Below are 55,578 nucleotides of genomic sequence, written 5' to 3' on the forward strand. Positions count from 1 at the left end.
TCATCTTGTCTGCTATGCGATGAAGGCCGCCAGCAACCAGGCGATCCTGAAGACGCTGGCGCAGGCGGGCGCGGGGATGGATGTGGTTTCGGGCGGGGAATACCTGCGTGCCAAGACCGCAGGAGTGCCCGGCGACAAGATCGTGTTCTCGGGCGTTGGTAAAACGGCAGATGAAATTCGCACCGCGCTGACCGGCGGCATCCGGCAGTTCAACGTCGAATCCGAGCCCGAGATGGAAGTGATCAACGCCATTGCTCTTGAGCTGGGTGTCGTTGCGCCGATCACTGTACGAGTGAACCCGGATGTGGATGCCAAAACCCACGCCAAGATCGCCACCGGCAAGTCAGAAAACAAGTTCGGCATCCCCATCGCCCGCGCGTCCGAGGTTTATGCCCACGCCGCCACCCTGCCGGGGTTGGAGGTGATCGGCATCGACGTCCATATCGGTTCGCAATTGACCGAGCTTGAGCCGTTCGAACTCGCCTATACCAAGGTCGCCGAGCTGACCGAGCAGCTGCGCGCAGAAGGGCATAACATCCGCCGCCTCGATCTGGGCGGTGGCTTGGGCATTCCCTACACCCGCGCCAACGACGCGCCGCCGCTGCCGGTGGAATATGGCGCACTGATCAAGAAGACGCTGGGCGATCTGAATTGTGAGATCGAGATAGAGCCCGGCCGCCTGATTGCGGGCAATGCCGGCCTGATGGTCAGCAAGGTGATCTATGTGAAATCGGGTGAGGGCCGCGATTTCCTGATCCTCGACGGAGCCATGAACGACCTGATCCGCCCCGCGATGTACGAGGCGCACCACGATATCGTCGCTGTTCAAGAGCCCGAACCGGGCGTCGAACAGCAGCCCTACGATATTGTCGGCCCTGTCTGTGAAACCGGCGATACATTTGCCAAACAGCGCAACATGCCACCGCTTGTGGCTGGTGATCTGGTCGCCTTCCGCAGCGCCGGGGCCTATGGCGCGGTGATGTCGAGCGAATACAACACCCGGCCCCTGATCCCCGAGGTTCTGGTGCATGGGGATCAATTTGCCGTAATTCGTGAACGGCCAACCTTTGACGAAATCATAAACCGCGATACCATACCCGAGTGGCTCTGACGCGATGACCGTGCGGGCCTGCTCAGGAGGCCCGCCTTGACCGCAAGACCGAACCTGCCGATCCCAAGATTTTCCCTGTGGCTGACGCATGCAGGGATGCTGGCCGAGCAGGTTTTACGCGCGTTTTGGCCGTTTTTCTCGGGTTTCATGGCGATTCTGGCCGCTCTGATGCTGGGGTTGCAAGACCATGTTCCTGTAGAACTGGTCTGGATCTTGGGCGCGTTGGCCCTTTTGGGGCTGCTTGCGACGCTGATCTTTGGCGTAAGGCGATTCCATCTGCCGTCACGGGCCGAGGCGTTGATGCGGCTGGATGCCTCACTGTCTGGCCGTCCGATTCAGGCGCTGATGGATGATCAGGCCATCGGCGCGATGGATGCGGATTCGGTTGCCCTTTGGCACGCGCACCAGACCCGTATGGCACAGCGGGCGGCGCAGGCCGATCCGGTCAAGCCTGATCTGCGGCTGGCTGACCGCGACCCCTATGCCCTGCGCTATTCTGCACTGCTGGCTCTGGTGATCGCAGGCCTGTTCGGCTCGTTCTGGCGTATCGGGTCGGTGGCCGAAATGACGCCGGGCGCAGCGGTCGCAGGGCAGGGGCCCAGCTGGGAGGGTTGGGTCGAGCCGCCGCGTTACACCGGCCTGCCGACGCTCTATCTGGCGGATCAATCCGATCCGACGCTTTCTGTCCCTCAGGGCAGCCGCATTACCCTGCGGTTTTATGGCGAGGTCGGCGCCCATAGCCTGACGGAAACAACTACGCCCTTGGGCACTCAGGACGCGACTGAGCCGGAACAGGAATTTGTTGTCGAACGTTCGGGGCAGATGAAGATTGCGGGCCCGTCCGGGCGCGACTGGGCGCTGGACGTGGTTCAGGATGCCGCGCCCAGCATTGGTGTCGCGGATGTGGCCGAGGCCGAGGCGGGCGGTCAGATGAAGCTGCCCTTTGCTGCCAGTGACGACTATGGCGTAGTGTCCGGCACCGCTACGATTGATCTGGACCTTGCTTCGGTAGATCGCCGCTATGGCCTGACCATCGCACCCGAGGCGCGCGAGGTGATCGAGGTGGAACTGCCGATGCCGATCGCTGGCGACCGGGCCGATTTCACCGAGGATCTGATCGAGGATTTCTCGCAACATCCTTGGGCGCATCTGCCGGTGACAATCACACTGACGGCACGGGATGCGGCGGATCAGGAAAGCCAGTCCGAACCCTACATGACCAAGCTGCCCGCACGCAGGTTCTTTGATCCGCTGGCGGCAGCGGTGATCGAACAGCGCCGCGATCTGCTGTGGTCGCGGGACAACGCGCCGCGGGTTGCCCAGTTGCTGCGCGCGGTTTCGCACCTGCCCGAGGGGTTCTTCCGCTCGGATACCGCCTATCTGCGCCTGCGCGTCACTCTGCGTCGGCTTGAGGCACTCACTGAGTACGACCTTAAGCCCAAACAGCAGGAAGAGATCGCGCAAGCCCTGTGGGATCTGGCGGTCATTATCGAAGAGGGCACGCTGGCCGATGCACTTGAACGGATGCGCCGGGCGCAGGAGCGCCTGTCCGAGGCGATGAAGAACGGCGCCTCGGACGAGGAGATTGCTGAGCTGATGCAGGAGTTGCGTGAGGCGACGCAGGATTACATGCGTCAGTTGCAACGCCTGGCGCAGGAAAACGGCGAGTTTGACGAAAACCAGCAGGGCCAGAACGGCGAGACTATGCAGATGACGCAGGACGACCTGCAGCGGATGATGGACCGCATTCAGGAGCTGATGGAACAGGGCCGCATGGCCGAGGCGCAGCAGGCGTTGGAAGAGTTCCAGCAGATGATGGAAAACATGCGCGTCACTCAAGGTCAGGGTCAGGGCCAACAATCCGAAGGCCAGCAGGCCATGGAGGGGTTGGCCGAAACCCTGCGCGAACAGCAGGGACTCAGCGATCAGGCTTTCCGTGATCTGCAGGAACAGTTCAACCCCGGTGCACAAGCAGGGGAAAGCCAGGGCAATGAGGGTCGCAGCGGCGGTCAGGGCCGGGGGCAAAGCCATGAAGGCCAGGGCGGACGCGGTTCGGATCAAGATGGCGGCAGCCAACAGGGTCAGGGATCGCTGGCCGATCGCCAGCAAGCGTTGCGCGACGAATTGGGCCGTCAGCAGCAGAACCTACCCGGTGCCGGTACGCAGGAAGGCGAGGATGCGCGCGAGGCGCTGGGCCGTGCGGGCCGAGCCATGGACGAAGCCGAAGAGGCATTGCGCGGCGATGATCTGGCCGAAGCCATTGATCGCCAGTCTGAAGCAATGGAAGCGCTGCGCGAAGGTATGCGGTCTTTGGGTGAGGCATTGGCCCAGAACCAACAAAACCAGCCCGGTCAGGGGTCGCAGGAAGGCGACATGCAAGCCAATAACCGCGACCCGCTGGGCCGCAGCCCGGGGGCGAACGGAACGATCTCGACAGATGAAAGTCTGTTGCAGGGCGAAGATGTCTATCGCCGCGCCCGTGAATTGCTGGACGAAATCCGCCGTCGTACCGGCGAGACGGACCGGCCTCAGATCGAGTTGGAATACCTCAAGCGGCTGCTGGAGCGGTTCTAGCCTAGCTTCGTAACGGTGTCAGTTCTGCGCCGTACCCGCGGTCTGCGCCTCTAGCCACAACCGGGCCTGATCCACCATCGTCACATAAGGTTCCAGGATTGGGTCTGCCTGTGGGACGGCCTCACTGATCTGCTGTGCGTTGCCATAGATCAATATCAAGACAACCCCGATAATCACGATCAAAGAAAACCCACGCATGAACCCACCTGATTTGCGCGGGGCAGTGTCCTCTGTCGCGGTTACGTCGCTGCGCAGGCTGGAATTGATCGCTTCGACATCCGGCAACGCTTCCTTCTGACCCGCATCTTCTGCGGTTTCTGTTGCCTTCAACTCTTTATCAGCGCGTTCCGGGGCGGGTTCGGGTGGGGTATCCAGCGCCAGATCGGGTTGAGTCTCAAGGCTACTGCTTTCCTGCGCGCGCAGATCAGCCTCTCGGGCGGCTTCTTCCTTAAGGATGCTGGCAACCGCCGGATCGACGCTACCGGTCGCGGCAGGTTCTTCGGGTTCGGGCACAACCTCGGGCTCTGGTGCAGCCGTGGGTTCGGGTTTTGGCGCGGACCTAGGCTTGATGTCTACCTTCACTTCGGTGGTGGGTGCAGCCGCCGGCTCGGCAGGTGTGGGGTCGGGTTCTGCTGCGGCGGGTGAGTCTTCAGCAACTGGTACGGTCGTCGCGGGCGCGGCTTCGTTTGAGTACTTGGGTTGAAACCAGGTGTTCTCGCAGTTTGAACACTGAACGTCGCGGCCTTCTTCCGGGATGACCTCGTCTGGCACCTCATATTGAGCGCTGCAATTCGGACACGTAAGACGCATGCTGCCTCCTGGTCGGGACTTCGACCTGATAATTGTTTTTTGAGCGATGATATTCAGTTAAGACCTGACCGCAAAGGGTGTTTTCCGTTTCGCAGCATAAATGTCACCAATTCGACCCGGTGCAGGCATTGAAACCACAACCGCGCTCGGGCAAGAAGGGCGGCAACTAAAACGGGGGCCCTTGTGATCGAGCTGGAAAATGTCAGCTACACCTATGGTGGTGGTGAATTGCTGAGCAATGTGTCCCTGCAGCTGCAACCGGGATCGTTTCACTTTTTGACCGGCCCATCGGGTGCAGGCAAGACCACACTGCTCAAGCTATGCTACGGTGCGCTACTGCCCACGTCCGGGCAGCTGAGTGCGTTCGACCAGGACGTGGCTCGGCTGGATCGGGACCAGATGGCCTTGTTGCGTCGCCGGATCGGGGTTGTGTATCAGGACTGCCGGTTTCTTGATCACATGACCGTAGTGGAAAACGTGGCCCTGCCGTTGATGGTGTCAGGACAGGCTGAAACTGCGAAGCGAGAAGACCTGAGCGAATTGCTGTCATGGGTGGGGTTGGGCAACCGGCTGGACGCGCATCCGCCAGAATTGTCGGGTGGTGAACGTCAGCGTGCCGCTCTTGCCCGTGCGGTTATCCTATCACCCGATGTGGTTTTGGCCGATGAACCGACTGGTAACGTGGATTGGGAAATGTCCCAGCGCCTTCTGCGCCTTTTGGTCGAGTTGAACAGGATGGGCAAGACCGTTTTGATCGCCACTCATGACCTGAGCTTGATCCGTGCCGCCAAAAGCCAGGTGCAGGCGCGGGTATTGCGGATTTCACAGCGTCAGGTCCAGCTTGCGGGGGCAGATCTATGAGCAAGGGGATGATCCGCAACCTGTTACGACGGGATGCGCGCGCTGATCGGGTCGTACCGCCCACTGGCTATACCGCGCATCTGACCCTGTTCGTGTCCGGCGCGATGGGCTTTCTGGCGGTTTTCGCGCTGGCCCTATCTTTGGCTTCGGGACGGCTGGCTGATCGCTGGGCGACGGAACTGGCGGGGACAGCTACTTTGCGCGTTAACGCTCCTGCCGACCAGTTGGCAGCCCAAACCGAAGCCGCTTTGACTGTTCTGAGCCAAACCCCCGGCGTCGCCTCGGCCCGCGCGTTGACGACCGAGGAGCAGGTCGCGCTGCTGTCCCCGTGGTTCGGCCCTGACCTGCCGCTGGACTCGCTACCCATACCACAGCTGATCGAGATCATCGAAGGCGAGCCCGGGCTGGACGCCACCGGCCTGCGCCTGCGCCTTGGGGCCGAAGTGCCGGGTGCCGTACTGGACGACCACACCCGTTGGCGCGAGCCGCTGGTGGATGCAGCCATGTCGTTGCGTCGGTTGGGTTGGGTTTCGATCCTGCTGATCGGTGGAGCAACCGCGGCCATGATCACACTGGCTGCCAACGCGTCGCTGGCGGCCAACGCTCAGATCATTGAGGTGCTGCGTCTGGTAGGTGCCCGCGACAGCTTTATTGCCAGGGCCTTTGTGCGACGCTTTACCTATCGCGCCTTTTTTGGTGCTGTGGTCGGCGTTTTGCTGGGCATGACGGGCGTGCTGCTGCTGCCTGAAGCCTCAACCGAGGGCGGTTTTCTGACAGGTCTTGGGTTTCAGGGCATAGGTTGGCTATTACCTGTGTTAATCCCTCTGCTTGGCGCAACTGTTGCTTTTTTGGCCACCTGGACCGCCGCCAGTCGTAAATTGAAGGAGCTTTCGTGATGGCCACAGCGTTTCAATGGGTCCGTTCGCTGATTTTCATGATCGTGATCTACGCTTGGATGCTGATCCTGGGCATCGTGTTTGCCCCTTATGCATTGTGCGCCAAAAGTGGCGCGCTGCGGGCCTGCAAGACCTATGCTCGTACCACCATGTGGCTGGCCCGTTGGATGGTGGGAATCCGTACCGAAGTCCGTGGAGCCGTGCCCACGGGTGAGGTTGTGGTTGGGGCCAAGCACCAATCCTTCCTCGATATCATCATAATTTTCGATGCAGTGCCTCACGGCAAGTTCATCATGAAAAGAGAACTGCTCTGGACGCCGATCATCGGCATGTATGCGCGGCGACTTGGCTGTATCCCGGTTGATCGCGGTAAAAAGGGCGCTGCGGTGGCCAAGATGGTCAAGGACGTCTCGAAGGAATTCACCGAACCCGGTCAGCTGGTTATCTACCCGCAGGGCACCCGTGTCGCGCCGGGGGTGCACATTCCCTACAAGGTGGGCACAGCGGTTTTGTATGAAGGGCTTGGGTTCCCCTGCATTCCGGTGGCGACCAATGCCGGCGTCTTCTGGCCGCGCACAGGCGTTCTGCGCAAACCCGGTCTGGCGATTGTCGATTTTCTCGATCCGATCGAACCAGGAGTCGGGCGCAGGGATTTCCTGCGGCGGCTGGAAGACGTGATCGAAACGCGGTCTGATGCATTGATGAAAGAAGTGGGGTTTGACCCGGATGGAGTTCATTGAAGATATCGAAACGCTTGAAGGGCTGTATGGCACGCCCGCAGCGCCCTCGCTGCGCAAGGTCGCATATAGCCTGACACCGCTGTACCGCAAATGGATCATGGCCTCGCGGCTTTGCATTCTGAGTACGGTCGGCCCCGAAGGGACCGATGGCAGCCCGCGCGGTGACGATGGCCCGGTCGTACTAGAGCTTGATCCTAACACGCTGGCCTTGCCGGACTGGCGTGGCAACAACCGGTTGGATTCCCTGCGCAATATCGTGCGTGATCCGCGTGTAGCGCTGATGTTTCTGGTGCCGGGTTCCAACAACGTCGTCCGCGTAAACGGACAGGCGCGACTGACGGCAGATACCGCCCTGCGTGCACGTTTCGAAAAGAACGGAAAACGACCCGCAACCGTTGCCGTCATCGAAATTTCTGAGATTTACACGCAATGCGCCCGCGCGATGATGCGGGCGCGGACGTGGAGCGTGGGCGATGAAAGCGCCGACCTGCCCACTATTGGCGAGATTTTGGCGGAAGTTAGCGAGGGAGATGAAGGTGGCGCGCGCTACGACTCTGAATGGGGTGCACGCGCCGCAAAAACGATGTGGTGAACACGACCACTAGATCGCTGCAGCGCCAATTTTTGCAACTTTGGAGTTCCAGCGCTCAACACTGCCGGGCTTTGGATAGCTGGCACCTGCGAAATAGGTGAAACGGGTTGGCTTGAAACCGACAAAGCCCAGAATCTGGTCGCGGACCTGTCGAATAAGTGCCTGCCGATATATCAGCCGCATGAACCAACCCGGCGTGTCAGAGGTAAGGATGACACGTGCCGTACGTCCGGTCAGCATTGGGGCGGGGAATCCAATCTTGGTCGTGTTCCGTGTGTCGAACGTTCGACCCGGAATTAAAACTCGGTCAATCAAACCTTTAAGCTTTGCCGGAAGTCCGCCCCACCACATCGGTGTTGTCAGTACAAGGTGCTCGCTCCATTCGATATCTTGAAGCACCTGTTCCAGTACGGGTTCCAACGGTTTGAAGTCGTGGTAATTGCCCTGACCGAAGTCGTGATCGAATTGCAAATCGCTCAGGTGAACCATCCGGACATCGTGTCCACGCTCCTGAGCGGCGTCTCTGTAAGTTTGAGCAAAAGTTCGGGACAAGCTGCTTTCTGCAGGGTGTCCGTCAAGGATGAGGATTTTCTTACGCTGCATCGAGATTCTCCAAAAATGACTGCGGTCATTTTATAGAGCTAAAAAGTGACCGAGGTCAATAAAAATTTGACCACGGTCAAAATCTGTGCAATCTGGGCTAATGCAAATGACAGTTCAAAAACGCACGCTAAAGACGCGAGCTCGCCTGATCACAGCCTCTGAAGAAGTTGTAAAAGAATGTGGTTACGAAGCTTTAAGGGTAGAGCAAGTGGTTCAGGCCGCTGGTGTAGCGAAAGGAACTTTCTTCGCGCATTTTCGCGACAAAGATGCGTTGATGGAAATCCTGATGGCTGAAAAGCTGAATGCTTGTTTGGATCAGGCCGAAGCAGGAAGTTCCCCGAAAACAGTGGCAGAGATCATCAATGCGCTGGAACCGGTTCACAGTTTCATGACATCCGAACGATACGTGTTTGACTTGCTGATCAGGTATTCAGGTGCGACGGCCATCTCAGAAATAGGACCGGTCGCCTATTATTTTGAGCGGTATTTTCGCGTTGTGATGTTGTGGCTCGATGATGCGAATGTCCGCAAGGATGTCTCAACGGATCTTTTGGCCGAAGGCGTGCAGGCCTTTGCGATCCAAGCTATGTCACTGAAGTTCTGCGCGCTGCATTCCGCACAGACATTCACAGATAGGCTGGAAGTATATCTGGATGCTTGGTTGACCCCGGCCGCATGATCGCAACCGGGGTCGGGTTCTTTAACTGTGAATCGGACCGTCGCCACAGGCCAGCGCGGCCTCGCGTACCGCTTCGGAATAGGTCGGGTGGGCGTGGCAGGTCAGAGCCAGATCCTCGGCCGAAGCGCCAAACTCCATCGCGACACAGACCTCATGGATCAGGTCACCCGCTGCCGGGCCGATGATGTGGCAGCCCAGAATGCGGTCGGTTTCCTTGTCGGCCAGAATCTTGACGAAACCGTCGGCAGCAAAGTTCGCCTTGGCGCGGCCATTGCCCATGAACATGAACTTGCCGACCTTGTAGGCGCGGCCTGCAGCCTTGAGCGTCTCTTCGGTTTCGCCCACGTTTGCCACTTCGGGCCATGTGTAGATCACGCCAGGGATGACGCCATAGTTGACGTGGCCATGCTTGCCCGCGACTTGCTCGGCGGCGGCCATGCCTTCGTCTTCGGCCTTGTGCGCCAGCATCGGGCCTTCGGTGACGTCACCGATGGCATAGATGCCCGGCACGTTGGTCTGCCAGTCGGCGCCAACTTTGATCTGACCGCGCGGGGTCAGATCAACGCCCAAGGCCTCAAGCCCCAGCCCGTCTGAGAATGGCTTGCGACCGGTGGAAACCAGAACGGTGTCGGCGTCGATCACGTGTTCACTGTCATCTTTGCGCAGCTTGTAGGTGACCTTGGCCTTGGTCTTGGTGGCTTCGGTCTTTTGCACCGCCGCGCCCATGACGAACTTCAGGCCCTGCTTTTTCAGGATACGCTGGAAGGTCTTCTGCACCTCGGGGTCCATGCCCGGAGTGATCACGTCGAGGAATTCGATGACGGTGACCTCGGCCCCCAAACGTTGATAGACCGAGCCCAGCTCCAGACCGATCACACCTGCACCGATGACAACCATCTTTTTCGGAATCTTACCCAGCGACAGGGCACCGGTTGAGGTCACGACGACCTTTTCATCGACCTCAACACCCGGCAACGAGGCAGGCTCGGACCCCGATGCGATGATGATGTTCTTGGCAGAGTGGATTTCATCGCCCACCTTAACCTGACCGGCAGCCGGGATCGAGCCCCAACCCTTGAGCCAGTCGATCTTGTTCTTCTTGAACAGGAACTCGATGCCCTTGGTGTTGCCCTCAATGGTTTCTTCTTTGTAGGCCTGCATCTGCTTCCAGTCGACCGAGGGGCTTTTGCCCTTCAGGCCCATCTTGGCAAAGTTATGCTCGGCCTCATGCAGTTGATGGCTGGCGTGCAACAGTGCCTTGGACGGGATGCAGCCTACGTTCAGGCAGGTGCCGCCTAGGGTTTCACGCCCTTCGACAACAGCGGTTTTCAGGCCCAGCTGGGCGCAGCGGATGGCGCAGACATAGCCGCCGGGGCCGGCGCCGATTACGATGACGTCATAGTTTGCCATTATACTCTCCTAAGTCGACCGGATTGACCGGTTGCTGCATGATCCGGTGTGACCGGATCATGCGGTGCTTTCTTCAAACCGGTTCCAGCAGCTTGATCGTGATATGCGCAATGCCGCCGCGTTCGTGGTGCATCGCCAGCTCTTCGGATCCAAAAAAGGCCCGCGCCTTGTCCAGGTTCGTGACCTCGAACATAGCGATGGCGTGATCTGCCTGATCCGGGTCACGCCAGACATGCAGGTCGCGGATGCCCGCAGCCTTGCGCATCGGCTTGTCCTCGCGGAATACTTTCAGCCAGGCGTCGAAATCGGCCACATCGGCCTGCCACAATACATGCGTTGCCATGATTACAGATCCATCAGCAGGCGGCGCGGATCTTCCAGCGCCTCTTTCACACGAACAAGGAAGGTCACCGCACCCTTGCCGTCAACGATCCGGTGGTCATAGGACAGCGCCAGATACATCATCGGACGGATCACGACCTGACCGTTGATCGCCATCGGGCGGTCCTGGATCTTATGCATTCCCAGAATACCCGACTGCGGGGGGTTCAGGATCGGCGACGACATCAGCGAGCCGTAAACACCACCGTTCGAGATGGTGAAGGTGCCGCCCTGCATTTCGGCCATCGAAAGTTTGCCGTCACGGGCGCGCTTGCCTTTTTCGGCGATGGCTTTCTCGATCGCTGCGAAGGACATGCTGTCGGCATCGCGGATGACCGGAACCACCAGACCAGTGGGCGTACCGGCAGCAACGCCCATGTGGACGAAGTTCTTGTAGACGATGTCGGTGCCGTCGATCTCGGCGTTCACCTCGGGCACTTCTTTCAGCGCATGGCAGCAGGCCTTGGTAAAGAAGGACATAAAGCCCAGACGCACGCCGTGCTTCTTCTCGAACTGCTCTTTGTACTGGTTGCGCAGGGCCATCACCTCGGTCATGTCCACCTCGTTATAGGTGGTCAGCATGGCGGCGGTGTTCTGGCTGTCTTTCAGGCGCTTGGCGATGGTCTGGCGCAGGCGGGTCATCTTGACCCGTTCCTCGCGTGCCGAATCCTCGGCGGCCACAGGCGCGCGCGGTGCAGGCGTAGGGGCCGCAGCAGCAGCCGGAGCCGCAGCGGTTGCCACCGCACGGGCCACGTCCTCTTTCATGATGCGGCCATCGCGACCGGTGCCGGTGACCTGGCCAGCGGACAGACCAGCCTCGGCCATCGCTTTTTCGGCCGACGGCGCATTGGCCACGTCTTTGCCTGCGGTGGCGGCTGCCGGAGCGGCGGCTGCGGCCGGAGCAGCGGCAGGGGCGGCAACGGCGCCTGCACCCGAGATCACCGCCAATTTGGCCGAGGCATTCACCGTGGCCCCTTCCGGAGCTACGATTTCTGCCAGAACGCCAGCGGCCGGGGCAGGAACCTCGACGGACACTTTGTCGGTTTCAAGCTCGCACAGCATTTCATCCTGTGCGACGGCATCGCCTACCTGTTTGAACCAGGTGGATACGGTGGCTTCGGTAACCGACTCGCCCAGGGTGGGCACCATCACATCAACGCTGCCTGCGCCTGCGGCCGGGGCGGCCTCGGATGCGGGGGCAGCAGCTGGCGCGGGGGCCGGGGCTGCACCTTCGCCGGCGGCAATGGTCGCCAGCAGGGCATCAACGCCAACGGTTTCACCTTCTGCGGCCACGATTTCACCCATCACGCCTGCTGCCGGCGCGGGGACTTCGACGGTTACCTTGTCAGTTTCAAGCTCACAGAGCATCTCATCCACGGCCACGGCATCACCGGGTTTCTTGAACCAGGTCGCAACGGTGGCTTCGGTGACGGATTCGCCAAGCGTGGGAACACGAACTTCAATGGTCATCGTTTACTTTCCTTCGATGCTCAGCGCTTCGTTCACGAGCGCTTCTTGTTGGGCTTTGTGTTGGCTGGCCAGACCCGTCGCAGGCGAAGCCGAGGTGGCGCGACCGACATAGCGGGGCCGTGTGTGTTTGGCCTTGATGCGCGTCAGAACCCATTCGATATTGGGTTCGATAAAGGTCCAGGCACCCTGGTTCTTGGGCTCTTCTTGACACCAGATGATCTCGGCACCCTTGAAGCGCTCTAGCTCAGCGATCAGTGAATGCGCCGGGAACGGGTAGTATTGCTCGATCCGCATCAGGTAGACATCGTCGATGCCACGCGCGTCACGCTCTTCCAACAGGTCGTAGTAGACCTTGCCGGAACACATCACGACACGTTTGATCTTGTCGTCCTTGACCAGCTTGGTCTCGGAATTGCCCTGCTGCGCATCATCCCACAACACCCGGTGGAAGCTGGAGCCGGTGGTGAACTCTTCGACCTTGCTGACCGCCAGCTTGTGGCGCAGCAGCGATTTCGGCGTCACCAGGATCAGCGGCTTGCGGAAGGTGCGGTGCAACTGGCGGCGCAGGATGTGGAAGTAGTTCGCAGGCGTCGTGCAGTTCGCCACGATCCAGTTGTCCTGACCGCACATCTGCAGGAATCGTTCCAGACGCGCCGAGCTGTGTTCGGGGCCTTGGCCTTCGAACCCGTGCGGCAGCAGGCAGACCAGACCGGACATCCGCAGCCATTTGCTTTCGCCCGAGCTGATGAACTGGTCGAACATGATCTGCGCGCCGTTGGCGAAGTCACCGAACTGTGCCTCCCAGAGGGTCAGCGCGTTGGGTTCGGCCAGCGAATAGCCGTATTCGAAACCCAGCACCGCGTATTCCGACAGCATCGAGTCGATCACTTCGTATTTCGACTGACCGGCGCGGATGTTGTTCAGCGGATAGTACCGTTCTTCGCTTTCCTGGTGGACAAAGCCCGAGTGACGCTGGCTGAACGTGCCGCGTGTCGCGTCCTGACCGGACAGGCGAACCGGGAAACCTTCAGTCAGCAGCGATCCAAAGGCCAGTGCTTCACCGGTGGCCCAGTCAAAGCCCTTGCCGCTGTCGAACATCTGTTTCTTGTGGTCCAGAAGACGGCCCACGGTCTTGTGCAGGGTAATATCCTCAGGCGCGTGGGTCAGCGCGTTGCCGATCTCGGCCATGGTTTCCGGCGCGATCGCGGTTTCGCCGCGCACGTATTCTTCTTTGTTCTTGTCCAGATGAGACCAACGCCCGTCCAGCCAGTCAGCTTTATTAGGCTTATAGTCTTTGCCGGCCTCAAACTCATCGTTCAGATGCGCCTGGAAGGCGGCCTTCATGTCCTCGATCTCACCCTCGGGGATCAGACCATCCTTGACCAGTCGTTCGGTGTACAACGACAGGGTGGTCTTATGCGTCTTGATCTTCTTGTACATGATCGGGTTGGTGAACATGGGCTCGTCGCCCTCGTTGTGACCAAACCGGCGATAGCAGAAGATGTCGATGACCACGTCCTTGTGGAACTTCTGGCGGAACTCGGTCGCGACCTTGGCGGCGTGCACCACGGCCTCGGGGTCGTCGCCGTTGACGTGGAAGATCGGGGCCTCAACCATCAGCGCGATATCGGTGGGATATGGGCTTGAGCGAGAGAAGTGCGGCGCGGTGGTAAAGCCGATCTGGTTGTTGACGACGATATGCATGGTACCACCGGTCTTGTGACCGCGCAGGCCCGACAGGCCAAAGCCTTCGGCCACAACACCCTGACCGGCAAAGGCCGCGTCACCGTGCAACAAAATGCCCATCACGGCCGTGCGGTCAGTGTCTTTCAACTGATCCTGCTTGGCGCGGACCTTGCCCAGCACCACAGGGTTCACCGCCTCAAGGTGCGAGGGGTTCGCGGTCAGCGACAGGTGTACGCTGTTGCCATCGAATTCCCGGTCGCTGGACGCGCCAAGGTGGTATTTCACGTCGCCCGAGCCATCCACATCCTCGGGCTTGAAGCTGCCGCCCTGAAATTCGTTGAAGATCGCGCGATAGGGTTTGCTCATCACGTTGGCGAGGATGTTCAAACGACCGCGGTGCGGCATCCCGATGACGATGTCCTTGATCCCCAAGGCACCGCCGCGCTTGATGATCTGCTCCATCGCGGGGATCAGAGCTTCACCGCCGTCCAGACCAAACCGCTTGGTGCCCATGTATTTGACGTGCAGGAATTTCTCGAAACCCTCGGCCTCGACCATCTTGTTCAGGATCGCCTTGCGGCCTTCCTTGGTGAACGCGATTTCCTTGCCATAGCCTTCGATCCGTTCCTTCAGCCACGCGGCCTGTTCGGGATCAGAGATGTGCATGTATTGCAGCGCGAAAGTACCGCAATAGGTCCGTTTCACGATCTCGACGATCTGACGCATCGAGGCCATCTGCAGGCCGAGAACATTGTCGATAAAGATCGGCCGGTCCATGTCGGCTTCGGTAAAGCCATAGGTCTTTGGGTCCAGCTCGGGGTGTGTGCTGGCGGCGCGCATACCCAGCGGGTCCAGATTGGCGGCCAGATGGCCCCGGATACGATAGGCCCGGATCAGCATCAGCGCCCGCAAACTGTCCAGCACCGCGCGTTTGATCTGGTCGTCGCTGACCTGAACACCCTTGTCCGCCGCCTTGTCCTTGATCTTCTTGCCTGCGGCCTTTGCGTCGATCTCAGCCCATTCTCCAGTCAGCGCACCGGTCAGATCATCCGCTGGCATTGGAGGCCAGTCGGTGCGCGCCCAGGACGGCCCTTCGGCCTCTTTTTGAACGTCCGGCGTGGCGTCACCCATGGCCTTGAAGAACTCGGCCCAGGCGGCATCGACCGCCCCGGGGTTCTTGGTGTACTGGGCATAAAGCTGCTCCAGATACTCGGCATTGTGCCCCTGCATAAAGCTTGAGGCGTGGAACGCGGAATTGGGCGTATGTTCGGTCATTGGGCTACCTCATATGGGTTGGGACCGTATTGGTTGGTGCCTGGTTGAGACGGGCGGGTCAGCCACCACAGAACCAGGAGGGGCGACACAAACAGGATCAGCAGTGTCGGAAGGACGACCAGCAAAGTGGCGCGGGTGAACAGGATATCCAGATTGCCGCCATGCTGGAAACTGGAGGCAAGGCCGATGCCAAAGACCAGAACGGCCCCGGCCCCGAGGATCAGCAGGATCGGCAGCAAGGCATATAGCCCGCTGCGCCCGGTATCATGCATCCGCCGCCACGCGACAGCCAGATGCGGAAAGAACACGATCAGGCTGACGATGCTTTGCACCGGCTGCGAGGACGTTGCGGTGACAGATTTCACCTCATCGCTCTGGCTGACCGAGACCTGCGTGAAGAACTGCCAGTCGATGATCCCGGCGATAATGCTCCAGATCACGATGAACAGGAAAAAGAACCAATATTCGGGTCGCGAGGCACGGCCCGAAAAGGTGAAGAACTTGGAGAAACAGGTTCGGATGGCGTCCGAGAAGGTCATGCGGTTAACTCCGAAGCGTTTGGCCCGTATTCGTTGGTTCCGGGTTCAGAAGGAGTTCTGCCCCACAATACGATTACTACAAATGCCAAGAGCGAAAGCACGAGTTGTGGTACACCTAGTAAGAAAGCAAAAATCAACGCGATGTTCACTGATATCTGCCCTAACAGACCCACGAAAAAGGACAGCATAGGGCCAAAGAAAAACGCTAGAAAAAGCGCGAGCCAAGCATACCAGCCCGGGAACCCAATATCGTGCACTCGGCGCGTGAGCATTGCAGCAAAAGGTATGAAGACCAAGAGCGACACAACAAGGCTTCCAATTCGGGGGCCGTAATTGGTGACATTGGAAATCTCGTGCGTCTGTTCACCGGTCAGCAAATCTGTAGTGGTGGTAAATCTTTGATAAGTCGTCGGACTAAGAACGGATAGATCGAATATCAGTGCAGCTAACAGCAACAACAGTATCGGAGTGACATACATCCAGTATTCCGAGCGGGAGGCCCGCCCGGAAAATGACAGAAGTGTTTTGACACCAAACTGCATAGCTCTGTGCCGATTCCTATCAGCCGATCGCTTCCAGCACAGCCTCACCCAGCTGGGCGGGGCTTTCGGCCACGACGATACCGGCCGAGCGCATTGCTTCGATCTTGTCTTCGGCACCGCCTTTGCCACCGGCGACGATGGCGCCTGCGTGGCCCATGCGGCGGCCCGGAGGGGCTGTGCGGCCTGCGATGAAACCGGCAGTGGGTTTCTTGCGGCCTTTCTTGGCCTCATCCGCCAGGAACTGTGCGGCTTCTTCCTCGGCCGAGCCGCCAATCTCACCGATCATGATGATCGACTCGGTTTCGTCATCGGCCAGGAACCATTCCAGCACGTCGATATGCTCGGTGCCTTTGATCGGGTCACCGCCGATGCCCACACAGGTGGACTGGCCCAGACCCACATCGGTGGTCTGCTTGACGGCTTCATAGGTCAGAGTGCCCGAACGCGACACAACGCCGACCGAGCCACGCTTGTGGATGTGGCCGGGCATGATGCCGATTTTGCAGGCGTCGGGTGTGATTACACCGGGGCAGTTCGGGCCAACAAGGCGCGATTTGCTGCCTTCCAGTGCGCGCTTCACCTTCATCATGTCCAGAACCGGGATGCCTTCGGTGATGCAGACGATCACTTCCATCTCGGCATCAATCGCTTCGAGGATCGAGTCAGCCGCAAAGGGCGGCGGAACATAGATCACCGAGGCGTTGGCTTCGGTCACGTGCTTGGCTTCGTGGACCGAGTTGAACACAGGCAGGCCCAGATGCTCCATCCCGCCTTTGCCGGGGGTCACGCCGCCGACCATCTTGGTGCCATAAGCGATGGCCTGTTCAGAGTGGAATGTGCCCTGCGAGCCGGTAAAGCCCTGACAGATCACTTTGGTATTTTCGTCGATGAGGACTGCCATTTGGCGTTCTCCTTTGTTAGGCGGGCCTCAGCCTGCCAGAATTCTTCGGAAAGGCGGGCCAAAAGCCCGCCCCACGGAATTGGGATTAGCCTTTGACGGCCTTCACGATCTTTTCGGCGCCGTCTTTCAGGTTGTCCGCCGCGATCACGTCCAGGCCAGAGGTGTTGATGATCTCTTTGCCTTTCTCGACGTTCGTGCCTTCCAGACGCACGACCAGCGGAACCTTCAGGCCAACCTCTTTCACCGCGGCGACAACGCCCTCGGCGATGACGTCACAGCGCATGATACCGCCGAAGATGTTGACCAGAATGCCTTTGACGTTTTCGTCCGAGGTGATGATCTTGAACGCCTCAGTTACTTTCTCTTTGGTCGCACCGCCGCCCACGTCGAGGAAGTTGGCAGGCTCGGCACCATACAGCTTGATGATGTCCATGGTCGCCATCGCCAGACCGGCGCCGTTGACCATACAACCGATCTCACCATCCAGCGCGATGTAGTTCAGGTCGTACTTGGAGGCTTCCAGTTCCTTGGGGTCTTCCTCGGTCTCGTCGCGCAGTTCGGCGATGTCGGGGTGGCGGTAGATCGCGTTTCCGTCAAAGCCCAGCTTGGCGTCCAACACCTTGAGGTCGCCGCCTTCGGCCACGATCAGCGGGTTGATTTCCAGCATCTCCATGTCCTTCTCAACGAAGGCTTGGTACAGATGACCCATCAGCTTGACGCACTGTTTAACCTGCGCGCCTTCCAGACCCAGCGAGAAGGCGATGCGGCGACCGTGATAGGGCTGATACCCGGTGACCGGATCAACCGAGAAGGACAGGATTTTCTCGGGCGTGGATTCGGCCACTTCTTCGATGTCCATGCCGCCTTCAGTCGAACACACGAACGAGATGCGGCTGGTCTGGCGGTCCACTAGCAGGGCCAGGTACAATTCGCGCTCGATGCCGGAACCGGCCTCGATGTAGATGCGGTTGACCTGCTTGCCTGCGGGGCCGGTCTGATGCGTGACCAGCGTGCGGCCCAGCATTTTTTTGGCTTCTTCGGCGGCTTCTTCCACCGACTTGGTCAGACGCACGCCGCCTTTTTCACCGGCGTCGGCTTCTTTGAAGCTGCCTTTGCCGCGTCCACCTGCGTGGATCTGTGCTTTGACAACCCAAAGGGGGCCGTCCAGCTCACCGGCTGCGGTTTTGGCTTCCTCGGCGCGCAGAACCGCGCGACCTTCGGAGACCGGGGCGCCATAGCTGCGAAGAAGAGCTTTGGCCTGATATTCGTGAATGTTCATCGAAATTGTCCCGTCTGACTACGATTAAACTGTTATAGAGGTGTCTATGGGGCATTTATAAAGGGTTTTTTGACGTCGGTGCGGATTTTCGTGTAGTTTTTTTATATTTGTGATCACAGGTTTTTGGGGTGTGATCACAAACTGGCTTTGGTGCCGTTGTTGATTCGATGTCAAAGATAGACAGAGCCAAAAACGTATTCAAAAAAAGCCGTTTGCGGCGTTTGCGCCAACATAATCGACCTAAGGTCAACTTTGCCCGGACGGCGGGTCCATAAAAAAACCGGCCCGTTGCAGGGGCCGGTTTCAGCATTCAGGATTGCGGCTTTAGGCCAGCGAGCTGTCGATGCCTTTGCACGCTTCGATCAGGCCCTTCACGGCGTTGACCGAGTTGTCGAAACCGGCCTGCTCTTCTTCGTTCAGTTTGATGTCGACGACACGCTCGATGCCGCCAGCGCCGATCACCGTGGGTACGCCGACATACATGCCTTCAACACCCAGTTCGCCGTCGCAATAGGCGGCGCAGGGCAGAACGCGTTTCTGGTCTTTCAGGTAGGCTTCCGCCATTTCGATCGCTGATGTGGCCGGAGCATAGAATGCCGAACCGGTCTTCAGCAGGCCAACGATCTCGGCGCCGCCGTCACGGGTGCGCTGCACGATGGCATCCAGTTTTTCCTGAGTGGTCCAGCCCATTTCTACCAGATCGGGCAGCGGGATACCGGCAACGGTCGAATAACGCACCGACGGAACCATGGTGTCGCCGTGGCCACCCAGAACAAATGCGGTCACGTCGCGCATCGAGACGTTGAACTCTTCCGACAGGAAATGCGCAAAACGGCCCGAGTCCAGAACGCCTGCCATGCCGCAGACCTTGTTGTGCGGCAGGCCCGAGAACTCGCGCAGAGCCCAGACCATTGCGTCCAGCGGGTTGGTGATGCAGATGACGAATGCGTTGGGTGCATTGGCAGCGATGCCTTCACCGACCGATTTCATGACCTTCAGGTTGATGCCCAGCAGGTCGTCACGGCTCATGCCCGGCTTGCGCGGCACACCGGCAGTCACGATGCAAACGTCTGCGCCTGCGATGTCCTCATAGGACTGCGTGCCTTTCAGCTTGGCGTCGAACCCTTCGGAAGGACCGGATTCAGCGATGTCCAGCGCTTTGCCTTCCGGGGTGCCTTCGGCGATGTCGAACAAGACGACGTCACCAAGTTCTTTCATTGCTGCGAGGTGGGCGAGCGTGCCGCCGATCTGACCTGCGCCGATCAGCGCGATCTTGGGTCTGGCCATTTGGAAAATCTCCGGTCGGTTTTGAAATCGCGGTTGTGCTAGTCGGTAAATGGCTTTCGCGCAAGGGTTATGCGGCGCGGCATGCAACCGCATACAGTTTGCACTATGTCTGGTGATTGCGCTAAACGGCCTGTTAGACAAGCCTATTCACGGGATGCCGCATGTTCGAATTGGACCTGATGTTTTTTGCTGTGGCGATCCCTGCGGTGATCTTTGCCGGTATCTCGAAGGGCGGGTTCGGCTCGGGCGTGGCCTTTGCGTCGTCATCGATTCTGGCATTGATCCTCACGCCCGGACAGGCGTTGGCGCTGATGTTGCCGATCCTGATGGTAATCGACGTGGCCACCCTTGGCCCCTATTGGAAACGCTGGAGCTGGCCCGATTCACGTCTGCTAATCCTGGGGGCTGTTCCAGGTGTCGCGATGGGCGCGTGGCTGTATCGCGTGACCGATGACGACCTGTTGCGGCTGCTGATCGGAGGGATCTCGGTCGGTTTCGTGATCTGGCATATGGCGCAGAGTAAGGGCCTGATCCACGGTTTTGCCAATCGCCTGCCAGCCCCTGCCGGGTTGTTTGCGGGTCTGGTCGCGGGCTTCACCAGTTTTGTCAGCCACGCAGGTGGCCCGCCCGCCGCCGTCTATCTGCTGTCTCAGCGCCTGTCGAAGACCGAGTTTCAGGCGTCCACCGTGCTGGTGTTCTGGGTCATCAACGGCGCGAAGTTCATCCCCTACGCCTATCTGGGCCTGTTCACCTGGCACACGGCGCTGGCGGATCTGCTGTTGGCCCCGTTTGCCATCCTAGGCGCGTGGCTGGGCGTCCGGGCGCATTTCATGCTGTCAGAGCGCCTGTTCTTTGGCATCGCCTATGTGCTGCTGACCCTCACCGGCAGCAAACTGATCTGGGACGCGCTGACCTAGACATTGGGTGGCAGTGCATCAGCCATCTCTTCATAGGCTTGGCCCGTTGCGATCAGGCAGGTCATCCCGTCGGGAAGGGTCACCGCAATGGTCCAACTACCGGTCTGGTCCGAGGCATAGACCTCCATCACCGCGCCCTGCCGCGCAATGCCGACGCCGCGGCGCGTCTCGCCATAGGTTTCGACCAGACGTTTGACCACATCCTCGCGCGGGGCACAGGTGCGGGCCTGCACCTGTTGCGCGGCCAGAACCATGATTCCAAGGCCCATCGTCATTTTGAAGAACGTCTTTTTCATCTCTCACCCCTTTCGATTCCATCTACAAACAGGGTGCGACCGGGGGACAGAAATCTGGTTAAAACTCCGCGCGTTGCGTCATGTATGCTGCGTTGCGGCAAATTTCCTCTTGAACTTTCCGGCAAAAAATGGCCCATTCCGCGCAACATTCTTTCAAAGGGAGAGGCCAATGGACCCCCGTCAGCGCCCCTATCGTTCCGTTCTCTATATCCCCGGTTCGCGTGACCGGGCGCTGGATAAGGCGCGCACCTTGCCGGTAGATGCGATCATCTTTGACCTTGAAGACGCGGTTTCGGCGGATGAAAAGCCCAACGCACGTGAAACCCTCAAGGCGGCTCTGGCGGCCGGGGGCTATGGCTCGCGGGTCAAGATCGTTCGCATCAACGGGCTGGACACCGAGTGGGGCCGGGCCGACGCCGAGGCCGTGCGCGAGATGGATGCCGATGCGGTGCTGCTGCCCAAGGTGAATTCCGCAGCTGATGTGGACGCACTGGCAGCGATCACCGGTGACATGCCGATCTGGGCGATGATGGAAACCCCGCGCGGGATGCTGAACGCGCCCGAGATTGCTGCGCACCCGCTGATGGCCGGGTTTGTCATGGGCACCAACGATCTGGCCAAGGAGTTGCAGACCCGTTTCCGCCCGGATCGCCTGCCGATGATGACCTCTCTGGGCCTGTGCCTGCTGGCCGCCAAGGCCGAAGGACTGATCATCGTCGACGGCGTCTATAACGCGTTCAAGGATGGCGAAGGTCTGGCCGCCGAATGCGAGCAAGGCCGTGACATGGGCTTTGACGGCAAGACGCTGATCCACCCGGCTCAGGTGGATATCACCAATGCGGCCTATGCCCCGTCGGATATCGAAATCGATCTGGCCCGCCGTCAGATTGCGGCCTTTGAAGAGGTCGAGTCGCAGGGGCAGGGCGTCGCTGTCGTTGATGGGAAGATTGTTGAAAATCTGCATGTTGTAACTGCCCGCGAAATTCTGGCAAAAGCGGAGGCGATTTCAGCTTTGCAAGCGGGGTAAGCCAGCATGGGCTTTGTTCTTCTGATCCTTGGGGTGGCGCTTTGGTGGGCCGCCCATCTGTTCAAACGTGTCATGCCGGCACAACGTGCGGCCATGGGCAATGGCGGCAAGGGCGCGGTGGCGCTGGCGTTGGTTGCAGCGATTCTGCTGATGATCTTTGGCTATCGCATGACCGACTTCATCTATGTCTGGGCGCCGCCAACCTTCCTGATTCATGTCAATAACCTGCTGGTTCTTTTCGCATTCTTCCTGATGAGCCCTGCAGGCCAAAAGGGGCGTTTGTTGAACAAGCTGCGCCATCCGATGCTGGGGGGCTTCAAGCTGTGGGCTTTTGCGCATTTGCTGGTGAACGGCGATCTGGCCTCGATCATTTTGTTTGGTGGTTTGCTTGCTTGGGCTGTGGTCGAAGTGATTGTTATTAACAAGTCCGAGCCCGAATGGACTCCTGGAGAGCCCGGAACCTATGGAAAAGACGCGATGTTTTTTGTGGCGTCGATCATTCTGTTGGGGATTGTCGGATATATCCACGGGCTTGTCGGTCCGTCCCCGTTTGGATCGTAAGGAGCGGATGGGATGACAAAACTCTATCGCCTGTTGACCGAAGAAGACACAACCGCCTTCTGCCACAAGGTGTCGGATGCGCTGGCAAAAGGGTGGGAGCTGTATGGCGGCCCGTCCTATGCCTATGACGAAAACAGCCGCGTGATGCGCTGTGCGCAGGCCGTGACCAAAGAGGTCGAGGCCGACTATTCCCCTGAAATGAAACTGGGACAGCAGTAATGGCAAAAACCAATCCGGGCCGCTTTTTCGAGGATTACTCCGTCGGACAGGTACTGCATCACGCAGTGCCACGCACCGTAACCGACGGGGAACGTGCTTTGTATCATGCGCTCTATCCGGCGCGGCATGCGCTTTATTCCTCGGACGAGTTCGCCCGGGCTAGTGGTCTGCCGCAAAGCCCGATTGACGATCTGGCAGCGTTCCACGTGGTGTTTGGCAAAACTGTTCCCGATATTTCGCTGAACGCGGTTGCCAATCTGGGCTATGCCGAGGGGCGCTGGCTGAAACCGGTCTATTCCGGCGACACGCTGCGGTCTGAATCCGAAGTGATCGGCGTCAAGCAGAACTCGAACGGCAAAACTGGGGTGGTTTGGGTGCGCACGCGCGGTCTGAACCAACGCGATGAGGTGGTGATCGAATATGTGCGCTGGGTGATGGTGCGCAAAGCGAATGTTGATGCCCCCGCGCCCGTGGCAGTGGTGCCAGACCTGAAAAAGGTTTTGGAGCCGGGCGATCTGGTGGTACCCGAGGGCCTCGATTTCTCGAACTATGACTTTGTTCAATCCGGTGAGGCCCATCGCTGGGGCGATTACGAGATCGGCGAGACCATCGACCATGTCGATGGCGTAACAGTGGAAGAGGCCGAGCATATGCTGGCCACTCGCCTATGGCAGAACACGGCCAAGGTGCATTTCGACCTGACCTTCCGCCCCGATGGCCGGCTGATCTATGGCGGTCACGTGATCTCGATGGCGCGGACCCTGTCGTTCAACGGTCTGGCCAATGCGCAGATGATCGTCGGTCTGAACGGTGGGGCACATGCCAACCCGTGCTTCTCGGGCGATACGATCAAGGCGTGGTCCGAGGTTCTGGACAAGGCCGAAACCAGCGTGCCCGGTGTGGGTGCCATCCGCCTGCGTTTGGTTGCTACCAAGGGCGGCGCGCCCTTTGAACTGAAAGGCGAGGATGGTCGCTACAAGCCCGACGTCCTGCTGGATCTGGATTACTGGGCGTTGATGCCGGTCTGACGGCACCCCACATTGATTTGATCGCAGCCTGCAACAATCATGCTAGGCTGCGATCATGGTTCTGATCCGCCCCCTTGCTGCCTGCCTGTTCCTGACGCCACCTGCATTGGCGTGTGATCTTGCGCTGGCCTTGGCAGTTGATGTGTCCGGGTCGGTCGATACCAGTGAATACCGGATTCAAATGGACGGTCTGGCCGCAGGACTGCGTGACCCCCTTGTGTCCGAGGCGCTAGTGCGCGGACAGGCGCAGTTGATGCTGGTGCAGTGGACCGGAGCCTCGCGCCAGAAGGTGACAATCCCGTGGACCCGGATCGACAGTTTCGACACGCTCGAACGGTTTGCCGATCAAGTCGCCGCCGACCCCCGCGTCTGGCGCAACTTCTCGACCGCAATCGGAGAGGCGCTTGAGATGACCCTGTCCAGTTTTGACGACGTGTCCGAGTGTACGCGCCACCTGATTGACATCTCGGGCGACGGGGTGTCCAACGAAGGTATTGAGCCAACCAAAGTGCACAGCGTTCTGCGCACCCGCGGTGTCACGGTCAACGCCATCGCAATCGAAGAAAGCGAGCCGGATTTGACCGCTTATTTCTTTGAAAACGTCATCGTTGGCGAAGGGGCTTTTGTCGTCTCGGCTTCCGGTTTTGCGGACTATCCCGAGCGGATTCGAAAAAAGCTTTTGCGCGAAGTGACGAAGCAATCCGCTGCTTTGGAGTGAGCATCGAAGATTCGTGATCACAATGATTGCGACCTTGTGGCGCTAACATTGATTTGACTGTATAAGTTTTGTGATCACGGTAATATTTTGTGTGATCACAATTTTCTGAAATCTGCGATTTTGTACTCATTTTACCTGTTTTTGCGCTCGCAGCACGTGACAGATTGGCAAAAACAGGTAAAACGACGGGTAGCCAACGAAAGAGGAGCCGACATGGCCGATGTCAATCGGGGCAACCGCCCGCTCTCGCCACATATTATGATTTATCGCCCCCAGATGACGTCCACGTCCTCGATCATGGTTCGTTTGACCGGCATCGGGGTGTTCGCCGTCGCAATTCTGGTCGTTTGGTGGCTACTGGCCGCTTCGACTTCGGAAAGTGCGTTTGCGGGAATCGACGGATTTCTGCGCAGCTGGTTCGGTGACCTCATCCTGACGGCTGCGACCTGGGGGCTGTGGTACCACACGCTAGGCCGTCTGCGGCACGTCATCTGGGATTTCGGCTATTGTCTTGACATAGAGACCGCCGAGAAACTGGGGCTGGGTATGTTCGTTGGTGCGACCGTCCTGACCCTGACCACCGTACTTGTGGTTTAAGGAGACGGCACATGCGATATCTGACTGACCGCAAGCGCGCGCAGGGTCTGGGCGCAGGCAAGTCCGGCACACTCACCCATTGGCGGACCATGGTTCGGGCGATGATCCTGACCGTATTGGTCCCGATCTTCATCTTCACTTTCGGCGCTGGCATTGGCGGAACCCACGAAGAGGTGGTGGCTTATTTCAGTCGTCCGTTCCCGGCACTTGTCATGGCGCTCACGCTGATCGTGGGGCTGCTGCAACTGATGTACGAGGCGCAGGAAGCGATCGAGGACTATGTGCACGGCGTCATGGAGAAAGTCTCTCTCGCTGCAATGTGGGCCCTGGGCTACACGCTGATGGCTGCCGGGCTGTTTGCCCTGGTCAAGCTGGCCCTGTGATGATGCGCGGTAAGGAACAAGAACAATGACAGCAGCATATGAATATGAAACCCACGAATACGACGTCGTCGTCGTAGGCGCAGGTGGTGCGGGTCTGCGGGCGACACTGGGCATGGCAGAGCAAGGTCTGCGCACGGCTTGTGTCACCAAGGTTTTCCCGACCCGTTCGCACACGGTTGCGGCGCAGGGCGGCATCGCCGCCTCACTGTCCAACATGGGTCCGGACCACTGGCAGTGGCACATGTACGACACCGTCAAGGGGTCGGACTGGTTGGGTGATACCGACGCGATGGAATACCTCGCGCGTGAGGCACCTAAGGCCGTGTATGAGTTGGAGCACTATGGTGTTCCGTTCAGCCGGACCGAAGAAGGCAAAATCTACCAGCGTCCTTTTGGTGGGCACACCACCGAATTTGGCGAAGGCCCTGCTGTTCAGCGGACTTGTGCTGCCGCGGACCGGACCGGTCACGCGATCCTGCACACTCTGTACGGCCAATCGCTGAAGAATAACGCCGAATTCTACATTGAGTACTTCGCCATCGACCTGATCATGTCCGAAGATGGGCAGTGTCAGGGCGTTGTCTGCTGGAAGCTGGACGACGGCACGATGCACGTCTTCAACGCCAAGATGGTGGTGCTGGCGACCGGTGGTTACGGTCGCGCCTATTTCAGCGCAACTTCGGCGCACACCTGTACCGGTGACGGCGGCGGCATGGTGGCCCGCGCGGGTCTGGCGCTGCAGGACATGGAATTCGTTCAGTTCCACCCGACCGGTATCTACGGTTCGGGTTGCCTGATCACCGAAGGTGCTCGGGGTGAGGGCGGATACCTGACCAACTCGGAAGGCGAGCGGTTCATGGAGCGGTACGCGCCCCAGTACAAAGACCTGGCTCCGCGCGACTATGTCTCTCGTTCGATGACCATGGAAATCCGCGAAGGTCGCGGCCATGGCGAGAATGGTGATCATATCCACCTGAACCTCAGCCACCTGCCTGCCGAAGCGCTGGCCGAACGTCTGCCGGGTATCTCAGAGTCTGCGCGCGTTTTTGCGGGTGTCGACGTCACCAAGGAACCGATTCCGGTTCTGCCGACCGTGCACTATAACATGGGCGGTATCCCGACCAACTATTGGGGTGAGGTGCTGAACCCAAATGCTGATAACCCGACCGGTGTTGTGCCGGGTCTGATGGCTGTGGGTGAAGCGGGTTGTGCCTCGGTCCACGGTGCGAACCGTCTGGGTTCGAACTCGCTGATCGACCTTGTGGTGTTTGGCCGTGCGGCTGCGATCCGGGCGGGTGAGGTTGTTGACGCGAAAGCTCCGAACCCGGTTCTGAACCAAGCGTCAGTCGATAAAGCGTTTGACCGGTTTGATGCGGTGCGCAACGCCAGCGGCGCAATTCCGACCGCCGATCTGCGGCTTGAGATGCAGCGCACCATGCAGGAAGACGCGGCCGTATTCCGGACCGCCAAGACCATGGCGGAAGGTGTCGAGAAGATGACGGTTATCGCCGCCAAGATGGACGACCTGAAGGTTACTGACCGCTCACTGGTCTGGAACAGTGACCTGATGGAGTCTCTGGAACTGACCAACCTGATGCCAAGTGCTTTGGCCACCATCGTCGGTGCCGAGGCGCGTAAGGAGTCTCGCGGCGCGCACGCGCATGAGGACTTCACCGAGCGTGATGACGAAAACTGGCGCGTCCACACGGTCAGCCGTGTTGAGGGCAACAAGGTCGACCTCAGCTATCGCCCGGTCATCGTTGACCCGCTGACCACCGAAGACGAAGGCGGCATCAGCCTCAAGAAAATCGCGCCCAAGGCGCGGACGTTCTAAGGAGAGGAACAAATGGTACAACTGACCCTCCCCAAGAATTCGCGCATCACGACGGGCAAAACCTGGCCCAAGCCGGAAAGCGCGACCAATGTTCGGAAATTCCAGATTTATCGCTGGAACCCGGAAGACGGGAAAAACCCACAGCTCGACACCTATTTCGTCGACATGGACAGCTGCGGCCCGATGGTTCTGGACGCGCTGATCAAGATCAAGAACGAGATTGATCCGACCCTGACCTTCCGTCGGTCGTGCCGCGAGGGCATCTGTGGTTCCTGCGCGATGAATATTGACGGGATCAACACGCTGGCCTGTATCTATGGCATGGATGAGATCAAGGGCGACGTGAAGATCTATCCGCTGCCGCATATGCCGGTGGTCAAGGACCTGATCCCTGACCTGACGCATTTCTACGCCCAGCATGCATCCATCATGCCATGGCTGGAAACCAAGACCAATCGCCCCGCGAAAGAGTGGAAGCAGTCGATCGAAGACCGCAAGAAACTGGACGGTCTGTATGAATGTGTGATGTGCGCCAGCTGCTCGACCTCATGTCCGAGCTACTGGTGGAATGGCGACCGTTATCTTGGGCCCGCCGCTTTGCTGCACGCCTATCGCTGGATCATCGACAGCCGCGATGAAGCCACGGGTGAGCGTCTGGATGAGCTGGAAGATCCGTTCAAGCTGTATCGTTGCCACACAATCATGAACTGCGCCAAGACCTGCCCGAAAGGTCTGAACCCAGCCAAGGCGATTGCCGAGATCAAAAAGATGATGATCGAACGCGGCGTTTAAGCGACGCATAAGAAACAGCACTTGCCGCATTGCGGCAAGTGCATGGCGAGATTGCAAAACTATGCAATGCAAGCCGCCCTGGTCAGGTCTATCCTGCCTGCAGGGAGGAGTGATGAAACCGAAACGGGATCGCTCCGATGCAACAACAAAAAGCAGAAATCACCAAAGCAGCCGAAGCTCTGGCTTTGTTGGAACAGGCCTGGGCCTATTACACACCAGAAACGGTGCATGTTTCCGAAGAGCAGCACGAACCTGAGTTGTTCGAATACGCAAACGCCGCCTGACGCTTGAATTTACGCAGAGATTGGGCAATGCATAGACATGCCCATTCTGTTGCTTTTACTTGCCGCTGGTGTGTTAGCCTATTTCGTCTGGCGGTCGCGGACGTCTTCATTGACGCGAGATTGCCGATGGCGACAACATCGTAAGGAAGGTGTCTGGATTTGCGCATATTGCGGGGCGCGACAAGAGGGGGCGAACTCTCCGACAACCTGTCTGCAAGACAAGCAGTAAAACAACAGGGCGTTGTCACGCCCTGTTTTTGTTTAAGCGTCGTCCGGAAAAGCCGCCTGCAGAGCGATTTCGACCATATCGCCAAAGCTGCTTTCGCGTTCTGACGAGGGCAGAGCTTCGCCTGTCAGCAGGTGATCGGACACGGTCAGAACGGCCAGAGCCCGACAGTTGTGCCGCGCGGCGAGGATGTATAGCTCGGCGGCCTCCATCTCGACCCCCAGAATGCCGTGTCGCACCATCTGCTCGTTCAAATCGGGGCGTTCGTCGTAGAAGACGTCCGATGAATAAATCCCGCCGACATGAGTCGGTGTGCCTTTGGCTTCGGCGGCCTTGGCCGCTGCTTGCAGCAGGCCCCAATCGGCACAGGGAGCAAAGTTCAGCTCTTTTAGGATGCCGCGTGATGGCGTGCTGAGGGTGGTCGACGTCATAGCCAGAATCACGTCGCGGATCTTAACGCTGTCCTGCATTCCGCCGCAGGACCCGATGCGGATCAGGGTTTTAGCGCCATAATCGCGGATCAACTCGTTGGCATAAATCGATAGCGACGGCATGCCCATGCCGCTGCCCTGGATGGTGACCGGGTTCCCTTTCCAGGATCCGGTATAACCCAGCATACCGCGCACGTTATTGACCAGTTTTGCATCCTGCAAAAAAGTCTCTGCCGTCCATTTCGCCCGATACGGATCGCCCGGCATTAAAACGGTTTCTGCGATTTCACCTTTTTCAGCGCCGATATGAATTGTCATTCCCGACCCAATTCCCTCAGATTTCCAAATCCGAGATATCGGCACCGGCTTTCAAAGCGTCGTGAACCCATTGTGGTTTACGCCCGCGGCCCGACCAGGTTTGTTCCGGGTTTTCCGGGTTTTTGTACTTTGCGCTTGATTTTGGACCCTTAGCCGATTTGGTCCCATCAGTTGAAAGTTCAGAAAGTGAAAACCCAAATTCTGCGGCGGCTTTTTCTGCGGCTTTCAAAGCTTCTTTGCGTTCGCGTTTTTCGGCACTTTTAAGTGCAATTTCCACCTGATCACGTAGTTCCAACAGTTCTTTACGCGACATATTCTCAAGGCTGATCGCCATTTCTTTCTCCATTCCGAAAAACACCAACAGTGGGCGTAATAGCCCATTGTAAGTCCAATGTCGGTAAATAACTATCCCTTACCAAAAGGCAATAGAAACGGAGATAACAAAGAAATTACGGGCGTTATTCAGCCGCAATGTTCTTTGGGTCCACCAGTGTAACGATATCGCCCATGATTGCATTCAGCTCAAAATTCTTGGGCGTATAGATTTTGGAAACACCCATTGCTTTAAGTTTGGCCGCATCGTCATCGGGAATGATCCCTCCGACGATCACGGGAACATCGTCCAAACCGGCTTCGCGCAGGCGGGTCATGACATCCTGCACCAGCGGGATATGGCTGCCAGACAGGATCGACAGGCCGATCACGTGGGCCTTGTCTTCGATCGCGGCTGCAATGATTTCCTCGGGCGTCAGGCGGATGCCCTCATAGCTGATATCCATGCCGCAATCGCGGGCGCGGAAGGCAATCTGTTCGGCACCGTTGGAGTGACCGTCCAGACCCGGTTTGCCGACCAGGAACTTCAGGCGGCGGCCCAGATTGTCGCTGACGGCATCCACGGCCGCACGCAGGTCGTCGAGGCCTTCGGTCTTGTTCGACACCGATCCCGAAACACCGGTCGGGCCGCGATAGGTACCGTAGATCTTGCGCATTTCCTCGGCCCATTCGCCGGTGGTGACGCCCGCCTTGGCGGCAGCAATCGACGGCTCCATGACGTTGGCACCGGTCTTGGCTGCTTCGCGCAGGGCGGCCAGAGCCGCCGTGACGGCTGCGTCGTCACGCTCGGACCGCCATTCGTTCAACCGGGCGATCTGTTCCTGTTCCACCGCCGGGTCAACGACCATGATACCGCCGTCCTCGGTTTGCAGCGGCGAGGGCTCCCCCTCGGTCCATTTGTTCACGCCGACAACAACGGTTTCATTACGTTCGATCCGGTTCAGACGTTCCGCATTCGAATCGACCAGACGCGACTTCATGTACTCGATCGAGGCAACCGCGCCGCCCATCGAATCCAGGTTTGCAAGCTCGGCCCGAGCACCCTCTTTCAATTCCTCGACTTTGGCGTCCACGGCGGGGTTGCCGTCGAACAGATCGCCATATTCCAGAAGGTCGGTTTCATAGGCCAGAATCTGTTGCATCCGCATCGACCATTGCTGATCCCACGGGCGGGGCAGGCCAAGCGCTTCGTTCCACGCAGGCAATTGCACCGCACGGGCACGGGCCTTTTTCGACAGAGTCACAGCCAACATCTCGATCAGTATGCGGTAGACGTTGTTTTCAGGCTGTTGTTCAGTCAGGCCCAGCGAGTTCACCTGTACCCCATAGCGGAAACGGCGGAACTTGGGGTCTTCGACGCCGTAGCGATCTTTCAGAATTTCATCCCAAAGATCGACAAAGGCGCGCATTTTGCACATTTCGGTAACAAAACGAATACCGGCATTCACGAAGAACGAAATTCGCCCACAGAGCGCTGGGAAGTCTTCGGCCGGGACGCGGGGTCGCAATTCGTCCAACACGGCAATGGCGGTAGCCAGCGCATAGGCCAGCTCCTGCTCGGGTGTCGCACCAGCCTCTTGCAAGTGATAGGAACACACGTTCATCGGGTTCCATTTCGGCACGTTGGTGTAGCAATACTCGGCCACATCCGCGATCATCTTCAGCGACGGTTTTGGCGGACAAACGTAAGTACCGCGGCTGAGGTATTCTTTGATCAGGTCGTTCTGCACGGTGCCCTGCAGCTTGGACACGTCCGCGCCCTGTTCTTCGGCAACGGCGATATACAGCGCCAACAGCCACGGTGCAGTCGCGTTGATCGTCATCGAGGTGTTCATCTGCTCCAGTGGAATCTGGTCGAAAAGAACCCGCATGTCGCCCAGATGGCTGATCGGCACGCCCACCTTGCCGACCTCACCCCGCGCCAGCGTATGGTCGCTGTCATACCCGGTCTGAGTCGGCAGATCGAAGGCCACCGACAGACCCGTCTGACCCTTGGCCAGGTTGCCGCGATACAGCGCGTTTGACGCCTTGGCTGTGGAATGACCGGCATAGGTTCGGATGAGCCAGGGGCGATCTTTCTGCGTCTGCGTCATAGCGGGACCTCGTGCTTTGCGTGGGCAAGAAAATTACGTTCAAGCGTTCTAAAGCGCAATTTTCGGGATATGTCAATTCGCTGCGTCGCGGCATATATGGTTCTTCAGATTGTAGGTACCACGGTTTGGTGGCAGGGTGCGCGCATGACTCAGACCGTGGAACTTCCGCTTTGGCTGTTTTTGCTGATCCTGGTGTTTGCCGCGGTCACGCTGGCGTCGCATTTTCTGTTCCCATCGGTGCGCTGGTTTTTCCGCCGCCGCCTTGAGCGCGCGGTTAAACGTCTGAACACACGGCTGCAGCGGCCCATCCAACCGTTCAAGCTGGCGCGGCGGCACGACATGATTCAGCGGCTGATCTATGACCCTCAGGTTGGGCAGGCCGTTCAGAATTTTGCGCGCGAGGAACGGGTGCCCGAAGCCGTGGCCTTTGAAACCGCCCGTCGCTATGCGCGCGAGATTGTCCCGTCCTTTTCAGCCGTGGCGTATTTCAGCGTCGCCATTCGTCTGACCCGAATGCTGAGTAATGCGTTCTATAACGTGCGGCTCAGCTATATGGATGAAAAGGCCGTCGCGGATATCGACCCCGATGCCACTGTCGTATTCGTCATGAATCACCGCAGCAACATGGACTATGTGCTGGTCACCTATCTGGCGGCGCAGCAATCGGCCCTGTCCTATGCGGTGGGTGAATGGGCGCGGGTCTGGCCACTCAGCCGCCTGATCAGGGCGATGGGTGCTTATTTTATTCGCCGTAAATCGGGCAGTGAGTTGTATCGACAGGTTCTGGCCTGCTACGTGCGCCACGCGACCGAGGCGGGGGTAACGCAGGCGATATTCCCCGAAGGGGGCCTCAGCCTGACCGGTGCGCTGGGGCGGCCCAAGCTTGGCCTGCTGAAATACATCATAGACGCAAGCGATCCCAAGGGGCGCGATGTGGTCTTTGTGCCCGTTGCCCTGAATTATGACCGGGTGCTTGAGGATACCATCCTAACCAAGGCCGCGCTGGGCAATGAACGCCGGTTTCGCGCCCGCATTGGGGTGATCACATGGTGGATCCTCAAACAGATCGGACGACGGCTGGTTGGGCGCTATCAGCGATTTGGCGTGGCCTCGGTGCGGTATGGGCGACCTGTTTCTCTGCGGACGTTCAGGGCGGATCACGAAGCCAACTTGATGACGGATCTGGCCCGCGATTTGATGACAGGCATCAGGGCGGCAATTCCACTGGTTCCGGGGCCTGCTGCGTGCTGGCTGGTGCGTGAGAAGGGTGAAATCTCTGAAGAAGACGTCGTGCAGTTGATCGATCAACTTTTGCGACGCAACGGAACAACTGCGCCGTTGGAGCGCACAGCAATCGAGGCGAGTATCCAACAATTGGTCGATCGGTGTATCCTGAAACGCGAGAACGGGAAAATATCCGCGTCAGGTCAAAGGGTTGACCTGTTGGACTATTATGCGGCCTCGGCGCCATTGGACGCAAAAACGGGTATTTCTGCGCCCGCAAAAGAAATTTCTGCGCCCGCTGGGTCATAAAATTACAAAATACGCTCAAAATATGTTGCAATATTTCTCTGCGGCCAATATCTCATCGTTTAGAGCCCGCGATTCTGCATCGCGGCAAGGGTTTTGAATATAAAGGAGGCCAACATGGCTCTGGACACCGACAGCGGTATCGCATCTTACGACGCGCCGGAAAAAGACCTCTATGAGATGGGTGAAATCCCTCCAATGGGGTTTGTGCCCAAGAAAATGTACGCATGGGCGATCCGTAAGGAACGCCACGGCGAGCCGGACACCGCGATGGTGCAGGAAGTAGTGGACGTCCCCGAACTGGACAGCCACGAGGTTCTGGTTCTGGTGATGGCAGCGGGCGTGAACTACAACGGCGTCTGGGCGTCGCTGGGCAAGCCGATCTCGCCATTTGACGGCCACAAGGCGCCCTATCACATCGCCGGTTCGGATGCGTCGGGCATCGTCTGGGCGGTGGGGTCGAAAGTGACCCGCTGGAAAGTCGGTGATGAGGTTGTCATCCACTGCAACCAGGACGATGGCGACGACGAGCACTGCAATGGTGGCGACCCGATGTATTCGGACAGCCAGCGGATTTGGGGCTATGAGACGCCGGACGGATCGTTCGCGCAGTTCACTAACGTTCAGGCGCAGCAGCTGATGCCGCGTCCCAAGCACCTGACCTGGGAGGAAAGCGCCTGCTACACGCTGACGCTGGCAACTGCTTACCGGATGCTGTTCGGACATGAGCCGCACGACCTGAAGCCGGGTCAGAACGTTCTGGTCTGGGGTGCATCGGGCGGTCTGGGTTCTTATGCGATCCAGCTGATCAACACTGCAGGCGCAAACGCGATCGGTGTGATCTCGGACGAAAGCAAGCGTGACTTCGTCATGGGGCTGGGCGCCAAGGGCGTTCTGAACCGCAAGGATTTCAACTGCTGGGGTCAGTTGCCCACAGTGAACACTCCGGAATATGCCGAGTGGTTCAAAGAGGCCCGCAAATTCGGCAAGGCCATCTGGGACATCACCGGCAAGGGCGTGAACGTAGACATGGTGTTCGAACACCCGGGCGAAAGCACCTTCCCGGTTTCGACCTTCGTCGTGAAAAAGGGCGGCATGGTCGTGATCTGCGCCGGCACCACCGGTTATAACCTGACCTTCGACGTGCGCTACATGTGGATGCACCAGAAGCGCCTGCAGGGTTCGCACTTTGCGCACCTTAAACAGGCCGCCGCCGCCAACCAGCTGATGGTCGAGCGTCGTCTGGACCCCTGCATGTCGGAAGTGTTCTCGTGGAACGAACTGCCCGAGGCGCACATGAAGATGATGCGCAACGAACATAAGCCGGGCAACATGTCGGTCCTGGTTCAGGCGCCGCAAACCGGTATGCGCACTCTGGAAGAGGTTCTGGACGCCCGCGGTTGAATCGCAGGTAAATAAATCTTTGGCGCCCGCGCATCGGTTTATCGGTTCGCGGGCGCTGTTTTTTGGTGAATAGATTTTTTATTTTCAGTATCTTAACGGCGTTAACCCCGCTTTTTTGGGGGAGTAGAAATCAGTGAATAGGCTAAAAAACACCCTACATGTTATGGTTGTGTTAACCCTTCGTTAACCGTTTCGGAGAGACTCTAATGGCGCAGAATGAGTGGATACTGGACGTGTTGTCGGACCTCAACGCCTTCGCCGTTGAGAACGGTTTGATCGCGCTTGCCGAACAGTTGGATGACACCAAGCTGATCGCCGCAGCCGAGATCGCGTCCATGAAGGCTGAGGTACGGACGCTCGCGGATGGGAACAAAACTCGATATGAGCCAGGTCCTGGAGGACTTGGAAAACACCAGCACGCTTGACGAACTCAGCGATGTCGCCGTCCGGCTGCGCGACAGACTGAAAGTCGAACATCTAATCTACCATTGGGTCGATGGCGCCGGGGATCAATACGGCTATACGACCTATTCCGATGCCTGGGCCGAGCGGTACCAGGAGAAAAACTATCACAGGATCGATCCAGTCATACTGGGCTGTTTTCAGCGGTTTCATCCGGTTGATTGGAAAACGTTGGATTGGTCAGGCAAGGTGGCGAAAGCCTTCTTGCAGGATGCGCAAAACCATGGAGTCGGCAATCAGGGATACTCGATCCCGATCCGCGGGCCGAAGGGGCAATTTGCCTTGTTTACTTTGAACCATTCCTGCGATGATGAAACCTGGCAAAGGTTCATCGAACGCTACGGTCGCGAATTGATCCTGATCGCACACTATTTCAATCGTAAGGCGCTGGAATTTGAACGTGACCGCCAACCTGACTCATCCCGTGGCCTGTCGCCGCGCGAGGTGGATGCGATGACCCTGCTTGCGCTGGGCTACAGCCGGGCGCAGGTTGCTCATTCGCTGTCCATTTCCGAGCATACGCTGCGGGTCTATATCGAAAGCGCTCGTGCCAAACTTGGCGCGCAGAACACGACCCACGCTATCGCCATGGCGCTCAGCCGGGGATTAATAGTGGTTTAACGGGCGCGCGCCCTCAGAACCGGAAATTAACCATGACTTCGTACCCCCTTTGTTCCTGCACAGGACGACAAGGGGAAAAAAGTCATGTTGCGCTATTTGTTTGCCGACGAGCTGCACAAGTATCCGGATCTGGCCAAGGGCATGTTTATTGACCGTGCCGATCAGTTCAAAACCCGGCTGGGCTGGGACGTACACGTCAACGAAAGAGGGGAAGAGCGGGATCAGTACGATGACCTGAACCCATTATATGTCATATGGGAAGAAGAGGATGGCAGCCACGGTGGTTCAATGCGTGTGCTGCCGACCACTGGCCCCGTTATGGTAAATGAAGTGTTCGGGCACTTGACTGGTGGAAAACCGATTTGCAACCCCATGATTTGGGAGGTGACCCGGTTTTGCCTTTCTCGCACAGCCAGTCCGCATACAGCGGGGGCGATCATGCTCAGCGGTGGAGAAATAATGGAGGGATTCGGGCTGACCCACATCGCCGGTGTCTTCGATGCGCGCATGATTCGAATCTACCGCCTGATCGGGTCTTCGCCGGTTGTTCTCGGCTCTGAAGGGAAGGGGCGCGATCAGATTTCGGTGGGGCTGTGGCCCTATTCGGCTGAGGATTGCAACCGTGTGGCCGAACGTGCGGGCATCCCGCGCGAGTTGTCCCGGCTGTGGTTTAAAACGGCTTTCGGGACCGCCAGACAGCATAGGTTCGCCCTGTCAGCCTGACCGGAGGAAATCTCCAATCCCTCTCTGGTGATAGCTGGCGCGGCCCTGTAGGGTCGCGCCATGTCTATGCCCCCCGTGACCTTTTCCGAAGATCAGGCCGCCGCCTATGACAGCATCGCCGAGATGCTGAGATCAGCTGGCGTCGACCTGGAAGATGACGCTCTTCTGAAATTGCCGGGCGCGGGAAAATCAGGCGTCATGGCGGTGATCGGTAAGGCGGGGTCGGGTAAGACGTTGCTGTTGGCAGAGCTATACAAAGCATTGGCCGAAACCGGTGTGCAAATCGTGTCGGGGGATTTCGAAAGCCGCAAGGCGAAGGAAAAGCGCAGCCTTGCGATCCTTGCCCCAACGAACAAAGCTGCCAGCGTATTGCGTTTGCGCGGTGTTCCGGCGACGACGATTCATCGTATCCTCTACACCCCGGTCTATGACCCAGAATATGAACGCATTGCCGAATGGCTGGCGGGCAATGACGATCGTCCCGAGATCGAAGGCCTCACCGACGAGGCGCTGGATCGCGCGGCTGCTTTTTATGAGAACAACAAATCCATTCCCGGTGCGCTGGCCGCCGCCGGGTTGCGCGGCTCGGATTTCATCACCGGCTGGAAGCGTCGGGATGAGCCACTGGATATAGGGTTCGTCGATGAAGCCTCAATGCTGGACGACCGGCAGTTCGAGGACCTGCAGGAGATATTCCCAACCCTTCTGCTGTTCGGCGATCCGGCCCAGCTGGCCCCGGTCAATCAATCCGGCAGTATGGTGTTTGAAGCTCTGCCGGAACCGCGCAAACAAATTTTGCACCGGGTACACCGGCAAGATGCGGACAATCCAATTTTGGACCTCGCGCACGCGCTGGCTGACCCGCAGATGGGGTTCGAGGATTTCGAACGGCTGATTGAGCAAACCGCCCGGCAGGATGACCGGGTGATCTGGGGCCAGCGAGTCGAGGTTGATCTGATGGCGCGCAGCCCGGTTCTGGTTTGGCGCAACGCAACACGCATCCGTTTGATTCAGGCCTTCCGGCATGTCCACGGCGCGCCGGATACTGAATTGCTGGAAGGCGAGCCGCTGATCTGCGACGGGATCGAACTGCCGCTGAAACACCGCAAGAAGCGGCTGGACCTTGAGGCGCGCGGACTGATCAAGGGCGCTCAGGTGATCTATCTAGGTCCCGGGCGCAAGCCGGGGTTTTCCCGCCTGCATGTGACGGGGGCAGAAGACCCGCAAGTCAGCGCCGCCTCTATCGTCAAGATTGAGATGCCCGACGAAGAGGAACCATTCATCCCCTATGCAGCGCGGATGGGGGCAACTTTCTTGCATGGCGCGGCGGTGACCATCCACAAGGCGCAGGGCTCGCAATGGGACACGGTACAGGTCTTTGCACCGGACGTCTACGCCGCTGCCCGCATGGGTCGGACCGAGGCTGGGCAACCGTTGTGGAAGCGTTTGGCCTATGTGGCCATCACCCGCGCGCAAGAGCGTCTGATCTGGGTCGTTCGCAACCGGTTGGCAAAACCTACCTATCCGTTGCGTGTAGATGACCTGCGCGCTGTTCCGGCAGCATCGCTGACATTGGAGGCGGAAGAGACATGAGCACCATCATTGTAACGGGCGCAAGTTCGGGCATCGGGCGGGCCACGGCGGAACTGTTCCTGGCTGAGGGCTGGACGGTTGGTTTGCTGGCCCGCAGTGCGGATAAACTGCACGAGATGGCTTCGGGCCACGACACTGCCATCCCTCTGGTCGCGGATGTGACCGACCCGGATGCTGTTCAGGCTGCGTTCCAAATTTTTCAGGACAAGGCCGACCGTCTGGACGTGCTGTTCAACAATGCTGGTATCTTTGCGCCCGGAGGCACGATTGACGAGATCGCGCTGGAGGACTGGTACCAAAGCGTCAACGTCAACCTGAACGGAATGTTCCTGAGCGCGCGCGAGGCGTTTCGGATCATGCGACACCAGTCACCGCAAGGCGGGCGTATCATCAACAACGGCTCGATTGCCGCGTATGTGCCACGTCCGAACTCGGTGCATTATTCGGCGACAAAACATGCGATCACCGGCCTGACCCGCAGCCTGTCTCTGGACGGGCGGGACTTTGGGATCGCATGTGGTCAAATCGATATTGGCAATGCACGCACGCAGATGGTGCAGGGTCTGGTGGATGCGGCCGTTGAAGCCGGGCAGCAACCCGACCCGACCATGGCTGTCGAGGACGCTGCACGTTCGGTGCTGCATATGGCTAACCTGCCGCCCGAGGCCAATGTGCAGTTCATGACCGTAATGGCCACGACGATGCCCTATATAGGCCGCGGGTAGGCGTCAGTTTTCACGAAGCAACCGGAATGCTGTCGATGCGCCCCAACCGGCCGCAATGGCGATGACCAGCGACATTAGCCCGTACCAGACCGGCTGCTGGCGCGACATGTTATAGAGGAATCGCTCCAACCCCACCTTGCGCACGTCGATTGTAGTCTCGAACTGCGAGATGACCTGCTTGCCGCGGGTCAGGAAGATACGGGCCTTGTAATCGCCTTCGGTCAGGTCGGCGGGCATTGCGATCGAGGTTCGGAACAGCGTCTGTTCATCCACCGCCACGGTGTTTTCGCGGATCGAATATAAACCCTCATCCTCGCGGATGCGCACTACGGCATCTGCAAAGGATTGCGCCCCACGGATATGCATCGCCGCCCCGACCGAGCGGATAGCCCGTTCAATCGAGATGCGATAACGCAGGTCCTCGGTGTCCGAGAGGATATCGTCCAGCGGCCCACTGGTGGCAACCGCGTAAAAGCTGGGCGCGAGGTCGACCAGAACGCTGTCGGTATTGACCCAAATCCCCAGTTTGCGAGCCTTGCGCCGGACCATCACCGGGCTGGATGGCCCGGCCACGGCCACGATCACCTCAAGCGGTGGGCCGGGCGGAATGGGTGTTTCCCGTTTGACGGCCCCAAAGATCAGTATTTCTGAGCCATCAAAGGTCGCGGTGATGGCAACGCGATCCTGGCTGAGACCCAGCACAACCTGCTCGTCCACCGCAAGGGCGGGGGTGCAGCACAGGATCAGCAGGGCAATCAGGCGTTTCAGCATGATCAGTGGCCCCCTTCGCTGCCGAGGGAGTAGAGCTCGGACGGTTCGATCAGCAGGTCCAGCGCCAGCTTGCCGCAGACCACCAGAACCAGAGCGGCCAGAAGCACCCGCAATTGCTCGGCCGGCATGCGCGCGCCGATTACCGTGCCGATCTGTGCGCCTACGACACCCCCGACCAGCAGCAGAACCGCCAGAACGATATCGACCGTATAGTTCGTGGTGGCGTGCAGCATGGTGGTAAAGGCCGTCACGAAGATGATCTGGAACAGCGAGGTGCCAACCACGACCTTGGTAGGCATCCCCAGCAAATAGATCATCGCCGGCACCATGATAAAGCCACCGCCGACCCCCATGATCGCTGACAGCACGCCGACGCACAGCCCGACCATCATTGGCGGAATGACCGAGATATAGAGGCCAGAGGTGCGAAAGCGCATCTTGAACGGCATGGCGTGAACCCAGCCGCGCTGACGTCTTTTTGCAGGGGCTCCGCCGCCTTTTTTGGCCTTGCGTAGCGCCCGCAGGCTTTCGATGAACATCAGGCTGCCGACGACGCCAAGGAAGACGACGTAACACAGCGTCACCAGCAGATCGACCTGGCCCAGGCTTTTGAGATAGTTGAACACCACCACGCCAAGGGCCGCGCCCATTAACCCTCCGGTTAACAGGACCGTGCCCATCCTGAGGTCCACCGTCTTTCGTCGGAAATGCGCCAACACGCCGGAAAAGGACGAAGCGACGATTTGGTTGGCTTCGGTCGCGACGGCGACGGCGGGGGGGATGCCGATGAAGAACAGCAGTGGCGTCATCAGGAAGCCGCCGCCAACGCCGAACATGCCGGATAGGATACCGACCATCCCGCCCAGCCCCAAAAGCAGAAAGGCATTGACGGAGACTTCGGCGATAGGAAGGTAAATCTGCATATGGAATTACCGGATGAGAACGGCCGCGCCACTTTGGGTGACCCGGATTGTCTCAAACCATTTGGGTGAGGCGTTGATGTGGCGCGCTGGAGACAATCCCATCGGCCGCATGGCGAATATCGGACGCTTGGGCAAATACCCGAAAACCCGATTTGGCTGAAGAAAACGAGGGCACCCAGAAGGTGGACGCTCTTGTGTTTCCGGCACCCTTGTTTGGGAAGATCCGATGTCGGCTATCACAGGAAACACACTCATACCCCTTTAGAGCGGTTGCCGCATGCAAAATCAACTCTGCATGCGGCACTGCGGCGAACTGGACCGACAGGAGTCCAAAACTGGACCTGTCAGCGCTCTTTCACATAGGGCTCGCCCCCGGCGCGCGGCGGCACCGCTTTGCCAACGAACCCGGCCAGAATGACTACGGTCAGGATATAGGGCAGGGCGTCCATCACCTGTACCGGAATGACCACGCCACCCAGGTCGATATTCTGGAACCGCAGTGCAATCGCCTGCAACAGACCGAACAGGAGACAGGCCCACATCGCATGCCATGGCCGCCATTTCGCAAAGATCAGCGCGGCCAGCGCGATGAATCCGCGCCCGGCGGTCATTTCTTTCACGAAACCGGCCTGCAGGGCTGTGGCCAGGTACGCCCCGGCAATCCCGCACAGCACACCGCAGATGGCGACTGCGGCAAAGCGCAGGCCGACGACCGAAACACCGGCTGTATCCACGGCGGCCGGGTTTTCACCCACAGCGCGCAGACGCAGGCCGAACCGAGTGCGAAACAGAATCCACCACGTCAACGGCACCATCAGAAAGGCGACATAGACCAGTATCGAATGACCCGATAGCAGTTCGGAATAGACGAGATGCACGACATTTGCATCCGACATCAGGTCGGAAACGGAACGCCCGGTCAGTTCTGCATCTGCGGGACCAATCGCATAAGGGAATTCGGCGGATTCAAAGCGACCACCGCCAAACAAGGACGGAGTACGCCCCCCCTGTTTGAACCAGCTTTGCGCGATCAGTACCGTCAGGCCCGAGGCCAGAAAGTTGATGGCAACGCCTGAAATCAGCTGGTTGCCACGGAAGGTAATCGATGCCACACCGTGCACCGCAGACAGGATCAGTGATGCCCCGATCCCGGCCAGCAGTCCTAGCCAGACCGATCCGGTCACAGCGGCCACCGCAGCCGAGAAAAACGCCGACATCAGCATCTTGCCTTCAAGACCAATGTCGAAAATGCCGGCGCGTTCAGAATACAGCCCCGCGAGACAGGCCAGCAACAGCGGGGTGGCCAGACGGATCGTCGAGTCGAGGATCTGGATGAGGGTAACAAAGAACTCCATCACTCCGCCCCCTTCCGCAGACTCAGGAACAGTTTTTCAAGCGGCATGCGCACCATGTTGTCCAAGGCTCCTGTGAACAGGATGACCAGCGCCTGAATGACAACGATCAACTCACGCGGGATCGAAGTCCAAAGCGCCAGTTCGGCACCGCCCTGATAAAGGAACCCGAACAGTAACGCGGCAAGGAAAACGCCAAACGGGTGTGACCGACCCATCAGCGCCACAGCGATGCCTATGAATCCCGCGCCTTCGGTCGAGTTCAGAACCAGCCGTTCCGCCTCACCCATCACGTTGTTGATCGCCATCAGACCAGCCAGCGCGCCCGAAATCAGCATCGCCACGATGGTGATACGCACCGGCGAAATCCCGGCATAGACGGCGCCGGTTTCCGAGTGGCCGTACGCGCGGATTTCATAGCCCAGTCGGGTGCGCCAGATCAGCGCCCAGACCACGACGCAGGCCAAGATAGCGACAAAGAACGAGATATTCGCGGGCGCACCCCGGAATACAGCGTTCTCAGCGGTCGAGAACATCGACTGGAAGGTCGGCAGGTGCACCGCTTCGGGGAAACGCGCTGTCGCCGGGTCTTGTGACCCCTGCGGGCGCATTACATTGACCAGCATGTAGTTCAGGAAGGCGGCGGCGATGAAGTTGAACATGATCGTGGTGATCACGATATGGCTGCCGCGTTTGGCCTGCAGATAGGCCGGAATCGCCGCCCAAGCCGCACCGAACAGGGCCGCAGCGCAACCGGCGCCCAGCAACGCGATACTCCAGTGCGGCCAGGGGATGTAGAGGCAGACCATGGCAACACCCAGTCCGCCCAGCATCGCCTGACCTTCACCACCGATGTTGAACAGCCGGGCGTGGAAGGCCACAGCCACCGCCAGCCCAGTGAACATGAAATTGGTCGCGTAATAGAGCGTATAGCCCCAGCCATAGGTCGATCCCAGCGCGCCGGTGACCATCAGGTTCACCGCCTCAACCGGGTTTTCACCGATGGCGAGGATCACCAGTGCCGATAGGATTGTGGCCAGTATCAGGCTGATCAGAGGGATCAGAACGACATCGGCCCATTTGGGCATTTTATCCATGTTACGCGGCCTCTCCCGCAACACCGGCCATCAGCAGGCCCAGTTCTTTTTCATCAGTCTCATGGGGCAGACGCTCGCCCATGATATGTCCGTCAAACATCACCGCGATCCGATCAGACAACGAGAAGATTTCTTCCAACTCGACCGAGACCAGCAGGATCGCCTTTCCCTGATCGCGCAGAGCGACGATCTGTTTGTGAATGAACTCGATCGCGCCGATATCCACACCACGGGTTGGCTGACCGACCAGCAACAGGTCGGGGTTCCTCTCGATCTCTCTCGCGACGACGATCTTCTGCTGGTTCCCGCCCGAGAAGCTTTTGGCGGTGAGCCAACCATTGGGCGGGCGCACGTCGAATTTCTCGATCTTGGCTTCGGTGTCGGCACGCAGGGCGGCGTTGTCCATGAAGATACCGCGCTGATAAGCCGGGTCGCGGTGATAGCCGAAGGCCACGTTTTCCCACGCGTGGAAATCCATGATCAGACCTTCGCGCTGGCGGTCTTCCGGGACGTGGGCAATGTGCTGCGCACGACGGGCCTGTCCGTCTGAGCCCGCGCCGCTCAGCGCCAGAGGCGCGCCGTTCAGCTTGATCGCGCCCTGACCCGGGCGCATTCCGCCCAGAACTTCCAGCAGTTCCGATTGACCATTACCCGCAACACCGGCAATCCCGACGATTTCCCCGGCTCGTACGGTCAGGTCGATACCTTTGACCCGCTCAACGCCTGCGGAATCGAAAACGCGCAGGTTTTCGACCTCAAGAATGGGTTTGCCGGGCTTCGCAGGCACCTTGTCGACCTGCAGCAGTACCTTGCGACCGACCATCAGCTCAGCCAGTTCCTCGGGGCTGGTCTCGGCGGTTTTCACCGTCGCCGTCATCTGACCGCGCCGCATCACAGAAACAGTGTCGGTGTTTTCCATGATCTCGCGCAGTTTATGCGTAATCACGATGATCGTTTTCCCTTCGGCCCGCAGACGGTCGAGGATGCGGAAAAGCTGATCCGCCTCGGCCGGTGTCAGAACGCCGGTGGGTTCATCGAGGATCAGAATCTCGGCCTTGCGGTACAGCGCCTTCAGGATCTCGACCCGCTGCTGCATCCCTACGCCGATCTCGTCGATGCGTTTGTCGGGGTCAACGAACAGTTCGTATTCTTCTTCCAGTTCTTTCAACTCTTTGCGGGCCTTGGCCAGAGACGGGGCCAGCAGCCCGCCATCCTCGGCGCCCAGAACGATGTTTTCCAGAACGGTGAAATTCTCAACCAGTTTGAAATGCTGGAACACCATCCCGATGCCGGCCGCAATCGCCGCCTGACTGTCAGGAATGTCGGTCTTGGTGCCGTTGATCCAAATCTCACCCTTATCGGCTTTGTAAAAACCGTAGAGAATGCTCATCAGCGTGGATTTGCCCGCACCGTTTTCACCGATGATCCCGTGGATCGTGCCGGGGGCGACGCTGATGGAAATGTCTTTGTTGGCCTGAACCGGCCCAAAGGCTTTGGAAATCCCTTTGAGCTCAATGGCGGGGACGGTCATGTCTTGTCCTCAGATTGCCGAAGGGCCGCGCGGATCGCGGCAGAGTGGATGCGAGGCGGAGGTTAAACCCCCGCCCCGCGCGATATCAGAACTGCAGTGCCGGGCAGCTGTCGTTCTCGTAATAGCTGACAACGCTGACATTGCCGTCGATGATGTCCTGACGGGCTTTTTCAACGGCTGCTTTCATCTCATCCGAGACCAGTTCAGCGTTGTTTTCGTCCATTGCGACGCCAACACCTTCTTCGGCCAGACCCATGGCGAAGACACCGGTTTCCAGATTGTCGCCTGAGTTCATCGCGTCGTAAACGGCGACGTCAACACGCTTCAGCATCGAGGTCAGAACCTTGCCCGGGTGCAGGTGGTTCTGGTTGCTGTCCACGCCGATCGACAGGATGCCTTCGTCTGCTGCGGTTTGCAGAACACCAACGCCGGTGCCGCCAGCGGCAGCATAGACCACGTCGGCGCCCTGACTGATTTGCGCCTTGGTCAGCTCGGAGCCTTTCACCGGGTCATTCCAAGCCGCTGGGGTTGTGCCGGTCATGTTTGCAACTACGTTGATATCCGGGTTCACAGCTTTCGCACCTTGCGCGTAGCCGCAGCCGAAATGGCGGATCAGCGGAACGTCCATACCGCCGATGAAACCGATGGTGCCGGATTCCGAGGCCATGGCGGCCATCATGCCAACCAGATACGAACCTTCATGCTCGGCAAAGCCAACCTGACGCAGGTTTGGAGCGTCCAGCCAGTTCACGTCAACGACGACAAATTTCGTGTCGGGGTAATCACCGACAACCGTGCTGAGCGGATCGGCCATTGCGAAACCCATGGTGATGATCGGGCTCAGGCCAGCTTCGGCAAAGCGGCGCAGGGCCTGCTCGCGCTGGGCTTCGGACTGCAGTTCGATCTCACGGTAGGTGCCGCCGGTTTCTTCGGCCCAACGTGACGCGCCGTTATGCGCGGCCTCGTTGAACGACTTGTCGAACTTGCCGCCCAGGTCAAAGATCAGGGCCGGTTCGGCCAGAGCCGCACCAGCAGTCAGCGCGACGGCGGCGGCAGCGCCCATCAAGGATTTCATCAGGGTCATTTCATACTCCCGTTGGTTATTGTCGGTTGGGGCCAAGATAGTCCCGTTTACCCACTGTGAGCGAGCATAACTGTTGTGATGGCGGGAATTAAGGGCGTTTGCAACAGGCCGGGTCAACTGATTTTTGACCAGCTGGTCGAAAAAACCGATTGTTGCCCCTCAGGTCAGGTCACATTCCATGACAATTGCGTCGATTTTTTCAGCGTTTTCGCGCAGATAGTAGTCCTTGCGCAGGCCGCATTTCGTGTATCCGCAGCGGTTATAGAGCGCGATGGCGGGGTGGTTGTCTGCCGCAACGTCCAGAAAGGCGCGAGTCGCGCCTAATTTTCGGGCTTTCGCGTGCCATTCGTGCATGAACTTCAGTGCCAGACCCTGCCGTTGGTGGCTGGGATGTGTGGCAATCGTCAACAACTCGGCCTCATCAGCGATGACCTGGAACAGGGCAAAAGACTCAGCAGTTCCAACGATATGAGTGAACCCGTTGTCCAGCAGACCGGCGAACTCCCGGTCCGTCCAGGGGCGCGACTGGGTAAAGGCCGCCGCGTGGGTATGGGCCAACTCCTGCGGAATCATCCGTCCAGCAAAACCGGAGGCGTGTCTTTTGACGGCGCCGCATCCGCTGGCCGTACGTAAAGCGGGGCGGGGGGCGAGGTGACGCTCTGCCAATTTTGCGCCGCCAGCCGGGCTATGGCCTGCACCTGCGCGTCTGCGTCATCATTCAGGGTCAGGGGTCCGAGTGATTCTGCCTTCTCCTGCGCCATCAACTCCGGGCCTTGCCCGGGCAGCGCGATATAGACCTGTTCGCGTGGGGCGCGGATTGCGGGCAGGCCATCTCCGACCTCAGCCAATGCGTCGAAGCCCGAAACGCCCACGGCCGGAATTCCAAGCCCCAGCGCCAGTCCTCGTGCAGCAGAGACCGAGATGCGGATGCCGGTGAAATTCCCCGGACCGATCCCGACACCGATGGCCGTCAGGTCTCGCCATGTGCTGCCTGCTTCGGCCAGAACCTCTTCCAACAGCGGCATCAACCGCTCGGCCTGACCGCGTGTCATGGGTTCGGTGCGAGAGACGAGGATGCTGTCACCCCGCAACAAAGCGGCCGCGCAATGCGCGGCCGATGTATCAAACGCCAGAATCAGCGGATCAGACGGCAACGGGGCGCACCTCGGTTACCTCTGGGATGTAGTGGCGCAGCAGGTTTTCGATCCCCATTTTCAGCGTCAGGGTCGAGGACGGGCAGCCCGCGCAGGCGCCCTGCATGTGCAGGTAAACAACACCGCGTTCAAATCCGTGAAAGGTGATGTCACCCCCATCCTGAGCCACCGCCGGACGCACGCGGCTGTCCAGCAGGTCTTTGATCTGATTGACGATTTCCGCGTCTTCACCGGTATGTTCCGCGTGACCCGAAGCGGGCTGTGCATCCAAGCCCAGCACCGGCTGACCAGATTGGAAATGCTCCATCACCGCACCCAGAATGGCGGGCTTGATGTGATCCCACTGAACGTCGTCCGATTTGGTCACGGTCACAAAGTCATTGCCCAGAAACACGCCAGTCACACCGCTGACTGCAAAGATGCGTTTGGCCAGGGGCGATCTTTCCCCGGCTTCCGCCGAAGGGAAGTCTGCGGTTCCGGCCTCCAGAACGATCTGGCCGGGCAAGAATTTCAGCGTTGCGGGGTTCGGCGTGGATTCGGTCTGGATGAACATGTCGCGGCTCCGTTTCAGTTCTGACTGATATGCGGGTCCGGGCCGGGGAAGTCAAGATTTGGAACCGTTCTAAATTTCACCCGCCAGATGCATGGCCTCATCCAGCCGGTCATCGCCCCAGAACAGTTCATCCCCCACCAGAAAGCTCGGTGCCCCGAAAATACCCTTGGTCTGGGCCGTTTTCGTCTGTTCAACCAGCGCCGCCTTGATCTCCCGGTCCTGACAGCGGGCCAGCGTTTCGGCAGGCAGGCTGGCCTGCGACAGGCAATCAACCAGCACATCATCGTCCGAGATGTTCAGCCCATCGACAAACTCCGCAGCATAAACGGCGCGGACAAACGCAGCCCTTTGCGGCTGGGCGTCGATCGACAACACAAGCCGCGCGGCCTTTAGGCCGTTTTGCGGAAATGGGTCGGGCCGGGAGAACGGCAGGCCGCGCCGGGCCGACAGCCGCTCCATGTCGCGCCACATATAGCGCCCCTTGGCGGGGTAGATGTTGAACGGCGAATTGTCCCATCCCTGTGCGGCGAAAATGGGACCCAGCAGAAAGGGGTGCCATTCAACCGCGACGCCGTGCTGGGCTGCCAAATCCTCGATCCGCACTGCGCTGAGATAGGAATAGGTCGAGGCGAATTCGAACCAGAACTGGATGCTGCGCGACATGGGTGGGCCTCAGGTGATCTCTTCCAGCTTTTCTTTGCTCAGGTCGCCGGGAACAATGGTGATCGGGATCGGCAGGCTGCCCGAATTCTTGGTCAGCTGCGTCACCAGCGGGCCGGGGCCTTTCTTCTCGACACCCGCGCCCAGCACAAGCACCCCGATTTCCGGGTCGGATTGAACGTGTTCGATGATTTGAGGAACCGGGTCGCCTTCGCGGATCGCCAGTTCTGGGTCCACGCCCTGTTTGTCGCGCATCCATTTGGCGAACACTTCATAATGAGCGTGAATACGTTCGCGCGACTCTTCGCGCATCGTTTCGGCCACCCCGATCCAGTGATTAAACTCATCCGGTGGGATGACCGACAGGATGGTCACGCCGCCCCCGGTATGGGCGGCACGCATGGCGGCAAAGCGCATCGCGTTCAGGCATTCGCGACTGTCATCCAGAACGACCAGGAATTTGCGCATAAAGTGTCCTCAGTTGTTTCAGGCGATCATGCCCGACCTATTGCGTGCTGGCAACCAGAGCCTAGCGCGTGCTTGCCGCCCAGTCCCAATACATCTCGCGCGCACGGCGGGCGATGGGGCCGACCTGATATTGGGTGTCTAGGATCGCGGTGACCGGGGTGATCTTACTCATGTTGCCGGTCATGAAGACCTCATCCGCCTTGTGGAAATCCTCAAAGCTGAGGATGGCTTCGTGAACGGTCACGCCGTCCGCGCGCAGGTTCTTGATATGGCGGGCGCGGGTGATTCCGGCCAGAAAGGTGCCGTTGGGAGTGGGGGTGAAGACTTCACCATCCCGGACCATGAAGATATTGGCGGTTGCGGTCTCGGCTACATGGCCCAGAGCGTCGGCAACCAGCGCATTGGAAAAACCGTTGGAGCGCGCCTCTTGCAGCATCCGCGCGTTATTGGGGTAAAGGCACCCGGCCTTGGCGTTTACGACCGAGGATTCCAGAACCGGGCGGCGGAACCGCGTATATCCCAGCGTAGCCGAGGCTGTTTCGGGGGCCATCGGAATCTCCTCCAGACAGATCGCAAAGCCGGTGCTGTTTTCCTGCGGGATGATGGCTGTCGCGTCGCCATCGATGCCCCAATACATTGGGCGGATATAAACAGCAGATTCCGGGCCGAAGGCTTCCAGCCCTTCGCGGATGATCTCGACCATCTGTTCAGTCGTCACCGAGGGCGTCAACATCAGCGCTTCGGCGGATCGGTTCACGCGGGCGCAGTGCGCCTCAAGATCCGGGGCAACGCCGTCAAAGTAACGCGCGCCGTCAAAGACCGACGATCCCAGCCATGCGCCGTGGTCAGCCGCCCGCATGATCGGGGCATTCCCGTCATGCCACTGACCTTCGAAGTAGGTGCGGATATTCTTGCCGACTGCCATGACGCCCTCCCAAGCTTTTGCGCAAACCTAGGAAGACGTTAAGGCAAGGTCCAGAGCAATCAGCCCTGTTTTGCCCCTACCATACCTACGATTTCGTAGGTGTGCTGCAGGATCGGGGCAGCAATTGCTCGTGCTTTCTCGGCACCTTTGGCCAGAATCTGGTCAATCTCGGCCTCTTCCCCCATTAGGCGGGCCATTTCGGACGAGATCGGCGCCAGTTTCGCAACCGCAAGTTCGGCCAGCATCGGTTTGAACTCACCAAACTGCTTGCCGCCCATTTCGGCCAGAACCTGCTCGGGCGTCAGATCGCTGAGCGCGGCATAGATGTTCACCAGATTGCGCGCCTCGGGGCGCTCTGAAAGGCCATCGATTTCCGAAGGCAGGGCATCCGGGTCTGTCTTGGCCTTGCGGATTTTCTTGGCGATCGTATCGGCGTCGTCGGTCATGTTGATGCGGCTCATATCCGACGGGTCGGATTTGGACATCTTTTTAGACCCGTCGCGCAGGCTCATGACGCGGGTCGCGGCCCCTTCGATCACCGGTTCGGTGATCGGGAAGAAATCGACGCCATAGTCATGGTTGAACTTGATCGCGATGTCGCGGGTCAGTTCCAGATGCTGTTTCTGATCGTCGCCTACCGGCACATGGGTCGCGTGATAAGTCAGAATGTCGGCGGCCATCAGCGAAGGGTAAGCAAACAGGCCCAGCGAGGCGTTCTGTTGGTTCTTGCCCGCCTTGTCCTTCCACTGGGTCATCCGTTGCATCCAGCCCATGCGGGCGACGCAGTTGAAGATCCACGCCAGTTGCGCGTGCTCGGGCACCTGGCTTTGGTTGAACAGGATCGACTTTTCCGGATCGAGCCCGGCAGCGATGAAGCCCGCGCAGAGTTCACGGGTTGAGTGCGCCAGTTCCTTGGGGTCCTGCCAGACGGTGATCGCGTGCAGATCAACCATGCAATAGATGGTCTCCATCTCGGGCTGCTGCATATCCACGAACCGCTTGAGCGCACCTAGATAGTTGCCAAGGTGCAGGTTTCCCGAAGGCTGGATGCCGGAAAACACGCGCGGCGTGAACTTGGTTTCGGTCATCGAAGGGAACTCCCGTCTGGAAAAATAAGCCCCCGTCGCTTACCCATGAGGCCAAGGGACGTCAACAGCCGCGAAAGGCCAGCCCAATGAGCAGTGAGAATTATACACCCGCAGTGAACCCCCTGCCGCCGGTTGTGGTGGCTTTGGTGCTGTTCATCATGGGGGTCGAACTGGCCTTCACGCTTGGTGCACGCGGTCTGGTTGGCGGGCCGTCGGCAGTGGGTTGGCGGTTGGATGCGCTGCAAAGCTATTCTTTCTCGCCCGACATCTTCGACTGGATGGTCGAAAACGGGCGTTGGCCGTTTGAACATGTGATCCGTTTCGTGACCTACCCGTTCGTATCGGGCAGCTTCACGCAGGCGGTCTTTGTCTGCGTTTTCCTGCTGGCCATGGGTAAGATGGTGGCCGAGGTCTTTGGCGGGTTCCAGATGCTGGTGGTCTTTGTGCTGTCCGGTTTGGGTGGCGCGCTGGCCTATGCCCTGCTGTTGGATCCCAGCTATCCGCTGGTCGGAGGGTTTCCCCCGGTCTATGGCCTGATCGGCGCCTTTACATGGCTGCTGTGGCGCAAACTGTCTTTGGTTGGCGAAAACCAGCACCGCGCCTTTGGCCTGATCGCAGCCCTGATGGGCATCCAACTGGTCTTTGGTCTGCTGTTCGGTGGCACCTCGGACTGGGTGGCCGATCTGGGCGGGTTTGCCACCGGGTTCGGCCTGTCCTTCTTTCTGGCCCCTGGTGGCTGGGCGCGGATTGTGCGGCGTATCCGCCGCGACTGATCACGACCGGCGCAGAGCCTTTTTGAACTCGGAGACTTCAAAAGCACCGAACAGATGGCCGAGAAAGAAATAGGAAGCGGCGGCAACTTTGATCAGAATGATCAGCGCCAAGTACCGCCAGCCGGGTAGGTCGAAGGTCCAGCCAAACAGGTGAATAGCGGCAAACAGCACAGCGCCCATCCCCAACGAGGCTGCAACGACGCGCCACGCCCGCCGCTTAAACCGGGCGTCGAACCGGGCCTCTTCGCCCATGCGACGTGCACCTAAGGCCAACAACCCAACCATCGCCCATCCGGCGGCCGAGGCCGCTATGGCGGGGGCAATCCAGCCCACCAGCGGATACAGGCCAAAGGCAAGCACGGCATTCACGATCATTGCGACAATGGCATAGTGAAAAGGGGACCGCGTATCCTCGCGCGCAAAATAGAGCGGTTGCAGCAGTTTTTGCAGCATAAAGGCGGGTAGGCCGATACCATAGATGGCCACTGCCAGCGCCGTGGCCGCAGTGTCTTCGGCGCTGAACTGGCCACGCTCGAACAGGACCGAGACAATCGGGTTGGGCAAAACCACAAAGGCCACGGTCGAGGGGATGGTCAGCAGCAGGGTGAATTCACCGGCCCGGGAAAAGGCGTTGCGAGCGCCGTCTTTGTCTCCGGCTCGCAGCCGCCGCGACAGGTCGGGCAGCAGCACGATGCCGACGGCGATGCCCACCACGCCTAGAGGCAATTGATACAACCGATCCGCCGCAAACAGCCAGCTGACGGCCTTTTCGGTTTTCGAAGCCACAAGCTGCCCCACCACCAGATTGACCTGCGTGACGCCCATGGCCAAAGCCGCCGGTACGGCGATGCGGACCATATGTCGCATCTTGGGGCTGAGTTTCGGCAGTCCGGGACGGATGCGAATACCGGCACGCTCAGTGGCGATCCAGACCAGCGCTAGTTGCGCGACGCCGGCCAGCGGGATGACGGTGATCAGCCAGCGGATAACCTCGCCGCCCATGATTGCCGCGGCGATCAGGGCGGTGCAGGCAAAAATATTCAGTAATACAGGGGCTGCGGCTGCGGCTGCAAAGCGTCCAGTGGCGTTCAGAACGCCCGAAAACAACGCTGCCAATGACATGAACAGGATGTAGGGGAAGACCACGTACCCGTAATCAACGGCCAGATCGAACCGTTCGTCGCCATGGAACCCCTCGGCTGTGATCCAGACCAGAGCGGGCATGAACACCATCGCCAGCCCGACCAGCGCAAGAACCGCCACGGCCAGCAGGTTGAACGCGTCCTGAGCAAAGCCCTCGGCGTTTTCCCCACCTTCTAAGCGCTTGGAAAACATCGGCACAAAGGCCGCGTTGAACGCGCCTTCGGCAAAGAAGCGACGGAACATGTTGGGCAGGCGGAAGGCGGCGACAAAGGCATCCATCACCGGCCCTGGCCCGATATAGGCGGTCAACAGGATTTCCCGTAGGAAACCCAGAATACGACTGGCCAGAGTCCAGAACCCGACCGTAAACAGGCCTGAAAACAGCCGGATCTGCTTCATGAGGCCGCGCGCTCGGCGCCTTCGGTGATGGCTTTGCGCAGCTTGCCTTCAAGCGTGCGTTGCTTGCTGTCCGAATGGTATTTCAGCCCGAACATGTCCTTGACGTAGAACGTGTCCACCACCTGCTCGCCATATGTCGCGATCACCGCGTTCGCGATATAGACATTTGCCGCAGCCAGCGTGCGGGTCAGGTCATAGAGCAGCCCGGGGCGGTCGCGGGTATCGACCTCGATGATCGTGTAAATCTCGGATCCGTCATTGTCGAAGGTGATATGGGTCGGCACGTTGAAGGCGCGCTCGCGCTTCTTGATCTTGTCGCGCGATTTCAGCGCTTCGCGGGCGACAACTTCGCCTTTCAGCGTCTTGTGGATCATCTGGGTCAGGCGCGGCAGGCGACTGGCCTCGAACGGGTGGCCTTCGGCGTCCTGAATCCAGAACGCATCAGTCACGTAGCCATCCTTGGTGGTGTAACTGCGCGCATCCACCACGTTGGCTCCGACCAGCGCCAGAGCCCCTGCGATCCGCGCAAAAATCCCCGGGTGGTCGCCCATCGCAAAACAGGCGCGGGTGGCGTCGCGGTCCTCGTCGGGATGCAGGCGGATTTCCATCTCACCAGGGTCGCCGCTGTGTTCCAGTGCGCGCAGCATCTCAGCAAATTCCACATGGGTCGACAGGTTCAAACCCTGCCAATAGGGCGGGTAATGACGTCCGGTCTCGGCCTTGAGGTCCGCCTTGGACCAATCCGCCAGTTCGGCCCGCAGGGCCTTTTTGGCCTCGGTGCCGCGGTTGGCGCGATTGAGGTCCTCCATCCCGGTTTCCAGCGCGCGCTTGGTTTCGGCGTGCAGGGCCCGCAGCAGAGTGGCCTTCCAGTTATTCCACGTGTCCGGCCCAACGCCACGAATGTCGCAGACCGTCAGCACCGTCAGCAGGTCCAACCGTTTGACCGTTTTCACCGCCTTGGCGAAATCGCGCACGGTGCGCGGGTCCGAGATGTCTCGTTTCTGCGCCATATCCGACATCAGCAAGTGATACCGTACCAGCCATTCCACAGTTTCCGAATCCGCCTTATTCAAACCCAAACGCGGAGCAACCTTACGTGCAATTTGCGCACCGAGTATCGAGTGATCCTCAGGTCGTCCTTTAGCGATGTCATGCAGCAGCAACGCGACATAGAGAACTTTGCGGTTAACCCCGCCCTCGAGAATCGACGAGGCCAGCGGCAGTGATTCCACCAACTCTCCGCGTTCGATCTGGGCAAGGTTGGCGATACACTGGATGGTGTGCTCATCGACCGTATAGCTGTGATACATGTTGAACTGCATCATCGCCACGATGTGTTCGAATTCAGGCAGAAAGGCAGACAGAACACCCAGTTCATTCATTCGGCGCAGGGCACGCTCGGGGTTGCCGTGCTTCAGCATCAGATCAAGGAAGATGCGCTGCGCTTCTTTGTCTTCGCGCATCTCTTCGTCGATCAGATGAAGGTTAGCGCTGACCAATCGCATCGCATCCGGGTGGATCAACATACCCGTCCGCAGGCCCTCTTCAAACAGGCGCAGCATGTTCAGCTTGTCAGTCAGAAATGTATCGGAGTTGGCGACGTCCAGACGACCATGCACGACGGCATAGCCTGCTTTGACACGCGGGCGGCGACGAAAGATGCGCTCCAGCAAGGGGGCGCTCTTGATATGAGTCGCTTCCAGCTTGGTCAGGAAGATGCGTGTCAGTTCACCCACGCGCGTGGCTTCGCGGAAATAGCGCTGCATGAACACTTCGACGGCACGGCGCCCCGCTCGGTCCTCATAGCCCATGCGAGAGGCGACCTCGACCTGCATATCAAAGGTCAGTTGTTCGGTCGCGCGGCCGGTGACCAGATGTAGATGAGAGCGGACGGCCCAAATAAAGTCCTCGGCCTTGACGAAGGTCTCGAATTCCTCAGGTGTGAAGAGACCCAAAGGTACCAGTTCGGCCACATCCTGAACACCATAGGTATATTTTGCGATCCAGTAGAGTGATTGCAGATCGCGCAGCCCGCCCTTGCCCTCCTTGACGTTGGGCTCGACCATATAGCGCTGGCCTTGCTTTTTGTGTCGTTCGTCGCGTTCCTGCAGCTTGGCTTCGATGAATTGCCGCTCGCTGCCCTTGAACAGGTCGGCTTTCAGGCGGGTTTCCAGTTCAGCTCCAAGGTCTTTGTCCCCCGCCAGATAACGCTGTTCCAGCATGGCGGTGCGGATAGTGAAATCCTCGGCCCCGAGACGCAGGCAGTCTTTGATGGTGCGCGACGAATGCCCGACCTTCAGCCGCAGATCCCACAGGATGTAGAGCATGGATTCGATCACGCTCTCGGCCCAGGCGGTGATCTTGTAGGGTGTCAGGAACAGCAGATCGACATCCGATGACGGGGCCATCTCTCCCCGCCCGTAGCCTCCAACTGCCATCACCGCCATTTTCTCACCCTGCGTCGGCGTCGCCAACGGGTGCAGATACACGCTCGAGACTTTCATGGCAGCACAGACCAACCCGTCGGTAAGATAGGTATAAGAATGGGTCAGTGGCCGCGCATCAAAGGGGCGTTTGGAAAAAGCATCGGCAATGGCCTGCCGCCCAGCCTTCTGAGCATCACGCAGAATGCGCACGGTCTCATTCCGCCGCGCGCTATTTTCCGAAGTATTGTCGAAGGCTTCCGATAGCTGTGCCATGACGGCGGCGCTGTCGAATATTTCATCGGCCGGGCAAATCAGCTCACCCTTCGGGGTGAGCGTCAGCACCGCTTGATCAGAAACCGGCGCCTGAGAAGCTTTGTGGGGCAGGGTCAATCACTACTACCTGTTTATTCTGGATCGTGGCCACAGCCAGACCACGTTCATTCGTACCGTTCGGACGCAGGCGGAAGATGCCACCGACGC

The 55,578-nt window shown here is 59.1% G+C and carries 58 protein-coding genes (2 of these 58 only partly in view); 27 read left to right on the forward strand and 31 right to left on the reverse strand.

The window, feature by feature from the left end; translation table 11 throughout:
- Both lysA and ACR0ER_RS08505 read left to right on the forward strand, forming a co-directional pair.
- Positions 1-1,111, forward strand: the 3' portion of a protein-coding gene (lysA, locus tag ACR0ER_RS08500) for a diaminopimelate decarboxylase (RefSeq protein ID WP_480768540.1). The gene continues 155 nt to the left of window position 1, outside the view; the window shows 1,111 of its 1,266 coding nt (coding positions 156-1,266); its start codon lies off the left edge, out of view; it ends in the stop codon at positions 1,109-1,111.
- 36 nt (positions 1,112-1,147) lie between these two features.
- Positions 1,148-3,685 (forward strand): TIGR02302 family protein, encoded by a 2,538-nt coding sequence (locus ACR0ER_RS08505; protein WP_480768541.1) that lies wholly within the window; start codon positions 1,148-1,150, stop codon positions 3,683-3,685.
- Between the two features lie 18 nt (positions 3,686-3,703).
- Here ACR0ER_RS08505 and ACR0ER_RS08510 read toward each other — a convergent pair whose 3' ends face one another.
- Positions 3,704-4,495 (reverse strand): zinc-ribbon domain-containing protein, encoded by a 792-nt coding sequence (locus tag ACR0ER_RS08510; RefSeq protein ID WP_480768542.1) that lies wholly within the window; start codon positions 4,493-4,495, stop codon positions 3,704-3,706.
- Positions 4,496-4,678: 183 nt separating this feature from the next.
- Here ACR0ER_RS08510 and ACR0ER_RS08515 point away from each other — a divergent pair, with 183 nt between their 5' ends.
- Genes ACR0ER_RS08515 through ACR0ER_RS08530 form a run of 4 tightly spaced genes read left to right on the forward strand, consistent with a single transcriptional unit; the run spans position 4,679 to position 7,584 of the window.
- The gene (locus ACR0ER_RS08515) at positions 4,679-5,356 is read left to right on the forward strand and encodes a cell division ATP-binding protein FtsE (protein ID WP_480768543.1); all 678 of its coding nucleotides are present in this window, start codon (positions 4,679-4,681) and stop codon (positions 5,354-5,356) included.
- On the forward strand, positions 5,353-6,252 hold the full coding sequence (locus tag ACR0ER_RS08520) for a cell division protein FtsX (protein ID WP_480768544.1): 900 nt from the start codon (positions 5,353-5,355) through the stop codon (positions 6,250-6,252). The genes ACR0ER_RS08515 and ACR0ER_RS08520 overlap by 4 nt, the downstream gene beginning before the upstream one ends.
- Complete coding sequence (locus ACR0ER_RS08525) at positions 6,252-6,992, forward strand: lysophospholipid acyltransferase family protein (protein ID WP_480768545.1); 741 nt, start codon at positions 6,252-6,254, stop codon at positions 6,990-6,992. Before ACR0ER_RS08520 ends, ACR0ER_RS08525 begins: the two co-directional genes overlap by 1 nt.
- Positions 6,979-7,584 (forward strand): pyridoxamine 5'-phosphate oxidase family protein, encoded by a 606-nt coding sequence (locus ACR0ER_RS08530; RefSeq protein ID WP_480768546.1) that lies wholly within the window; start codon positions 6,979-6,981, stop codon positions 7,582-7,584. The genes ACR0ER_RS08525 and ACR0ER_RS08530 overlap by 14 nt, the downstream gene beginning before the upstream one ends.
- Before the next feature lie 9 nt (positions 7,585-7,593).
- Here the strand turns inward: ACR0ER_RS08530 and ACR0ER_RS08535 are convergent, their stop codons facing one another.
- Positions 7,594-8,187 carry an NAD(P)H-dependent oxidoreductase gene (locus ACR0ER_RS08535; protein WP_480768547.1) on the reverse strand — a complete coding sequence of 198 codons (594 nt, stop codon included), beginning with the start codon at positions 8,185-8,187 and terminating at the stop codon, positions 7,594-7,596.
- A gap of 106 nt (positions 8,188-8,293) precedes the next feature.
- On the opposite strand from ACR0ER_RS08535, the gene ACR0ER_RS08540 reads away from it, so the two are divergent.
- Positions 8,294-8,866 carry a TetR/AcrR family transcriptional regulator gene (locus ACR0ER_RS08540; protein ID WP_480768548.1) on the forward strand — a complete coding sequence of 191 codons (573 nt, stop codon included), beginning with the start codon at positions 8,294-8,296 and terminating at the stop codon, positions 8,864-8,866.
- A gap of 21 nt (positions 8,867-8,887) precedes the next feature.
- Here ACR0ER_RS08540 and lpdA read toward each other — a convergent pair whose 3' ends face one another.
- From lpdA to mdh, 9 genes are all read right to left on the reverse strand, one after another.
- The gene (gene lpdA / locus ACR0ER_RS08545) at positions 8,888-10,276 is read right to left on the reverse strand and encodes a dihydrolipoyl dehydrogenase (protein WP_480768549.1); all 1,389 of its coding nucleotides are present in this window, start codon (positions 10,274-10,276) and stop codon (positions 8,888-8,890) included.
- Between the two features lie 73 nt (positions 10,277-10,349).
- Positions 10,350-10,619 (reverse strand): hypothetical protein, encoded by a 270-nt coding sequence (locus ACR0ER_RS08550; protein WP_170333339.1) that lies wholly within the window; start codon positions 10,617-10,619, stop codon positions 10,350-10,352.
- A 2-nt stretch (positions 10,620-10,621) separates the two neighbouring features.
- Entirely contained in the window at positions 10,622-12,127 is a 1,506-nt protein-coding gene (odhB, locus tag ACR0ER_RS08555; protein ID WP_480768550.1) for a 2-oxoglutarate dehydrogenase complex dihydrolipoyllysine-residue succinyltransferase, read from the reverse strand.
- 3 nt (positions 12,128-12,130) lie between these two features.
- Entirely contained in the window at positions 12,131-15,088 is a 2,958-nt protein-coding gene (locus ACR0ER_RS08560) for a 2-oxoglutarate dehydrogenase E1 component (protein ID WP_480768551.1), read from the reverse strand.
- Complete coding sequence (locus ACR0ER_RS08565; protein WP_170333344.1) at positions 15,085-15,627, reverse strand: DUF805 domain-containing protein; 543 nt, start codon at positions 15,625-15,627, stop codon at positions 15,085-15,087. The genes ACR0ER_RS08560 and ACR0ER_RS08565 overlap by 4 nt, the downstream gene beginning before the upstream one ends.
- Entirely contained in the window at positions 15,624-16,169 is a 546-nt protein-coding gene (locus tag ACR0ER_RS08570; RefSeq protein ID WP_480768552.1) for a DUF805 domain-containing protein, read from the reverse strand. The genes ACR0ER_RS08565 and ACR0ER_RS08570 overlap by 4 nt, the downstream gene beginning before the upstream one ends.
- 19 nt (positions 16,170-16,188) lie before the next feature.
- A complete protein-coding gene (sucD, locus tag ACR0ER_RS08575) occupies positions 16,189-17,070 on the reverse strand; it encodes a succinate--CoA ligase subunit alpha (protein ID WP_480675335.1) in 882 nt (293 codons plus the stop codon).
- Between the two features lie 85 nt (positions 17,071-17,155).
- Entirely contained in the window at positions 17,156-18,349 is a 1,194-nt protein-coding gene (gene sucC, locus ACR0ER_RS08580) for an ADP-forming succinate--CoA ligase subunit beta (protein WP_480768553.1), read from the reverse strand.
- 324 nt (positions 18,350-18,673) lie between these two features.
- Positions 18,674-19,636 carry a malate dehydrogenase gene (gene mdh, locus ACR0ER_RS08585; protein WP_170333352.1) on the reverse strand — a complete coding sequence of 321 codons (963 nt, stop codon included), beginning with the start codon at positions 19,634-19,636 and terminating at the stop codon, positions 18,674-18,676.
- Between the two features lie 161 nt (positions 19,637-19,797).
- Here mdh and ACR0ER_RS08590 point away from each other — a divergent pair, with 161 nt between their 5' ends.
- Complete coding sequence (locus ACR0ER_RS08590; RefSeq protein ID WP_480768554.1) at positions 19,798-20,553, forward strand: sulfite exporter TauE/SafE family protein; 756 nt, start codon at positions 19,798-19,800, stop codon at positions 20,551-20,553.
- Here the strand turns inward: ACR0ER_RS08590 and ACR0ER_RS08595 are convergent.
- Positions 20,550-20,849, reverse strand: coding sequence for a hypothetical protein (locus tag ACR0ER_RS08595; protein ID WP_480768555.1), 300 nt, complete (start codon positions 20,847-20,849; stop codon positions 20,550-20,552). The genes ACR0ER_RS08590 and ACR0ER_RS08595 overlap by 4 nt on opposite strands.
- Before the next feature lie 169 nt (positions 20,850-21,018).
- Here ACR0ER_RS08595 and ACR0ER_RS08600 point away from each other — a divergent pair, with 169 nt between their 5' ends.
- From ACR0ER_RS08600 to ACR0ER_RS08645, 10 genes are all read left to right on the forward strand, one after another.
- Positions 21,019-21,876, forward strand: a complete 858-nt coding sequence (locus ACR0ER_RS08600) for an HpcH/HpaI aldolase/citrate lyase family protein (protein ID WP_480768556.1) — start codon at positions 21,019-21,021, stop codon at positions 21,874-21,876.
- Between the two features lie 6 nt (positions 21,877-21,882).
- Positions 21,883-22,437 (forward strand): NnrU family protein, encoded by a 555-nt coding sequence (locus ACR0ER_RS08605; protein ID WP_170333361.1) that lies wholly within the window; start codon positions 21,883-21,885, stop codon positions 22,435-22,437.
- A gap of 12 nt (positions 22,438-22,449) precedes the next feature.
- Positions 22,450-22,656 carry a DUF1737 domain-containing protein gene (locus ACR0ER_RS08610; RefSeq protein WP_480768557.1) on the forward strand — a complete coding sequence of 69 codons (207 nt, stop codon included), beginning with the start codon at positions 22,450-22,452 and terminating at the stop codon, positions 22,654-22,656.
- Positions 22,656-23,684 carry a MaoC family dehydratase gene (locus ACR0ER_RS08615; RefSeq protein WP_480768558.1) on the forward strand — a complete coding sequence of 343 codons (1,029 nt, stop codon included), beginning with the start codon at positions 22,656-22,658 and terminating at the stop codon, positions 23,682-23,684. The genes ACR0ER_RS08610 and ACR0ER_RS08615 overlap by 1 nt, the downstream gene beginning before the upstream one ends.
- Positions 23,685-23,739: 55 nt before the next feature.
- Positions 23,740-24,402 carry a DUF1194 domain-containing protein gene (locus tag ACR0ER_RS08620; RefSeq protein ID WP_480768559.1) on the forward strand — a complete coding sequence of 221 codons (663 nt, stop codon included), beginning with the start codon at positions 23,740-23,742 and terminating at the stop codon, positions 24,400-24,402.
- Positions 24,403-24,615: 213 nt separating this feature from the next.
- Positions 24,616-24,999 (forward strand): succinate dehydrogenase, cytochrome b556 subunit, encoded by a 384-nt coding sequence (gene sdhC / locus ACR0ER_RS08625; protein ID WP_480768560.1) that lies wholly within the window; start codon positions 24,616-24,618, stop codon positions 24,997-24,999.
- Positions 25,000-25,010: 11 nt separating this feature from the next.
- The gene (locus ACR0ER_RS08630; protein ID WP_480768561.1) at positions 25,011-25,382 is read left to right on the forward strand and encodes a succinate dehydrogenase, hydrophobic membrane anchor protein; all 372 of its coding nucleotides are present in this window, start codon (positions 25,011-25,013) and stop codon (positions 25,380-25,382) included.
- Between the two features lie 25 nt (positions 25,383-25,407).
- The gene (sdhA, locus tag ACR0ER_RS08635) at positions 25,408-27,216 is read left to right on the forward strand and encodes a succinate dehydrogenase flavoprotein subunit (protein ID WP_480768562.1); all 1,809 of its coding nucleotides are present in this window, start codon (positions 25,408-25,410) and stop codon (positions 27,214-27,216) included.
- Between the two features lie 12 nt (positions 27,217-27,228).
- Entirely contained in the window at positions 27,229-28,008 is a 780-nt protein-coding gene (locus ACR0ER_RS08640; protein ID WP_480768563.1) for a succinate dehydrogenase iron-sulfur subunit, read from the forward strand.
- A gap of 137 nt (positions 28,009-28,145) precedes the next feature.
- On the forward strand, positions 28,146-28,292 hold the full coding sequence (locus ACR0ER_RS08645) for a hypothetical protein (RefSeq protein ID WP_480768564.1): 147 nt from the start codon (positions 28,146-28,148) through the stop codon (positions 28,290-28,292).
- 261 nt (positions 28,293-28,553) lie between these two features.
- Here ACR0ER_RS08645 and deoD read toward each other — a convergent pair whose 3' ends face one another.
- The 3 genes from deoD to ACR0ER_RS08660 form a co-directional block, all read right to left on the reverse strand.
- A complete protein-coding gene (gene deoD, locus ACR0ER_RS08650) occupies positions 28,554-29,267 on the reverse strand; it encodes a purine-nucleoside phosphorylase (protein ID WP_480768565.1) in 714 nt (237 codons plus the stop codon).
- A gap of 16 nt (positions 29,268-29,283) precedes the next feature.
- The gene (locus tag ACR0ER_RS08655; RefSeq protein WP_170333381.1) at positions 29,284-29,601 is read right to left on the reverse strand and encodes an H-NS histone family protein; all 318 of its coding nucleotides are present in this window, start codon (positions 29,599-29,601) and stop codon (positions 29,284-29,286) included.
- A gap of 124 nt (positions 29,602-29,725) precedes the next feature.
- Complete coding sequence (locus tag ACR0ER_RS08660; RefSeq protein WP_480768566.1) at positions 29,726-31,693, reverse strand: methylmalonyl-CoA mutase family protein; 1,968 nt, start codon at positions 31,691-31,693, stop codon at positions 29,726-29,728.
- 144 nt (positions 31,694-31,837) lie between these two features.
- Here ACR0ER_RS08660 and ACR0ER_RS08665 point away from each other — a divergent pair, with 144 nt between their 5' ends.
- From ACR0ER_RS08665 to ACR0ER_RS08695, 7 genes are all read left to right on the forward strand, one after another.
- Complete coding sequence (locus tag ACR0ER_RS08665; RefSeq protein ID WP_480768567.1) at positions 31,838-33,226, forward strand: 1-acyl-sn-glycerol-3-phosphate acyltransferase; 1,389 nt, start codon at positions 31,838-31,840, stop codon at positions 33,224-33,226.
- Positions 33,227-33,340: 114 nt separating this feature from the next.
- Complete coding sequence (gene ccrA, locus ACR0ER_RS08670; RefSeq protein WP_170333386.1) at positions 33,341-34,627, forward strand: crotonyl-CoA carboxylase/reductase; 1,287 nt, start codon at positions 33,341-33,343, stop codon at positions 34,625-34,627.
- 206 nt (positions 34,628-34,833) lie between these two features.
- Positions 34,834-35,052 carry a hypothetical protein gene (locus tag ACR0ER_RS08675; RefSeq protein ID WP_480768568.1) on the forward strand — a complete coding sequence of 73 codons (219 nt, stop codon included), beginning with the start codon at positions 34,834-34,836 and terminating at the stop codon, positions 35,050-35,052.
- Positions 34,991-35,710 (forward strand): helix-turn-helix transcriptional regulator, encoded by a 720-nt coding sequence (locus tag ACR0ER_RS08680; protein WP_480768569.1) that lies wholly within the window; start codon positions 34,991-34,993, stop codon positions 35,708-35,710. Before ACR0ER_RS08675 ends, ACR0ER_RS08680 begins: the two co-directional genes overlap by 62 nt.
- A gap of 84 nt (positions 35,711-35,794) precedes the next feature.
- Positions 35,795-36,433, forward strand: coding sequence for an acyl-homoserine-lactone synthase (locus ACR0ER_RS08685; RefSeq protein ID WP_480768570.1), 639 nt, complete (start codon positions 35,795-35,797; stop codon positions 36,431-36,433).
- A 60-nt stretch (positions 36,434-36,493) separates the two neighbouring features.
- Positions 36,494-38,026, forward strand: a complete 1,533-nt coding sequence (locus ACR0ER_RS08690; RefSeq protein ID WP_480768571.1) for an ATP-dependent DNA helicase — start codon at positions 36,494-36,496, stop codon at positions 38,024-38,026.
- Positions 38,023-38,751 carry an SDR family oxidoreductase gene (locus ACR0ER_RS08695; protein ID WP_480768572.1) on the forward strand — a complete coding sequence of 243 codons (729 nt, stop codon included), beginning with the start codon at positions 38,023-38,025 and terminating at the stop codon, positions 38,749-38,751. Before ACR0ER_RS08690 ends, ACR0ER_RS08695 begins: the two co-directional genes overlap by 4 nt.
- Before the next feature lie 3 nt (positions 38,752-38,754).
- On the opposite strand, the gene ACR0ER_RS08700 is transcribed toward ACR0ER_RS08695, so the two are convergent.
- The gene (locus ACR0ER_RS08700; protein WP_170333396.1) at positions 38,755-39,522 is read right to left on the reverse strand and encodes a TIGR02186 family protein; all 768 of its coding nucleotides are present in this window, start codon (positions 39,520-39,522) and stop codon (positions 38,755-38,757) included.
- Between the two features lie 2 nt (positions 39,523-39,524).
- Positions 39,525-40,445: a sulfite exporter TauE/SafE family protein gene (locus ACR0ER_RS08705; protein WP_170333398.1), complete on the reverse strand. Its 921-nt coding sequence runs from the start codon at positions 40,443-40,445 to the stop codon at positions 39,525-39,527.
- 13 nt (positions 40,446-40,458) lie between these two features.
- On the opposite strand from ACR0ER_RS08705, the gene ACR0ER_RS08710 reads away from it, so the two are divergent.
- Positions 40,459-40,605: a hypothetical protein gene (locus ACR0ER_RS08710; RefSeq protein WP_480768573.1), complete on the forward strand. Its 147-nt coding sequence runs from the start codon at positions 40,459-40,461 to the stop codon at positions 40,603-40,605.
- Positions 40,606-40,789: 184 nt separating this feature from the next.
- On the opposite strand, the gene ACR0ER_RS08715 is transcribed toward ACR0ER_RS08710, so the two are convergent.
- From ACR0ER_RS08715 to trpS, 11 genes are all read right to left on the reverse strand, one after another.
- The gene (locus tag ACR0ER_RS08715) at positions 40,790-41,800 is read right to left on the reverse strand and encodes an ABC transporter permease (protein ID WP_480768574.1); all 1,011 of its coding nucleotides are present in this window, start codon (positions 41,798-41,800) and stop codon (positions 40,790-40,792) included.
- Complete coding sequence (locus ACR0ER_RS08720) at positions 41,800-42,894, reverse strand: ABC transporter permease (protein ID WP_480768575.1); 1,095 nt, start codon at positions 42,892-42,894, stop codon at positions 41,800-41,802. The genes ACR0ER_RS08715 and ACR0ER_RS08720 overlap by 1 nt, the downstream gene beginning before the upstream one ends.
- Position 42,895: 1 nt before the next feature.
- The gene (locus ACR0ER_RS08725) at positions 42,896-44,425 is read right to left on the reverse strand and encodes an ABC transporter ATP-binding protein (RefSeq protein WP_480768576.1); all 1,530 of its coding nucleotides are present in this window, start codon (positions 44,423-44,425) and stop codon (positions 42,896-42,898) included.
- A gap of 85 nt (positions 44,426-44,510) precedes the next feature.
- Positions 44,511-45,509 carry a BMP family lipoprotein gene (locus tag ACR0ER_RS08730; protein WP_480768577.1) on the reverse strand — a complete coding sequence of 333 codons (999 nt, stop codon included), beginning with the start codon at positions 45,507-45,509 and terminating at the stop codon, positions 44,511-44,513.
- A gap of 159 nt (positions 45,510-45,668) precedes the next feature.
- A complete protein-coding gene (locus tag ACR0ER_RS08735; protein ID WP_480768578.1) occupies positions 45,669-46,082 on the reverse strand; it encodes a GNAT family N-acetyltransferase in 414 nt (137 codons plus the stop codon).
- Positions 46,079-46,663, reverse strand: coding sequence for a tRNA (adenosine(37)-N6)-threonylcarbamoyltransferase complex dimerization subunit type 1 TsaB (gene tsaB / locus ACR0ER_RS08740; protein ID WP_480768579.1), 585 nt, complete (start codon positions 46,661-46,663; stop codon positions 46,079-46,081). Before tsaB ends, ACR0ER_RS08735 begins: the two co-directional genes overlap by 4 nt.
- Positions 46,653-47,216 (reverse strand): NifU family protein, encoded by a 564-nt coding sequence (locus ACR0ER_RS08745; protein ID WP_480768580.1) that lies wholly within the window; start codon positions 47,214-47,216, stop codon positions 46,653-46,655. The genes tsaB and ACR0ER_RS08745 overlap by 11 nt, the downstream gene beginning before the upstream one ends.
- A gap of 69 nt (positions 47,217-47,285) precedes the next feature.
- Positions 47,286-47,879, reverse strand: coding sequence for a DsbA family protein (locus tag ACR0ER_RS08750; protein ID WP_480768581.1), 594 nt, complete (start codon positions 47,877-47,879; stop codon positions 47,286-47,288).
- A gap of 9 nt (positions 47,880-47,888) precedes the next feature.
- Positions 47,889-48,344 (reverse strand): universal stress protein, encoded by a 456-nt coding sequence (locus tag ACR0ER_RS08755; protein ID WP_170333417.1) that lies wholly within the window; start codon positions 48,342-48,344, stop codon positions 47,889-47,891.
- Positions 48,345-48,405: 61 nt separating this feature from the next.
- Positions 48,406-49,269, reverse strand: a complete 864-nt coding sequence (locus ACR0ER_RS08760) for a branched-chain amino acid aminotransferase (protein WP_480768582.1) — start codon at positions 49,267-49,269, stop codon at positions 48,406-48,408.
- A gap of 59 nt (positions 49,270-49,328) precedes the next feature.
- Positions 49,329-50,357 carry a tryptophan--tRNA ligase gene (gene trpS / locus ACR0ER_RS08765; protein ID WP_480768583.1) on the reverse strand — a complete coding sequence of 343 codons (1,029 nt, stop codon included), beginning with the start codon at positions 50,355-50,357 and terminating at the stop codon, positions 49,329-49,331.
- A gap of 86 nt (positions 50,358-50,443) precedes the next feature.
- Between trpS and ACR0ER_RS08770 the strand changes: the two genes are divergently transcribed.
- Positions 50,444-51,130: a rhomboid family intramembrane serine protease gene (locus tag ACR0ER_RS08770; RefSeq protein ID WP_480768584.1), complete on the forward strand. Its 687-nt coding sequence runs from the start codon at positions 50,444-50,446 to the stop codon at positions 51,128-51,130.
- Here the strand turns inward: ACR0ER_RS08770 and murJ are convergent, their stop codons facing one another.
- The 3 genes in view from murJ to ACR0ER_RS08785 are tightly spaced (each overlapping or abutting the next) and all read right to left on the reverse strand, a layout consistent with a single transcriptional unit that may run on beyond the window.
- Entirely contained in the window at positions 51,131-52,672 is a 1,542-nt protein-coding gene (gene murJ / locus ACR0ER_RS08775) for a murein biosynthesis integral membrane protein MurJ (RefSeq protein ID WP_480768585.1), read from the reverse strand. It lies immediately after the preceding gene.
- Positions 52,669-55,488 (reverse strand): [protein-PII] uridylyltransferase, encoded by a 2,820-nt coding sequence (locus tag ACR0ER_RS08780; RefSeq protein WP_480768586.1) that lies wholly within the window; start codon positions 55,486-55,488, stop codon positions 52,669-52,671. Before ACR0ER_RS08780 ends, murJ begins: the two co-directional genes overlap by 4 nt.
- A protein-coding gene (locus ACR0ER_RS08785) for a penicillin-binding protein activator (RefSeq protein WP_480768587.1) crosses the window boundary here: on the reverse strand, positions 55,448-55,578 show its final stretch. 1,042 nt of this gene lie beyond the right edge of the window; only the last 131 of its 1,173 coding nucleotides appear in the window; the start codon falls outside the window, past its right edge — the gene reads right to left on this strand; the stop codon is at positions 55,448-55,450. The genes ACR0ER_RS08780 and ACR0ER_RS08785 overlap by 41 nt, the downstream gene beginning before the upstream one ends.

This window comes from Ruegeria sp. CH8 (genome assembly GCF_056536985.1).

Bases quoted from the DNA above. Each gene is read 5' to 3' on its own strand.
- ACR0ER_RS08755 (WP_170333417.1), bottom strand. From the start codon at position 48,344: ATGCGCAAATTCCTGGTCGTTCTGGATGACAGTCGCGAATGCCTGAAC.
- ACR0ER_RS08715 (WP_480768574.1), bottom strand. From the start codon at position 41,800: ATGGAGTTCTTTGTTACCCTCATCCAGATCCTCGACTCGACGATCCGT.
- ACR0ER_RS08690 (WP_480768571.1), top strand. From the start codon at position 36,494: ATGTCTATGCCCCCCGTGACCTTTTCCGAAGATCAGGCCGCCGCCTAT.
- murJ (WP_480768585.1), bottom strand. From the start codon at position 52,672: ATGAAGCAGATCCGGCTGTTTTCAGGCCTGTTTACGGTCGGGTTCTGG.
- ACR0ER_RS08605 (WP_170333361.1), top strand. From the start codon at position 21,883: ATGGGCTTTGTTCTTCTGATCCTTGGGGTGGCGCTTTGGTGGGCCGCC.
- ACR0ER_RS08705 (WP_170333398.1), bottom strand. From the start codon at position 40,445: ATGCAGATTTACCTTCCTATCGCCGAAGTCTCCGTCAATGCCTTTCTG.
- ACR0ER_RS08640 (WP_480768563.1), top strand. From the start codon at position 27,229: ATGGTACAACTGACCCTCCCCAAGAATTCGCGCATCACGACGGGCAAA.
- ACR0ER_RS08510 (WP_480768542.1), bottom strand. From the start codon at position 4,495: ATGCGTCTTACGTGTCCGAATTGCAGCGCTCAATATGAGGTGCCAGAC.
- ACR0ER_RS08630 (WP_480768561.1), top strand. From the start codon at position 25,011: ATGCGATATCTGACTGACCGCAAGCGCGCGCAGGGTCTGGGCGCAGGC.
- ACR0ER_RS08660 (WP_480768566.1), bottom strand. From the start codon at position 31,693: ATGACGCAGACGCAGAAAGATCGCCCCTGGCTCATCCGAACCTATGCC.
- sdhA (WP_480768562.1), top strand. From the start codon at position 25,408: ATGACAGCAGCATATGAATATGAAACCCACGAATACGACGTCGTCGTC.
- lpdA (WP_480768549.1), bottom strand. From the start codon at position 10,276: ATGGCAAACTATGACGTCATCGTAATCGGCGCCGGCCCCGGCGGCTAT.
- ACR0ER_RS08735 (WP_480768578.1), bottom strand. From the start codon at position 46,082: ATGATTCCGCAGGAGTTGGCCCATACCCACGCGGCGGCCTTTACCCAG.
- ACR0ER_RS08685 (WP_480768570.1), top strand. From the start codon at position 35,795: ATGTTGCGCTATTTGTTTGCCGACGAGCTGCACAAGTATCCGGATCTG.
- sucC (WP_480768553.1), bottom strand. From the start codon at position 18,349: ATGAACATTCACGAATATCAGGCCAAAGCTCTTCTTCGCAGCTATGGC.
- ACR0ER_RS08615 (WP_480768558.1), top strand. From the start codon at position 22,656: ATGGCAAAAACCAATCCGGGCCGCTTTTTCGAGGATTACTCCGTCGGA.
- ACR0ER_RS08610 (WP_480768557.1), top strand. From the start codon at position 22,450: ATGACAAAACTCTATCGCCTGTTGACCGAAGAAGACACAACCGCCTTC.
- ACR0ER_RS08560 (WP_480768551.1), bottom strand. From the start codon at position 15,088: ATGACCGAACATACGCCCAATTCCGCGTTCCACGCCTCAAGCTTTATG.
- ACR0ER_RS08540 (WP_480768548.1), top strand. From the start codon at position 8,294: ATGACAGTTCAAAAACGCACGCTAAAGACGCGAGCTCGCCTGATCACA.
- ACR0ER_RS08525 (WP_480768545.1), top strand. From the start codon at position 6,252: ATGGCCACAGCGTTTCAATGGGTCCGTTCGCTGATTTTCATGATCGTG.
- ACR0ER_RS08710 (WP_480768573.1), top strand. From the start codon at position 40,459: ATGAGAACGGCCGCGCCACTTTGGGTGACCCGGATTGTCTCAAACCAT.
- ACR0ER_RS08745 (WP_480768580.1), bottom strand. From the start codon at position 47,216: ATGTTCATCCAGACCGAATCCACGCCGAACCCCGCAACGCTGAAATTC.
- trpS (WP_480768583.1), bottom strand. From the start codon at position 50,357: ATGACCGAAACCAAGTTCACGCCGCGCGTGTTTTCCGGCATCCAGCCT.
- ACR0ER_RS08695 (WP_480768572.1), top strand. From the start codon at position 38,023: ATGAGCACCATCATTGTAACGGGCGCAAGTTCGGGCATCGGGCGGGCC.
- ACR0ER_RS08620 (WP_480768559.1), top strand. From the start codon at position 23,740: ATGGTTCTGATCCGCCCCCTTGCTGCCTGCCTGTTCCTGACGCCACCT.
- ACR0ER_RS08565 (WP_170333344.1), bottom strand. From the start codon at position 15,627: ATGACCTTCTCGGACGCCATCCGAACCTGTTTCTCCAAGTTCTTCACC.
- ACR0ER_RS08590 (WP_480768554.1), top strand. From the start codon at position 19,798: ATGTTCGAATTGGACCTGATGTTTTTTGCTGTGGCGATCCCTGCGGTG.
- sdhC (WP_480768560.1), top strand. From the start codon at position 24,616: ATGGCCGATGTCAATCGGGGCAACCGCCCGCTCTCGCCACATATTATG.
- ACR0ER_RS08570 (WP_480768552.1), bottom strand. From the start codon at position 16,169: ATGCAGTTTGGTGTCAAAACACTTCTGTCATTTTCCGGGCGGGCCTCC.
- ACR0ER_RS08675 (WP_480768568.1), top strand. From the start codon at position 34,834: ATGGCGCAGAATGAGTGGATACTGGACGTGTTGTCGGACCTCAACGCC.
- ACR0ER_RS08655 (WP_170333381.1), bottom strand. From the start codon at position 29,601: ATGGCGATCAGCCTTGAGAATATGTCGCGTAAAGAACTGTTGGAACTA.
- odhB (WP_480768550.1), bottom strand. From the start codon at position 12,127: ATGACCATTGAAGTTCGTGTTCCCACGCTTGGCGAATCCGTCACCGAA.
- ACR0ER_RS08720 (WP_480768575.1), bottom strand. From the start codon at position 42,894: ATGGATAAAATGCCCAAATGGGCCGATGTCGTTCTGATCCCTCTGATC.
- mdh (WP_170333352.1), bottom strand. From the start codon at position 19,636: ATGGCCAGACCCAAGATCGCGCTGATCGGCGCAGGTCAGATCGGCGGC.
- ACR0ER_RS08770 (WP_480768584.1), top strand. From the start codon at position 50,444: ATGAGCAGTGAGAATTATACACCCGCAGTGAACCCCCTGCCGCCGGTT.
- ACR0ER_RS08600 (WP_480768556.1), top strand. From the start codon at position 21,019: ATGGACCCCCGTCAGCGCCCCTATCGTTCCGTTCTCTATATCCCCGGT.
- ACR0ER_RS08700 (WP_170333396.1), bottom strand. From the start codon at position 39,522: ATGCTGAAACGCCTGATTGCCCTGCTGATCCTGTGCTGCACCCCCGCC.
- ACR0ER_RS08530 (WP_480768546.1), top strand. From the start codon at position 6,979: ATGGAGTTCATTGAAGATATCGAAACGCTTGAAGGGCTGTATGGCACG.
- ACR0ER_RS08520 (WP_480768544.1), top strand. From the start codon at position 5,353: ATGAGCAAGGGGATGATCCGCAACCTGTTACGACGGGATGCGCGCGCT.
- ACR0ER_RS08645 (WP_480768564.1), top strand. From the start codon at position 28,146: ATGCAACAACAAAAAGCAGAAATCACCAAAGCAGCCGAAGCTCTGGCT.
- deoD (WP_480768565.1), bottom strand. From the start codon at position 29,267: ATGACAATTCATATCGGCGCTGAAAAAGGTGAAATCGCAGAAACCGTT.
- ACR0ER_RS08725 (WP_480768576.1), bottom strand. From the start codon at position 44,425: ATGACCGTCCCCGCCATTGAGCTCAAAGGGATTTCCAAAGCCTTTGGG.
- ACR0ER_RS08760 (WP_480768582.1), bottom strand. From the start codon at position 49,269: ATGGCAGTCGGCAAGAATATCCGCACCTACTTCGAAGGTCAGTGGCAT.
- ccrA (WP_170333386.1), top strand. From the start codon at position 33,341: ATGGCTCTGGACACCGACAGCGGTATCGCATCTTACGACGCGCCGGAA.
- ACR0ER_RS08665 (WP_480768567.1), top strand. From the start codon at position 31,838: ATGACTCAGACCGTGGAACTTCCGCTTTGGCTGTTTTTGCTGATCCTG.
- ACR0ER_RS08550 (WP_170333339.1), bottom strand. From the start codon at position 10,619: ATGGCAACGCATGTATTGTGGCAGGCCGATGTGGCCGATTTCGACGCC.
- sucD (WP_480675335.1), bottom strand. From the start codon at position 17,070: ATGGCAGTCCTCATCGACGAAAATACCAAAGTGATCTGTCAGGGCTTT.
- ACR0ER_RS08595 (WP_480768555.1), bottom strand. From the start codon at position 20,849: ATGAAAAAGACGTTCTTCAAAATGACGATGGGCCTTGGAATCATGGTT.
- ACR0ER_RS08750 (WP_480768581.1), bottom strand. From the start codon at position 47,879: ATGTCGCGCAGCATCCAGTTCTGGTTCGAATTCGCCTCGACCTATTCC.
- ACR0ER_RS08680 (WP_480768569.1), top strand. From the start codon at position 34,991: ATGGGAACAAAACTCGATATGAGCCAGGTCCTGGAGGACTTGGAAAAC.
- ACR0ER_RS08730 (WP_480768577.1), bottom strand. From the start codon at position 45,509: ATGACCCTGATGAAATCCTTGATGGGCGCTGCCGCCGCCGTCGCGCTG.
- ACR0ER_RS08535 (WP_480768547.1), bottom strand. From the start codon at position 8,187: ATGCAGCGTAAGAAAATCCTCATCCTTGACGGACACCCTGCAGAAAGC.